51 protein-coding genes and 2 tRNA genes (2 of these 53 running past the window's edge) are annotated in these 57671 nt (G+C 62.3%); 26 read left to right on the top strand and 27 right to left on the bottom strand.

What is annotated here, in order from left to right:
- Window positions 1-54 carry the 5' end (the start) of a BA14K family protein gene (locus tag OHD58_RS16970; protein WP_263804591.1) on the bottom strand. It extends 480 nt beyond the left edge of the window, so the window shows 54 of its 534 coding nt (coding positions 1-54); its start codon is at window positions 52-54; its stop codon lies beyond the left edge, outside the window.
- A 209-nt stretch (window positions 55-263) separates the two neighbouring features.
- On the opposite strand from OHD58_RS16970, the gene OHD58_RS16965 reads away from it, so the two are divergent.
- Both OHD58_RS16965 and OHD58_RS16960 read left to right on the top strand, forming a co-directional pair.
- A tRNA-Lys gene (locus OHD58_RS16965) sits at window positions 264-339 on the top strand.
- Between the two features lie 99 nt (window positions 340-438).
- A complete protein-coding gene (locus OHD58_RS16960) occupies window positions 439-600 on the top strand; it encodes a hypothetical protein (protein WP_263804590.1) in 162 nt (53 codons plus the stop codon).
- Between the two features lie 197 nt (window positions 601-797).
- Here the strand turns inward: OHD58_RS16960 and OHD58_RS16955 are convergent, their stop codons facing one another.
- The 8 genes from OHD58_RS16955 to OHD58_RS16920 form a co-directional block, all read right to left on the bottom strand.
- Complete coding sequence (locus OHD58_RS16955) at window positions 798-1319, bottom strand: hypothetical protein (protein WP_263804589.1); 522 nt, start codon at window positions 1317-1319, stop codon at window positions 798-800.
- A gap of 52 nt (window positions 1320-1371) precedes the next feature.
- Window positions 1372-5967, bottom strand: coding sequence for a translocation/assembly module TamB domain-containing protein (locus tag OHD58_RS16950; RefSeq protein ID WP_263804588.1), 4596 nt, complete (start codon window positions 5965-5967; stop codon window positions 1372-1374).
- A complete protein-coding gene (locus OHD58_RS16945; RefSeq protein ID WP_412177235.1) occupies window positions 5964-7931 on the bottom strand; it encodes an autotransporter assembly complex protein TamA in 1968 nt (655 codons plus the stop codon). Before OHD58_RS16945 ends, OHD58_RS16950 begins: the two co-directional genes overlap by 4 nt.
- A gap of 348 nt (window positions 7932-8279) precedes the next feature.
- Window positions 8280-9068: a 2-oxo acid dehydrogenase subunit E2 gene (locus tag OHD58_RS16940; RefSeq protein WP_263804587.1), complete on the bottom strand. Its 789-nt coding sequence runs from the start codon at window positions 9066-9068 to the stop codon at window positions 8280-8282.
- Between the two features lie 10 nt (window positions 9069-9078).
- Entirely contained in the window at window positions 9079-9660 is a 582-nt protein-coding gene (locus OHD58_RS16935) for a protein-S-isoprenylcysteine O-methyltransferase (RefSeq protein WP_263804704.1), read from the bottom strand.
- A 117-nt stretch (window positions 9661-9777) separates the two neighbouring features.
- Window positions 9778-10395: a hypothetical protein gene (locus OHD58_RS16930; protein ID WP_263804586.1), complete on the bottom strand. Its 618-nt coding sequence runs from the start codon at window positions 10393-10395 to the stop codon at window positions 9778-9780.
- Window positions 10396-10517: 122 nt separating this feature from the next.
- A complete protein-coding gene (locus OHD58_RS16925) occupies window positions 10518-10655 on the bottom strand; it encodes an ABC transporter (protein WP_263804585.1) in 138 nt (45 codons plus the stop codon).
- Between the two features lie 202 nt (window positions 10656-10857).
- On the bottom strand, window positions 10858-11454 hold the full coding sequence (locus OHD58_RS16920; RefSeq protein WP_263804584.1) for a L,D-transpeptidase: 597 nt from the start codon (window positions 11452-11454) through the stop codon (window positions 10858-10860).
- A 253-nt stretch (window positions 11455-11707) separates the two neighbouring features.
- Here OHD58_RS16920 and OHD58_RS16915 point away from each other — a divergent pair, with 253 nt between their 5' ends.
- The 4 genes from OHD58_RS16915 (at window position 11708) to OHD58_RS16900 (ending at window position 16748) form a co-directional block, all read left to right on the top strand.
- On the top strand, window positions 11708-12451 hold the full coding sequence (locus OHD58_RS16915) for a cytochrome c biogenesis CcdA family protein (protein WP_263804583.1): 744 nt from the start codon (window positions 11708-11710) through the stop codon (window positions 12449-12451).
- A gap of 90 nt (window positions 12452-12541) precedes the next feature.
- Window positions 12542-13888, top strand: a complete 1347-nt coding sequence (gene glmU / locus OHD58_RS16910; protein WP_263804582.1) for a bifunctional UDP-N-acetylglucosamine diphosphorylase/glucosamine-1-phosphate N-acetyltransferase GlmU — start codon at window positions 12542-12544, stop codon at window positions 13886-13888.
- A 157-nt stretch (window positions 13889-14045) separates the two neighbouring features.
- Window positions 14046-15869: a glutamine--fructose-6-phosphate transaminase (isomerizing) gene (gene glmS, locus OHD58_RS16905; protein ID WP_263804581.1), complete on the top strand. Its 1824-nt coding sequence runs from the start codon at window positions 14046-14048 to the stop codon at window positions 15867-15869.
- A gap of 84 nt (window positions 15870-15953) precedes the next feature.
- Entirely contained in the window at window positions 15954-16748 is a 795-nt protein-coding gene (locus tag OHD58_RS16900) for a DUF502 domain-containing protein (protein ID WP_263804580.1), read from the top strand.
- Here the strand turns inward: OHD58_RS16900 and recG are convergent.
- On the bottom strand, window positions 16700-18808 hold the full coding sequence (gene recG / locus OHD58_RS16895) for an ATP-dependent DNA helicase RecG (RefSeq protein ID WP_263804579.1): 2109 nt from the start codon (window positions 18806-18808) through the stop codon (window positions 16700-16702). The genes OHD58_RS16900 and recG overlap by 49 nt on opposite strands.
- A gap of 89 nt (window positions 18809-18897) precedes the next feature.
- On the opposite strand from recG, the gene OHD58_RS16890 reads away from it, so the two are divergent.
- The 3 genes from OHD58_RS16890 to OHD58_RS16880 are packed head-to-tail and all read left to right on the top strand — an operon-like array spanning window position 18898 to window position 23391.
- Window positions 18898-19191, top strand: a complete 294-nt coding sequence (locus OHD58_RS16890) for a succinate dehydrogenase assembly factor 2 (RefSeq protein WP_263804578.1) — start codon at window positions 18898-18900, stop codon at window positions 19189-19191.
- A gap of 1 nt (window position 19192) precedes the next feature.
- Window positions 19193-22693: a transcription-repair coupling factor gene (mfd, locus tag OHD58_RS16885; RefSeq protein WP_263804577.1), complete on the top strand. Its 3501-nt coding sequence runs from the start codon at window positions 19193-19195 to the stop codon at window positions 22691-22693.
- A 59-nt stretch (window positions 22694-22752) separates the two neighbouring features.
- Complete coding sequence (locus tag OHD58_RS16880; protein WP_263804576.1) at window positions 22753-23391, top strand: hypothetical protein; 639 nt, start codon at window positions 22753-22755, stop codon at window positions 23389-23391.
- Between the two features lie 71 nt (window positions 23392-23462).
- On the opposite strand, the gene OHD58_RS16875 is transcribed toward OHD58_RS16880, so the two are convergent.
- Together OHD58_RS16875 and OHD58_RS16870 are read right to left on the bottom strand one after the other, a co-directional pair.
- Complete coding sequence (locus tag OHD58_RS16875) at window positions 23463-24137, bottom strand: DsbA family oxidoreductase (RefSeq protein WP_263804575.1); 675 nt, start codon at window positions 24135-24137, stop codon at window positions 23463-23465.
- Between the two features lie 15 nt (window positions 24138-24152).
- The gene (locus OHD58_RS16870; RefSeq protein ID WP_263804574.1) at window positions 24153-25970 is read right to left on the bottom strand and encodes an extracellular solute-binding protein; all 1818 of its coding nucleotides are present in this window, start codon (window positions 25968-25970) and stop codon (window positions 24153-24155) included.
- Window positions 25971-26208: 238 nt separating this feature from the next.
- On the opposite strand from OHD58_RS16870, the gene OHD58_RS16865 reads away from it, so the two are divergent.
- Entirely contained in the window at window positions 26209-26847 is a 639-nt protein-coding gene (locus OHD58_RS16865; protein ID WP_263804573.1) for an invasion associated locus B family protein, read from the top strand.
- Window positions 26848-26921: 74 nt separating this feature from the next.
- On the opposite strand, the gene hspQ is transcribed toward OHD58_RS16865, so the two are convergent.
- The gene (hspQ, locus tag OHD58_RS16860; protein ID WP_263804703.1) at window positions 26922-27245 is read right to left on the bottom strand and encodes a heat shock protein HspQ; all 324 of its coding nucleotides are present in this window, start codon (window positions 27243-27245) and stop codon (window positions 26922-26924) included.
- A 126-nt stretch (window positions 27246-27371) separates the two neighbouring features.
- On the opposite strand from hspQ, the gene OHD58_RS16855 reads away from it, so the two are divergent.
- Window positions 27372-28334: an AEC family transporter gene (locus OHD58_RS16855; protein WP_263804572.1), complete on the top strand. Its 963-nt coding sequence runs from the start codon at window positions 27372-27374 to the stop codon at window positions 28332-28334.
- On the opposite strand, the gene OHD58_RS16850 is transcribed toward OHD58_RS16855, so the two are convergent.
- Entirely contained in the window at window positions 28311-29522 is a 1212-nt protein-coding gene (locus OHD58_RS16850; protein ID WP_263804571.1) for a UbiH/UbiF family hydroxylase, read from the bottom strand. The two genes, OHD58_RS16855 and OHD58_RS16850, sit on opposite strands and share 24 nt — an antisense overlap.
- Window positions 29523-29633: 111 nt before the next feature.
- Here OHD58_RS16850 and OHD58_RS16845 point away from each other — a divergent pair, with 111 nt between their 5' ends.
- From OHD58_RS16845 to OHD58_RS16805, 9 genes are all read left to right on the top strand, one after another.
- A complete protein-coding gene (locus tag OHD58_RS16845) occupies window positions 29634-30524 on the top strand; it encodes a DUF2182 domain-containing protein (RefSeq protein WP_263804570.1) in 891 nt (296 codons plus the stop codon).
- Between the two features lie 17 nt (window positions 30525-30541).
- Complete coding sequence (locus OHD58_RS16840; protein ID WP_263804569.1) at window positions 30542-31156, top strand: DUF1326 domain-containing protein; 615 nt, start codon at window positions 30542-30544, stop codon at window positions 31154-31156.
- Between the two features lie 17 nt (window positions 31157-31173).
- Window positions 31174-31974 carry a phosphatidylcholine synthase gene (gene pcsA, locus OHD58_RS16835; protein WP_263804702.1) on the top strand — a complete coding sequence of 267 codons (801 nt, stop codon included), beginning with the start codon at window positions 31174-31176 and terminating at the stop codon, window positions 31972-31974.
- A 5-nt stretch (window positions 31975-31979) separates the two neighbouring features.
- Window positions 31980-32957, top strand: coding sequence for a quinone oxidoreductase family protein (locus OHD58_RS16830; RefSeq protein WP_263804568.1), 978 nt, complete (start codon window positions 31980-31982; stop codon window positions 32955-32957).
- A gap of 106 nt (window positions 32958-33063) precedes the next feature.
- Window positions 33064-34647 (top strand): ABC transporter ATP-binding protein, encoded by a 1584-nt coding sequence (locus OHD58_RS16825; protein ID WP_263804701.1) that lies wholly within the window; start codon window positions 33064-33066, stop codon window positions 34645-34647.
- Window positions 34647-35744, top strand: coding sequence for an ABC transporter permease (locus OHD58_RS16820; RefSeq protein ID WP_263804567.1), 1098 nt, complete (start codon window positions 34647-34649; stop codon window positions 35742-35744). The genes OHD58_RS16825 and OHD58_RS16820 overlap by 1 nt, the downstream gene beginning before the upstream one ends.
- Complete coding sequence (locus OHD58_RS16815; RefSeq protein WP_263804566.1) at window positions 35737-36651, top strand: ABC transporter permease; 915 nt, start codon at window positions 35737-35739, stop codon at window positions 36649-36651. Before OHD58_RS16820 ends, OHD58_RS16815 begins: the two co-directional genes overlap by 8 nt.
- 49 nt (window positions 36652-36700) lie before the next feature.
- On the top strand, window positions 36701-37771 hold the full coding sequence (locus OHD58_RS16810) for a BMP family ABC transporter substrate-binding protein (protein WP_263804565.1): 1071 nt from the start codon (window positions 36701-36703) through the stop codon (window positions 37769-37771).
- A 134-nt stretch (window positions 37772-37905) separates the two neighbouring features.
- A complete protein-coding gene (locus OHD58_RS16805) occupies window positions 37906-38553 on the top strand; it encodes a glutathione S-transferase family protein (protein ID WP_263804564.1) in 648 nt (215 codons plus the stop codon).
- Between the two features lie 12 nt (window positions 38554-38565).
- Here the strand turns inward: OHD58_RS16805 and rimO are convergent, their stop codons facing one another.
- The 12 genes from rimO to OHD58_RS16745 form a co-directional block, all read right to left on the bottom strand.
- Complete coding sequence (rimO, locus tag OHD58_RS16800; protein ID WP_263804563.1) at window positions 38566-39879, bottom strand: 30S ribosomal protein S12 methylthiotransferase RimO; 1314 nt, start codon at window positions 39877-39879, stop codon at window positions 38566-38568.
- 333 nt (window positions 39880-40212) lie between these two features.
- Window positions 40213-40908, bottom strand: coding sequence for a TerC family protein (locus OHD58_RS16795; protein ID WP_263804562.1), 696 nt, complete (start codon window positions 40906-40908; stop codon window positions 40213-40215).
- Window positions 40909-41005: 97 nt separating this feature from the next.
- Complete coding sequence (locus OHD58_RS16790; RefSeq protein WP_263804561.1) at window positions 41006-41773, bottom strand: endonuclease III domain-containing protein; 768 nt, start codon at window positions 41771-41773, stop codon at window positions 41006-41008.
- Between the two features lie 60 nt (window positions 41774-41833).
- On the bottom strand, window positions 41834-42526 hold the full coding sequence (locus tag OHD58_RS16785) for a response regulator transcription factor (protein WP_263804560.1): 693 nt from the start codon (window positions 42524-42526) through the stop codon (window positions 41834-41836).
- Entirely contained in the window at window positions 42523-45222 is a 2700-nt protein-coding gene (locus OHD58_RS16780) for a sensor histidine kinase (RefSeq protein ID WP_263804559.1), read from the bottom strand. The genes OHD58_RS16785 and OHD58_RS16780 overlap by 4 nt, the downstream gene beginning before the upstream one ends.
- Window positions 45223-45315: 93 nt before the next feature.
- Window positions 45316-45918 carry a K(+)-transporting ATPase subunit C gene (locus OHD58_RS16775; RefSeq protein ID WP_263804558.1) on the bottom strand — a complete coding sequence of 201 codons (603 nt, stop codon included), beginning with the start codon at window positions 45916-45918 and terminating at the stop codon, window positions 45316-45318.
- 11 nt (window positions 45919-45929) lie between these two features.
- On the bottom strand, window positions 45930-48029 hold the full coding sequence (gene kdpB, locus OHD58_RS16770; protein WP_263804557.1) for a potassium-transporting ATPase subunit KdpB: 2100 nt from the start codon (window positions 48027-48029) through the stop codon (window positions 45930-45932).
- The gene (locus tag OHD58_RS16765; RefSeq protein WP_263804556.1) at window positions 48026-48226 is read right to left on the bottom strand and encodes a hypothetical protein; all 201 of its coding nucleotides are present in this window, start codon (window positions 48224-48226) and stop codon (window positions 48026-48028) included. The genes kdpB and OHD58_RS16765 overlap by 4 nt, the downstream gene beginning before the upstream one ends.
- Before the next feature lie 8 nt (window positions 48227-48234).
- Entirely contained in the window at window positions 48235-49938 is a 1704-nt protein-coding gene (gene kdpA, locus OHD58_RS16760; protein ID WP_263804555.1) for a potassium-transporting ATPase subunit KdpA, read from the bottom strand.
- 33 nt (window positions 49939-49971) lie between these two features.
- Window positions 49972-50061 (bottom strand): K(+)-transporting ATPase subunit F, encoded by a 90-nt coding sequence (kdpF, locus tag OHD58_RS16755; protein WP_263804554.1) that lies wholly within the window; start codon window positions 50059-50061, stop codon window positions 49972-49974.
- A 317-nt stretch (window positions 50062-50378) separates the two neighbouring features.
- Window positions 50379-50582, bottom strand: a complete 204-nt coding sequence (locus OHD58_RS16750; protein ID WP_263804553.1) for a hypothetical protein — start codon at window positions 50580-50582, stop codon at window positions 50379-50381.
- Between the two features lie 963 nt (window positions 50583-51545).
- Window positions 51546-51635, bottom strand: a tRNA-Ser gene (locus OHD58_RS16745).
- A 9-nt stretch (window positions 51636-51644) separates the two neighbouring features.
- On the opposite strand from OHD58_RS16745, the gene OHD58_RS16740 reads away from it, so the two are divergent.
- The 5 genes from OHD58_RS16740 to OHD58_RS16720 all read left to right on the top strand — a co-directional run bounded on the left by OHD58_RS16740 (window position 51645) and on the right by OHD58_RS16720 (window position 56688).
- Window positions 51645-52148: a hypothetical protein gene (locus OHD58_RS16740; RefSeq protein WP_263804552.1), complete on the top strand. Its 504-nt coding sequence runs from the start codon at window positions 51645-51647 to the stop codon at window positions 52146-52148.
- Window positions 52149-52364: 216 nt separating this feature from the next.
- A complete protein-coding gene (locus OHD58_RS16735) occupies window positions 52365-53591 on the top strand; it encodes a septal ring lytic transglycosylase RlpA family protein (RefSeq protein WP_263804551.1) in 1227 nt (408 codons plus the stop codon).
- A gap of 155 nt (window positions 53592-53746) precedes the next feature.
- Entirely contained in the window at window positions 53747-54862 is a 1116-nt protein-coding gene (locus OHD58_RS16730) for a D-alanyl-D-alanine carboxypeptidase family protein (protein ID WP_263804700.1), read from the top strand.
- 105 nt (window positions 54863-54967) lie between these two features.
- Complete coding sequence (tmk, locus tag OHD58_RS16725; RefSeq protein WP_263804550.1) at window positions 54968-55636, top strand: dTMP kinase; 669 nt, start codon at window positions 54968-54970, stop codon at window positions 55634-55636.
- Complete coding sequence (locus OHD58_RS16720; protein ID WP_263804699.1) at window positions 55633-56688, top strand: DNA polymerase III subunit delta'; 1056 nt, start codon at window positions 55633-55635, stop codon at window positions 56686-56688. Before tmk ends, OHD58_RS16720 begins: the two co-directional genes overlap by 4 nt.
- Before the next feature lie 126 nt (window positions 56689-56814).
- Here OHD58_RS16720 and OHD58_RS16715 read toward each other — a convergent pair whose 3' ends face one another.
- Complete coding sequence (locus tag OHD58_RS16715; protein ID WP_263804698.1) at window positions 56815-57288, bottom strand: VOC family protein; 474 nt, start codon at window positions 57286-57288, stop codon at window positions 56815-56817.
- Window positions 57289-57609: 321 nt separating this feature from the next.
- Between OHD58_RS16715 and metG the strand changes: the two genes are divergently transcribed.
- A protein-coding gene (metG, locus tag OHD58_RS16710) for a methionine--tRNA ligase (RefSeq protein WP_263804549.1) crosses the window boundary here: on the top strand, window positions 57610-57671 show its beginning. The gene runs 1486 nt beyond the window's last position; the window shows 62 of its 1548 coding nt (coding positions 1-62); its start codon is at window positions 57610-57612; its stop codon lies beyond the right edge, outside the window.

Raw genomic sequence — 57671 nt, 5'->3', positions numbered from 1 at the left:
GGCGAAGGTGAAGGCCAGCGCCGTGGCGCAAAGACCTGACAAAATCTTCTTCATGGTTGTCTCCTCGACGGATTCATCGGTCCCTTGCCGGGAGCAACGGGCGGGGGAGGATTTTGTTCCCCGCGATCAGATAACCGTGATGTCGCGCTACTTGCAAGCGGTGAAGGAAACGGCTTGCTGCAACGGCGTTTTTCCGGTTGACCGGCCCCGCCTGTCTCCCTATGTTCCGCCGCAATTTCGGGGACGGTTCTTGCCGGCCACGGGAGCGCGTAGCTCAGCCGGTAGAGCAACTGACTTTTAATCAGTAGGTCCAGGGTTCGAATCCCTGCGCGCTCACCAATAAACAAGTTAGCCGATTTTCGTCGCATCTTTCCGGGCTCTTAGGTAGCACCTAAGGTAACACCGCCGCGCGATGGTACCTTGGAAAGCCGCGAGACAATGAAAGCCTGGTTCTCCGCCTTGATCCAATCGCACAGCCGGTCGTGGTATCGGGCCGGTCGAAAATTAAAAGTCATCCAGAAATCCACCCGCGACTGGATATTCGTCACCGCGGTGGCGGTGGTAGTCTGGCTGATCTGGTATCACGGTAATTGGCAATGAAACGGCCCTTTTTGGCCGGGAATGCCGCTCCATCCACGCCTACCAAGGACAGGCTCGGCCCAGCCCGTATCTGAAGCAGGCCAGAGTCGCGATGCCCTGCAGGACGATCAGGAACAGGATGAAGAAGACGATATTGCTTTTATTCATGTCTCGATCGGCAGGCTTGGGTGCTGCCCAAATGTCGATCCGCTTATCTGTTACTCGGGGGCGCTGATACCGTTCCCGTAGTCAAATCGGCTGATCGATTTCCGATACTTTGCCTGGCCGGGCGAAAAATCGATTTCGGTGCGCAGAACCCGGCCCGCCTCGTTGTCTATCCACATCTTCACGGTGCCGCTTCCGGTTTTTCCGTCGCGCGAATAGCTCCAAACGGTTGCCGAAACGCCGTCTATCGACTCCCCACCGGTGCGCTTGCAGTCCGAAATCTCTCCGTCCCTGAGGTCCATCCAATCGTGCTTGCGCGGATCGGAGCGCCACGCAGCATTGTCCACCTTGTGGTAGTGGCGGTTGCCAATCATCCGCCACTCGCGCTGCACCTCGCGGCCATCATTCGTCTGCAGCACCTGTCTCATCCGCGCTCGCTGTGCCTCGGAGGATTGGGCCACAGCATTCCGTATGACGCGGCACTCTTCCGAAGCCGCCAGCGCGGCAGGCGAGTGAAGGCTGGATATGCCCAGGATAATACCAATCGCTGTCGGAGCAATTGCCGGCCAAGCCATGATGAAGTCCTCGCTTGGTAACGCCTTCAGTGGCGCGAGAAGCCCCCCGGCCTCAATAGTCCTTCTCGTAGAAGATCCCGAGACCCGAATCGCCGTCCGACCCGACCGAGCCGCGCGCCTTCAGGTCTTCCGTGATGTCGAGATTGATGGTGCCCTTGGTGGAGCCTCCGGCTCCGGCCTCGACACCGAGATAGACGTTGTCGCTGATGTAGCGGCCGGCGCGCACCGCCGCGTTGCCTTCGCTGTCGGTGACGACATCGAGGTCGTCGAGCCCGGTGGCGCCGCGCAGATTGCCGAGCAGCGAGGTGTTGGAGCCACCCGCAAGCTCGGCCGCGGCGGCGGCAAGCTGGGCGATCTGGATCGGCGACAATTCATTGATGCCGCGGTTGAAAATCAGTCTGGCGAGAACCTCGTCCTGGGGCAGTTCCGGCTGCGAGGAGAACTCGACCTTGAGGTCGGAGACGCGGCCGCTGACGGTGATGAACACGGTGATGTCGGAGCCCGGCGAGCGGGCGACAAAGTTCAGGAACGGATCGAGGTCGCCGACAAGCGAGACTTCGCCCTCGTCGAAGGTGATGCGCTGGCCGAGAATGGATAGCCGTCCGCGGACCATCTGGAAGCCGCCGACGGGCTGGATGTCGGTAACCGGTCCGGTCAGCCGTACGGACCCGCCGAGCTCGGCGTCGAGACCGCGCCCGCGCACGAAGATGCGGCGCGGCGCGTTCACCGTGACATCGAGCCTGACGACGCTCGGACGCGCGGAGGGCGTCGGCGTGCCGTCATTGGCCTTGGCGCGCTTCAATGTCGCTACAACGCCCTTCGGCGGGTCGATATGCCTGACATCGATCGCGGCGGCGCCGCCACCCAGGCTGTCCGGAACCATGATCTCGGCGCGGTCGACGTCGATCGTACCCGAAATCAGCGGATCGCGGGCGAGGGGGCCTGTAACGGCAAGCGCGCCGTTCACGGTGGCAACGACCATGTTGCCGTCGGCATAGCGGGCCTCGTCGAGAGTGATCCTGATGTTGGCTGGAAAGCCGGCGGCGGTGGAAACCGTGCCCGAGGCGCCGATCCTGCCGCCTGACGCCAGCGCCGCCGACACGTTGCGCAGCGTCACCGTCTCGCCGTCGATGCTTGCCATCAAGGCAATGTCGCGCAGCCTCGTGTTGGTTTCGGGATCGACAAACTCGGCGCCGGTGGCTGAGAACATGCCGCGGATCGCCGGCTGCCGGAGGCTGCCGGAAACATTGGCGCTGAGTTTCAGCGTGCCCGAGACCTGGGCGCCGCGATCGGCAAGGAAGCGGTTGGCGAGCGCCAGCGGCGCATCGCCGCTGATGCTGATGCCGACGCCGCTGCCGGAAAACGGGATGCGGCCGTTGGCCGAAACCGTCAGGCCTTGCGGGCCGTTGACGGTCGCGGAAGACAGGGTGAGAACTTCTGCGTGGTAGCTGCCGGCTGCCGCCACGTCGAGTGGCGCCGCACCCGCGGCCTCGATCGGTGTTGCCCTGACGCCGGCGGCCCGCAACTGGAACGAAGCGGCGGGATCGGCCAGATTGCCGGTCACCTTGGCCGTTCCGGAAAGATTGCCGCCAAGGTTCTGCCCGGGCGCGGCCGCATTCAGCACCGCCAGCGGGAAAGCGTTGAGCGCGACATCGAGCGCCAGGTCGCCATTGTCGAGAGGCACACCGCCCGCGAGCGTGGCGCGCAGGCCTTCGGGGCTGGTGATCGTGGCGTCGAGATTGAGGCGGCTTGTCGACGATGTCCCCTTGGCATCGACGGAGATCGACCTCAGCCCCGCCTGGCTGAGCGCCGCGGCGGCAAGCTGGCGGCCCTGCAGGCCGAAGCTGATGTCGGGTTTGGCGCGCGTCCCGGCGATCCTGGCGGTGCCGTCCAGCGTACCGCCCAACCGGAGGTCGGGCTTGATCGTGTTGGCGATGGCCAACGGCAGCGCCTTTATGACGACATTCAGATCGAGCGTGTCCTCGACCTTTCCGGATGCGGTGATGCGGCCGCCGCCGACGTCCATCGCGAGATTGTCGATTGCCAGGTTCTGCCCGCGGATGGTGATGGCGGCAGGTTGCACGAGGCGGGCAGCGAGTTGGCCCTGCGTCAGGTCGAGGCTGTCGAGACCGACCCGGTAACCGCCTTCGACCGGGCTGAGCGCGCCCTTCACGGCTGCCTTGGTGCCATTCTCCAGCTCAGCGTCGGCGACAAAACCGGTGGTATCCGCGTTCTGCACCGCCGTCGCCTGCAGCGTGGCGACGTCGATGCCGCCGGCCGACAGGTCACTGGCCGACATCGAACCGTTGATCGCCGGTACGTTGAAGAGGTCGGCGATGGTGGCCTGCAGGTCGGCTTTGCCGATCCTCACGGTATTGGCCTCGAGGCCGTTGACGGTGGCTTTCACCTCGGCGTTCTGGGCGACGCCCGCGGCGGAAAGATCGATCGTCGCTTCGACCGCACCCTTGGCTTCGAGCAGCAGGAGCGCCGCAGCCGTTGAAACATCGGCCGATTTCAGCTCGAGCTTGCCGTTCAGCAGGCCGTCTTTTGTTGTTTGCACGACATCGCCGGTGATGCGGGTGCCACCGGCGGAAAAGTCGAGATCGCCAAGTCGGCGCTCGTTTTCCGTGAGGGCGACCGCCGAGGCGAGGCTCACTTTCACCCTGTCGAGAAACGCGCTGCCGGTAAGCTGGCCATTGAGGTCGTTGTTTTGCAACGTGCCTTCGAAGGCGAGCGCTGCATCGTTGAGGTTCTTGCCGACCAGCGTGCCCTGGGGGACGTCGGCGCCGAAAGTCAGTCCGATCAACCCGTCGGCGCCGGCTGCGCGGCCCTTGGCCGTCAGGCGGCCGGAGGCCTTGTCCGACAGAAGGGCAAGATCGGCGAGCGCCAGATCCAAGTTGAAGTCCGCGGTGCCGGTCGCATAGGTGCCGTCGGCCGTGAGGTCGACCTGATCGTTGAATATCCGCAGCTTGTCGGCGACGAGGCCGGTTTCGCCGCGCGCCACGCGGCCGGTGATCCGCGTATCGCCCTGGAGCACATTGTCGGCAGCCGGGCTGTCGATGCGCAGCCCGCTCGCGGTGCCATCGAGGGTCAGGTTGAAACCGCCGCCGACAGGCTTCACTTCGCCATTGGCGTCGAGATCGAGCCCACCGGCAAGCTGCCGCCCGGCGAGATCCGAAAACGGCGCGATGCTGGCTGCGTCGACCGCGATGTTGCCCCTGAAGGCGAGCTCTGCGATCTCGCCCGCGAGCGAGACGCTGAGACCATTCGCGGCCAGCAATGCCTTGGCAAGCCTGACCGGCTGGCCGGCATCCCAGCCGCCTTCGATATCGAGCGTGATGCGCTCGCCAAGCGCCTTTTGGACATCGGCGCGATCCGAGATGATGCCTGTAGCCGCACCATCCGCGTCGAACGTTATGCGGCGGCTGGCCGGCTGCGAAAGATTCTGGGCGAGGCCGCGCAGCGTGACGGCGATCTTGTCCGAGCCAAATGTAGCCGTGGTCAGCCCGTCGATATCGACGGCGCCGTTCCATTCCTCACTGGCGCTTTCGCCGAATGACAGCCTCAGCGCGGCGCGGTCGACCGTCGTCTCGCCGCCAGGCACCGGCAGCACCACTTTTTCGGTGGACGCATTGTCGACCACCGCATCGAGCTTCAGGCGCTGCAGAAATCCGTCGGCCGCGGTCTCGGCGGCGGCATCGACATTCAGTGCGGCACTCCTGAGGTTGAGGCTCTCGAGCAGGAAGCCGCCGGCGTCGCGGACCAGGCCATCCGCAGTCAACGTCGTCTCGGCACCAAAGAAGGCGCGGAACTGCGCTGGGATGATCTTGGCGATCGGACCTTCCAGATTGGTCGAAAAGCCATAGCCGTCGCTCTGGCGGCGGATACGCATGGCGCCGGTCAGCACCCGCTCGGCCGCCGCGTCGAGGGTCAGCGCGAGATCGAGATCAGAAAGCGGACCTGATCCCTTGAGGGCCAGCGCAACCGGCGGACGGCCGTCGATGGCAAGCAGGTTGGCGACGATGCCATCGGCCGGCTCGGACAGTGTGAAATCGAGGTCGAGATTCTGCGTCGCGTTGGCATAGGTCGCGGTCAGGCCGAGCTTGCCGCCCGGTCCGTCCAGCCTGGTAACGTTGAGCGCGGTATCCAGCGATCCATCTGCAAGCCGCAGACGCCCGGTGACGCTTATCTCGGAACCTAGGCCGAACACGCCTTCGCCGAAGGTGACGCGCGGCACGTTGAGTTCGCCAAGCGTGATCGACAGCGGCAGTTCGGGAATCTGGAAGCCGCTCGATTCAGGCGCCGGCAGACCTTCCTCGGGCAGCGGCTTGCGCAGGACATCGATGCTGTCCGCGGCAAGCGTGGCGATATCCAGGCGTCCGAGCAGAAGTGCGGAGCGGGTCCAGACGATGCGGGCATTAGTGATGCGCAGCCAGATGCCTTCGCGGTCGGCAATGGTGATCTGGCCGATCGTGGCGTTTGACGACAACACGCCCTGGATGCCAGAAATCCTGATCTGCCGGTTCGGTGTCGACAGCTGGTTCTCGACGAAGCCGACGAAATAGGAACGTTCTTCATCCGCGGTTTCCTGCGCGAAGGCAGGCAGCGCAAAGAACAGCAGGGCGAGGGCGAAGAGGAAGCGGGTCAAAACGCCTGTCCTATTCCAACATAGAAAGCGACACTCGGGTCATCGCGCTGCCGGTCGAGCGGCACGGCGACATCGAGCCTGATCGGACCGAGGCCGGTGTAATAGCGTAGGCCGCCGCCGGCGCCGATGCGCAGGTCCTCGGCGAAATCGGGGAAGGATTCCTCGCCGACATAACCCGCATCGACGAAGCCGACGATGCCGATGCTTTCGGTGACGCGATAGCGGATTTCCGTCGAGGCCTCGATCAGCGAACGCCCGCCGATGACGTCGCCCGCCGCCGTGACCACGCCGATGTTGCGGTAGGCATAGCCGCGAACCGAGCCGCCGCCGCCGGCGAAGAACAATTTGTCCGGGGCGGTTTCGGAGATCGGCGATCCGAACAGGGTTCCGATTTTCACCCGGCCGGCCAGCACCACGGGATTGTCTTTGCCAAAACCGTAGTAGGTCCGGCCTTCCGCGGTAAATTTCCCGACCGCATTGCCATAGTTGAACTCGTAGTACGGTTCGGCGATGGCCTCGAGGAAATAGCCCTCGGTCGCATCCGTCTTGTTGTCGCGGTTGTCGAAGGTGAGGCCGCCCAGGAAGCCGACATTAACGAAATCGCGCGTGCCGAAGGTATCGTCCTCGAATTCGGAATAGCCGCCGTTGAGGAAAAGCCTGGCCGCCAGCTGTTCGGTGAACATGTGATTGAAACCGAGCTGCCCCGTAACGGCAGTGCGCGTATAGGGGTCGAGCACCTCGCGGTCGCCGAAAATCGACGCCTCGAAATCCGTGTCCGGTGTATAGACGCCCGGCTTGATGAAGGTGGCGCCTATCCGGTAGGTGAGTTCGTCAGGCTCGAACGTCTCGCCCATGCCCGCGATCTTGGCGTCGAAACGCAGCCGTTCGGCCCTGCCGAACAGGTTGCGGTGCAGCCAGTAGGCTTCCAGCCCGAGACCGTCGAGCGTCGAATAGCTGCCGCCGACGCCGAAACGCCGCAGTTTCCGTTCCTGCACGACGACCGTCAGCGGCAGGCGGCCGTTTTCGTCGATCACATCGGCTTCCTGGATGCGCAGCGCACGAAAGACATCGAGCCGGGAAAGTCGCTTGTTGGCGCGATCGAGATCGTCGGGATCGTATTCCTGGCCGGGTTTCAGTCCGGTCATCCAGGCGACGAAAGCCGGATCCATCCGCTCGGTGCCTTCGACCGCGACCTGATCGTAATAGGCCTTGCGGCCCGGATCGACCTCGATGATGGCGTCGAGCGTGTTGCTGGCATGGGCCGCGGTGACGCGCCGGTCGGCGATGTTCGCCTTGGCGTGGCCTTGTTGGCGCCATGCCTCGACGGAAAGTTTTTCGGCCTGCAGGATGATACCGGAGCGCGCGGGCTGTCCGGATGCGAAACCTTCATCCTGCGGAAGCGGGACCCGGTCGTTGCGGCGTTGCGGCGGCGGCGCCTGGTTGATGACGCTCGCCTTGTCGAACAGGAACACGGGGCCGGGACTGACCGTGATTTTGATCGAAGCGGTCTCGGCCACGGCGGCATCGGGCGGCAGGTCGGCAGCTTCGCGCCCATCGACCAGAATGCTGATGGTGCCGCCGTAGCGGCCCTGGCCGTAGAGCGCGGCAAGCAGGCGCTTGTAGTCACTGCGCGCCTTGGCGAGCAGGCCCGCTGCACCGGAAGCCGGTTTTTCGCGGTCGTTCCACAGGCCGGATGCGCCTTTCATGGTCTTCTCGACATCGCGCTCTTCGCCGGTGACGACGAAATCCACCGTGTAGTTTTGCGGTTCGCCGATGGTTTCGTCGGCTTCGTCAGCCTTCTTCGGCCCGAAGATATGAATACCGAACAGTTCAAAGGCAGCGGCAGGCGACGGCGCGACAACGGTCGCGCCCGCGAAAATCACCCCGAGAAGCAGAGAACAATGCCGCGACGCCAAAACTTTCACCAACACTCCTCGACGCGATGGGCGGGCATTCAGACCCATCTTCATGGGGCAGGTCGCGCGCGCAAATCACGAACCGTTGCAGCGCGCAACGAAACCAGGCCCACTAAAGGGCCATCATGTGATCGCCAAGTCTAGCGGAAAGCGTTGACGAATCCTTGAACGGGTCATGACAAAATGGTGGATTTGATGCAACCCGGTAGGGATTTGTTCACCAACGACCTGTATCAGGTTGGCCATCGCGTCTGTAACGAGTAGCTCCGCGATCGATGTTCGGAAGGAGGCGGTTCTCCCGCCATTCAGGCAATTCCTCCCGAACGTCGTCTTCAGATCAATTCGCCGGGGGCGGCGGAAAATGGTTGTCCAGGCCGGGTATCGGCTTGGTTGACGTCAGCGACCAGCGCCTTTAGCCCGGTCGCTTTCACGCAGCGGCATCACCTTCAGCGAGCCCTTCACTTCGTCAGCGACATCGCTGTTCAATATCTTTTCAAACCTCTCCAGTGCTCGCGCGACGTTTGCCCCGTCCATGACCCGGTGGTCATAGTGGATGCGCACAGTGACTGATCCATCCTTGCCGATCGATCCGTAGTTGAAGAGGGTGGTCAAAGGTGAGAGCGGGTTGAGCGATTCGGCACCGAGGCCGGAATAGACCGACAACTGAAACGTGCCGAAATAGTTCGCCCTTTGCCGTGCAATATTCAGCCCGAGCCACATCACCAACCGTCTGAAGGGTGCTGGCGCGCGGGCAAATTTCAAGGCACGTCGGAAGTCCTTGACCTCCAGGACCGGCAGCGACCGGGCCTCATAAATCAATGCTTCGATCTCGGCGACGGAGTAACGCTCTGGACCTTTGATGTGACTCAACAGTACGGCCTGCTCGCCGTCATGCTCGCGCTCATGCGCAATCGAAGCCACGCTCACCGGATATTCATAGAGCTGCGGCCAAGGCAGCTTTACGTAAGCGCGCCGCAACTCCGGCGTCTCCCGGGCGAGAAGTGCGTATCCCTTCAGGAAGATAGCGGTCCAGGAAAGTCGCTTCTCCCGGGTCGCTCTGGCTTTCAGCAGCGGACCGATGTTCATCTGACGCTGCACCGTGATCCGCGGCACCCTGATTGAAAACCACATCAGGTCGCCAACCAGGCGCCGGGACGCCGAAAGCTTGATGGCTCGGCCTTTCATATGCGGAACCCTAATAGAGGTAAGGGACCAGTCTCTTGGTCCTTTCCATATAGGCCTGATATCGCGCGCCGAAATTCTCCATCATCATACGCTCTTCCTTGTCCACCCGCAGAAAAAAAAGCACCGCGAAGCCGACCAGACCAGCCAGGCCGGCAACCCAGTTGGACAGCAGGAAAGCCTGGCCGACGCCCATCAGCAAAAATGACGTGTACATGGGATGGCGGACAAGAGCGTACGGGCCGGTAGAGATCAGTTTGTGTTGCTCGCGAATCTCAAGCGTGATCGACCAGTTCCGCCCGAGTTCCTTGTGGGAAATGCGAAAAACCCACAGCGCGGCCAAAAATGCGATCGTTCCGAGGACAATCGCCCACACGGTAGCGGGATAGTCGGCACCTTTGGGAAAGCCAGTGGCAACATAGATCCCGGGCAGGATTCCGAGGCCAAAAAGAGCGGCTGCAAGGCCGATCATGTCGGAAGGTGAACGCCGGCCGCTTACAACCCGCACGCGCTTGGCCCGACGCTCAAAGGGATACCGGATCACATACCAGGCGACGACACCGAGCACCCACGCGATCTCACCGACTGTAGCCATTGTTGTGCTCACGTTATGGCCGCCGCGCCTTTCTTCGATCCGAAAGGTCGGGGTCAGTAAGGCCGACTCTCTCTTCGTTTCGTGAATAAGGCGGTGTGACCGCACTACCAATTGCCGTCAACCCGTATTCATTTCTCGAAGCGTGGTAATGAACTGTTGTGGCCGCAGCCATTTGGAGGGGGCCTTGTAGCCCATGGAACGCGCGATGCTCGCCACGAAGGCGTTGCAGTTATAGAATGTCGCGTTCCAGGTTGAGGAACTGGCCTGCAGCTTGCGAATGTCCGCGACGACTTCCCTGTATTCAGGCTCGGTCAGCATGACGCGCCAACTGGCGGACCTGTATCTTTCCTCCAGATCGCCATCGCTCCACCCGGTTTCGGCCGGGACCGGCACGATATGGCCGAGAACGTAAGGAACTTCGCTGTTGGAAGCCGGCGCCAGGCCCGCGACCTCGGGATTGATCATCGCGCCAGCCTTGTTCGTACGTCCAAAAACCACGTAAGAATGGCCGTAACTAAGTGCGTAGCGGGAGCGGAATTCGATAAAATACCGATTGCCTGCGCTTTGAGACGATTTCGCGACACTGGCTGCGCTTCGTCTTGCGGGCACTGCTGTTCCGCTATCGCGTGCATCCGACACAAAACGCGGCTGGGGAGCCTTGTCCTGAGTCTGGCACGCCGTGGCTGCAAGCGCGAGCGAAACCACGACCAAGAGACGGCCACCTACAAACGTCATCCTATTTCGAACTCCGACGAGCCCAAATCAAAGTAGGCTCCGCCTGCAACCGGACTGAACGGCCGCATCGAAGTCATATGGGAAGGGCCTGCCGGCCCTTCCCATGCGAACCAGAGGTCCGTTTATTTGTATATAGGCGCGGCTGCCGGCTCTTCGACTGGCGGTGGGGCTTTCCCCTTGCCTTTGCCGAGTGTCCCGCAGCCACTAAGGCCGCTGACGACGAAAGCTGCTGTAACCACTGCGATTAGAATCCTGCTCATCCAAGCAATCCTTTCCCCGGAAGTGGAATAGGTCTAAGGCACGTACCACAAATGAGTCGTGGTTTAGCCAAGATAGGGTGAACGGTGTCGACGTCTAGTGCACCAAAGTCACAGTGGTAAACCAGTTCCCTCAGACATCCGCTCAGAGGCTTGACATGGTTAACAGTCTCATCGCGGGCAGATGTCCCGGCTGCCGGCAATATCAGATAACCAACACCGACGTTCCCTCGGGGACGCGTTCGTAGAGATGGACGACGTCTTCATTCGTCAAGCGGATGCATCCACTCGACACCGCCGTGCCGATCGTCCAAGGCTCATTCGTGCCGTGCAGCCGGAACATGGTATCGCGATTGCCGCGATAGAGATAAAGCGCGCGCGCGCCGAGAGGATTGTTCGGTCCACCCGCAACCCCGCCGGCATATTGCACCAGGCGCGGCTTGCGTCTCATCATGTTCTCGGTGGGGGTCCATGAGGGCCATTCCGCCTTGCGGCCGATGGTGGCCTTGCCCTTGAGCGTGAGGCCCTGTTCGCCGACACCGACGCCGTAGCGAGTCGCCCAGCCGTTATCCTCGACCAGATAGAGGAAGCGCTCCGACGTATTGACGACGATCGTTCCGGGCGCTTCGCCGCCGGAATAGCGCACGTGCCGTCGCCGGAACGCGGGGTTTAGCCCTTTTGGCTTGTTGAAGGTGGATGAGAAGGGCTCGACCGCTTGCTGTACCATCGGCGTGCATCCGGCAACGGCGAGCGTCAGGCTGCCCAGCACAAACCCCCGGCGCGTAATGTTATGATTGTTCATAGCTGTTCACTCAGCACCGGTGGACGAGTATGGTCGTTCGTCCCTAACATCTCAGCGCGCCGTCGCCAAGTCTTGGAGCCAGCGCGGCAAGGTTGCCAATACGACAATGCTTGTGCTGCCGATTGCCGGGACAAGCATTGTCGCCGGCGTCAATTTTGCCAGCGACGACTTGCCACGCAATGGTGATTGGAGCGGTCCGCGCAACGCGGCTATATGCAGTCGCGAAAAATTGCGGGCGAAGCGAATTCCCTTCATGGCGATAGACGTCGGATATCTCAGCGCGATCGGGGCAGGGGCGGTGTCCTTCCTGTCGCCTTGCGTGCTGCCGCTCGTGCCGCCGTATCTCTGCTACATGGCCGGTGTTTCGGTCGAGGATTTTCGCGCAGACTCGGCAACCGCCAATGCGGGAGCGAAGAAGGCGCTGATCGCCGCCTCCGTCGCCTTCGTGCTGGGCTTCTCCACCGTCTTCGTCGCGCTCGGCGCGGGTGCCTCGACGATCGGCCGGCTGCTGCGGGTCTGGCAGGAACCACTCGGCATGGCCGCCGGCGTGCTTATCATATTGATGGGTCTGAACTTTCTTGGCGTGCTGCGCATCCCGCTTCTGTCGCGCGAGGCGCGTTTCCAGGCCGAAGGCAAGCCGGCCAGCGTCGCTGCGGCCTATGTCATGGGCTTGGCATTTGCGTTCGGATGGACGCCCTGCATCGGCCCGGTACTCGGCCCGATCCTGACGCTTGCCGGAGGCCGCGAGACGGTGGGCGAGGGCGCGCTGCTGCTTGGCGCTTATTCGATCGGGCTCGGCATTCCATTCCTCATCGCCGCGCTGTTTTCCGGCGCCTTCATGCGGTTCCTGTCGCGTTTCCGTATGCATCTCGGCCGGGTGGAAAAGGTGATCGGCGCAATGCTGGTACTGGCCGGCATTTTCTTCATCACCGGCGGCGTGCAGAGCAGTGCCTACTGGCTGCTGGAGACATTCCCCGCACTCGGGCAACTCGGATAGGGCGTCAAAGCTCTGCCGCATTGGAGTGCAACGCCTCCAATGATACACATCCTCCCCGAATCCTCCGTTTGCCTTTTCCGGACATTTCCCATGAGCTCGAGAACCTGCCTGTCGATCATCCTCGCCGCCGGCGAAGGCACACGCATGAAAAGCACCAAGCCCAAGGTCCTGCATGAGATCGCCGGATTGCCGATGGTGGCGCATGTGGTACGCGCCGCCCAGGCGGCAGGCGCCGGAGATGTGGCACTCGTGGTCGGGCACGGCGCCGAGGCGGTGCGCACCGCGGCCACGTCGTTTGCCGGCAACACCGAGAGTTTCGTCCAGCCGGAGCGGCTTGGAACCGCGCATGCGGCACTTGCGGCGCGCACGGCCATCGCGCGCGGCTATGACGATATCCTGGTCATGTTCGGCGACACGCCGCTGGTGGAAGCCCATGCGCTCACGGCGGCGCGCGAGAAACTTGCCGCAGGCAATGCCGTTGTCGTCATCGGCTTCCGGCCGCCCAATCCCGCCGGCTATGGCCGTCTTATCGAGGAAAACGGCGCCCTGGTCGCCATCCGCGAGGACAAGGACTGTTCGCCGGAAGAAAAAAAGATCGGTTTCTGCAACGGCGGCCTGATGGCGATCGCCGGAACTCATGCGCTGGCGCTTCTCGATGCCGTCGGCAACAAGAACGCCAAGGGCGAATTTTATCTGACCGATATCGTCGAGATCGCACACGCCAAGGGTCTGGGTGTCGTCGCCACCGAGGCGAGCTATGAAAACGTGCTCGGCATCAACAACCGGGCCGAACTGGCGGAGGCGGAGACGATCTGGCAAAACCGCAAGCGGCGGGAAATGATGCTCGGCGGCGTGACGCTCATCGCCCCGGAGACGGTTTTCTTCTCGCACGACACCGAAATCGGCGCCGAGACGGTGGTCGAGCCGAACGTCTATTTCGCCACTGGAGTCAAAATCGCCGGCGGCGCCACGATTCATGCATTTTCGCAACTCGAGGGGGCGACCGTTGCGACGGGAGCGTCCGTAGGCCCGTTCGCACGGCTGCGGCCGGGCGCCGATCTTGGTGAAAACGCGAAAGTCGGCAATTTCTGCGAAGTGAAGAAGGCGACCATCGAGGCCGGAGCCAAGGTCAACCATCTCTCCTATATCGGCGATGCCAGAATTGGCGCCAAGGCGAATATCGGTGCCGGAACAATCACTTGCAACTATGACGGCTACAGCAAGTTCTTCACGGACATCGGCGCCGGCGCTTTTGTCGGCTCCAATTCTGCATTGGTGGCACCGATAAGGATCGGCGCCGGCGCCTATGTCGCCTCCGGCAGCGTGATTACGGAAGAAGTTCCGGACGATGCGCTGGCGTTTGGCCGGGCGCGGCAGAAAACCTTGCCGGAACGCGCCAAACAATTGCGCGAGCGCCGTGCCGCGGCAAAGAAATGAGCGCGGCCACAACGCTTTGCAATCGCTCCCGCTACATAATAGAGGACATCCGGGTCGGTTGGTTCTGACAAGAAACGAAACGACAAGTGATTTTTGCGTGGCCCGCTTCCATTCTAGAGGGAGCCAGGGCGACGCTCTTCGAATCGGGGTTTAACGCATGTGCGGAATTGTGGGGATTGTCGGCCGGACGCCGGTGGCGCCGCTTATCGTCGACGCGCTGAAGCGGCTTGAATACCGCGGTTATGATTCAGCCGGCGTAGCGACGATAGAAGCGGGTACGCTCGATCGCCGCCGGGCCGAAGGCAAGCTTGTCAATCTTGAGAAGCGGTTGAACGCCGAACCTCTGAGCGGCAATATCGGCATCGGACATACACGCTGGGCCACGCATGGCGTGCCCAACGAAACCAACGCCCATCCGCATTTCTCCAGCGGCGTCGCCATCGTCCACAACGGCATCATCGAGAATTTCGCCGTGCTGCGCGACGAACTGATCGCGGACGGCTACGAATTCGCCTCGCAGACCGACACCGAAGTGGTGGCGCATCTGGTGGCGCGTGAACTGAAGCGCGGTTCCGACCCGGTTGCCGCCGCTCACGCCACGTTGAAGCGGCTGGAAGGCGCCTTCGCGCTGGCCATCATGTTCCAGGGTGATGAAGACCTCATCATCGGCGCCCGTAACGGTCCTCCGCTGGCCGTCGGACACGGCGAAGCCGAGATGTTCCTCGGGTCCGATGCCATTGCACTCGCCCCTTTCACCAATTCGATCACCTATCTCGAGGATGGCGACTGGGCCGTCGTGCGCCGCGACAGAGCGGAGATATTCGATATGGATGGCGTCCGCGTCGAGCGCAAGCGCCAGCAATCGCTGTCGACCAGCTACATGGTCGACAAGGGCAACCGCCGGCATTTCATGGAAAAGGAAATCCATGAGCAGCCGGAAGTGATCTCGCACACGCTGGCCCATTATCTCGACTTCACCAGCGACACGGCGAAGCCGATCGATCTGCCGTTCGACTTCGCCAAGCTCGACCGCATTGCCATTTCCGCTTGCGGCACGGCTTATCTCAGCGGGCTCGTCGGCAAATACTGGTTCGAGCGCATCGCCCGCCTGCCGGTCGACATCGATATCGCCTCGGAGTTCCGCTACCGCGAGATGCCGATCTCGAAGAACAGCGCGGCGTTCTTCATCTCGCAATCCGGCGAAACGGCCGACACGCTGGCGTCGCTGCGTTATTGCCGCAGCGCCGGCATCCCGATCGGCGCCATCGTCAACGTTCGCGAATCGACCATCGCGCGCGAAGCCGACGTCATCCTGCCGACGCTTGCCGGGCCGGAAATCGGCGTTGCCTCGACAAAAGCCTTCACCTGCCAGCTTTCCGTGCTGGCATCGCTCGCCGTCAGGGCCGGCGTCGCGCGCGGAACGGTGTCACGCGAGCAGGAGAAGCTGCTGGTGCGCCAGCTTTCGGAAGCGCCGCGATTCGCCACCCAGGTGCTGAAGCTCGAAGAGCAGATCGAAAAGCTCGCCCGTGAGCTGTCGCGCTATCACCATGTGCTCTATCTCGGCCGCGACACCAACTTTCCGCTCGCCATGGAAGGCGCGCTAAAGCTCAAGGAAATCTCCTACATTCACGCCGAAGGTTATGCCGCCGGCGAACTGAAGCACGGGCCGATCGCGCTGATCGACGAGAACATGCCGGTTATCGTGATCGCGCCGCACGACCGAATCTTCGAGAAAACCGTGTCGAACATGCAGGAAGTGGCGGCGCGTGGCGGCAAGATCATCCTGATCACCGACAAGAAGGGGGCAGCCCAGGCGACCGTGAAGACGATGGAAACCATCGTTCTCCCCGACGTGCCGGAAATCATCACCCCGCTGATCTACGCGTTGCCGATCCAGATGCTCGCCTATTTCACCGCGGTTTTCATGGGCACGGACGTCGACCAGCCGCGAAACCTGGCAAAATCGGTGACGGTCGAGTAGCTGTCGCGCTATCGTCACATTCGGCTATTCAAACATTGTTTCAACGCGCTACCTTGTTGCGGCGCACAATGTTATTGAAGGCTAATGTCGACGCCAGCCACCTCCATTTCCGGTATGACCAAACTCAGGAATTACTTCCTGACCGGCATCATCGTGTGCGCACCGCTGGCGATCACCGCATACCTTTCGTGGAGCGTGATCCACTGGGTCGACTCATGGGTGAAGCCCTACATTCCAGGGCGCTATAATCCGGACAACTATCTGCCATTCGCGGTGCCCGGCTTCGGCCTGATCGTGGCGCTGGTGATGATCACGCTGATCGGCTTCCTGACCGCCAACATCATCGGGCGTTCGATCGTTTCCTATGGCGAAAAGCTGCTCAATCGCATGCCGCTGGTGCGCAACGTCTACAGCGGGCTGAAGCAGATCTTCGAGACGGTGCTGGCGCATCGCACCGAGCTTTTCAGCAAGGTCGGGCTGTTCGAATATCCGCGCAAGGGCTCGTGGTCGATCGTTTTCATTGCCGCGCAGGAAGACAGCGAGATCAGCGATGCACTGGAAGAGCGGGAAGGCAAGACGATCGCCGTGTTCCGCCCGATCACGCCCAATGTGACGACCGGCTATCTGCTCTACGTGCCTGAAAAGGACGTTATCCCGCTCGAAATGAGCGTCGAGGACGCCGCCAAACTGCTGATATCGGCAGGGTTGGTTGGGCCGGAATACAAGAATAAAACCAAGGCATTGGCCAAGGAGGCTCTGGCAAAACAGAAGCTTTCTGTGGTGCCCGAAACCCCGCCGCCGGCCAACAAGCCGACAGTCGAGGCGCCGGCTCAGCCGGCGCGGAGCAGGCGCACCGCCTCGTCGCGGCCGAAAAGATAAAGCAGCAGCCGGATCGCAACGCCCCGCTCGGTTTGCAGTTCGGGATCGCGCGAGAGCAGAAGCCGCGCATCGTCGCGGGCAGTTTCCAGAAGATCGGCATGAAACTCGATGCGGGCGATCTGGAAGCCGGGCGTACCCGATTGGCGGGTGCCGAGCACTTCGCCCTCGCCGCGCAGCTTAAGATCCTCCTCGGAGATCAAAAACCCGTCCTCGGTTTCGCGCATCACCGAGAGCCGGCGCTTGGCCGTCTCGCCGAGCGGATCCTTGTAGAGCAGCACGCATGACGACGGCTTGTCGCCGCGGCCGACACGGCCACGCAGCTGATGCAACTGGGCGAGCCCGAACCGCTCGGCATGTTCAATCACGATAATGGTGGCGTCGGGCACGTCGACGCCGACCTCGATCACCGTCGTGGCAACCAGGATGCGGGTTTCGCCGGCCTTGAAGGCGCGCATCGCCTCGTCCTTTTCGGCGCCTTTCATGCGGCCATGCACGAGACCGACAGGATCGTCGAAGATCGACTGCAGCATCGCGTGGCGATCCTCGGCCGACATCAGCTTTATTTCTTCGGATTCCTCGACGAGCGGGCAGATCCAGTAGATCTTCTGGCCGTCGGCGATCGCATCGCTCATGCGGCCGATCAACTCGTCGAGACGGTCGAGCGGCAAGGTCACCGTGCGGATCGGCTGGCGGCCAGCCGGTTTTTCAGTTAGCCGCGAGACGTCCATGTCGCCGAAAGCGGTCAGCACGAGCGTGCGCGGGATCGGCGTCGCCGTCATCACCAGCATGTCGGGCGCGTCGCCCTTGGCGGTGATCGCCAGCCGCTGGTGGACACCGAAACGGTGCTGTTCGTCGACGATCGCCAGGACCAGGTCGCGGTAGACCACCGGTTCCTGGAAGAGTGCATGGGTGCCGACGACGATGTTGATCGCGCCGCTTTCCAGTCCGGCCAGGATTTCCGCACGCTCGCGGCCTTTTTCGCGGCCGGTGAGAATGGCGGTGGTCAACCCGGCGCGCGCTGTAAGCGGCGTTATGGTGGCGAAATGCTGGCGGGCGAGGATTTCCGTCGGCGCCATTAGTGCCGCCTGGCCGCTGGCTTCGACGGCACGGGCCATTGCGAGCAGCGCGACCACCGTCTTGCCGGAGCCGACATCGCCCTGCAGCAGGCGCAGCATGCGGTCGGAACTCGCCAGATCCGCGTTGATCTCGGCCAGTGCCTGTTCCTGTGAGCGCGTCAGCGAATAGGGAAGTGCTGCCCGCAGATGTTCGACGATGCGGCCGTCGCCTTTCAGCGGCCGGCCGGAGAGGCGCCGCGTGCGCGCCCTGACCAGCGCCAGCGAGATCTGCCCGGCCAGCAGTTCGTCATAGGCGAGCCGCCGCCAGGCAGGATTTTCCGGTGAAACGTCGATCGGGTCGGCGGGATTGTGCAGACGCTGCAGTGCTTCATCGAACAGCGGAAACGTCTGGCGCCGCTTTATGTCGGCATCCAGCCATTCCGGAAGCTGCGGAAGCCGTGCCAGCGCCTGGCCGATGGCGCGGCGCAGCACCTTGGAGGACAGTCCCGCTGTCAGCGGATAGACCGGCTCCAGCAGGGGCAGGCCGTCGGCCTGGCCTGCCAATGCGATGTGATCCGGATGCACCATGGTGGGGCGGCCGTTGAACCATTCCATGCGGCCGCTGACGACGATGTTTTCGCCGACCGGCATGGCTTTCTCCAGATAGGCAGCATGCGCGTGGAAAAAGGTCAGGCCGATCTCGCCGGTGTCGTCGTGCGCATAGACCCGGTACGGCACCGAGCGATTGCCGCGCGGTGCCGGCTGATGACGGTCGACGCGCAGGTCGAGGGTGACGATGGCGCCTGCCGGCGAAAACGCGATACCGGGGCGGTTGCGGCGGTCGATGATGGAATGCGGCAAGGTGAACAGGAGATCGCCGGCCCGACCGCGCCGGTCGGTAAGGTCGGCGGGCACGACCTTCTCGATCATGTCCGCGACTTTCGGGCCGACGCCTTCGAGCGAGGTCAGGGGAACGAACAGCGGATCGAGCAGGGAAGGGCGCATGCCGCCAACTTATGCAGGCCGGCGGTTCATGCAAGGCTGACAGGGGCCGACATCCACGCTATATGCGCCGCTTTCATGGGAAAACGACGATGACCGGCATGACGCGATCGAGCGAAGGACTGGATGCCCGGCGGCGCAAGCTTCTGTTCCGATCCTGGCATCGCGGCATGCGCGAGATGGATCTGATTCTTGGAAGCTTCGCCGACGCCGAGATCAGCGCCTTGACCGAAGCCGAAATCGAACAATATGAGATGCTTCTCGACATTTCCGACACCGAGCTGTTGCCCTGGATCACCGGCGAACGCGCGATCCCCGAAACAAGCCGGACCGATATTCTCCTGAAAGTCCTGGCGTTCCGCCAGGCCATGAATTTCCGCAACTGACATGAGCCTTATCGACCCCATCGGCATTTCCAGGAGCCGCAACGGCCGCGCCATCGTAGACGGCGTCGCCGATGGCTACGAAGCTTTTGCGCTGGCGGCACTTGCGGCCGAAATCGGCGGCGACGGGCCTATGATCTTCGTCGCTCGCGACGGACAGCGGCTGCCGGCGATCGTCGAGGCACTCGCTTTCGCCGCGCCGGAACTGCCGGTGCTCGAATTCCCGGCCTGGGACTGCTTGCCCTATGACCGCGTGTCGCCCGGTTCGGATGCCGCCGCCCGCCGCCTAGACGCATTGGCGGCGATGATCGCGTTGCAGGAGAAGCCGCACCGCGCTGTGATCCTGACCACCGCCAATGCCGTTTTGCAGCGGATTCCGCCTGCAAGCGTCATCGAGGCGATGACCTTCCATGCGCGCTCCGGCGGGCAGGTCGAGATGAACCAGCTGATCGGCCGCCTTGAGAACTCCGGTTTCGAGCGGGTGGCGACGGTTCGCGATGTCGGCGAGTTCGCCGTGCGAGGCGGCATTCTCGACCTTTATGCGCCGGGCACGCCGGAGCCGCTGCGGCTCGATTTCTTCGGCGACACACTGGAATCGATCCGTTCCTTCGATGTCGCGACCCAGCGCACCACCGGCCAGCGCAAGTCATTGACGCTGCAGGCAATGAGCGAGGTGGCACTGACGCCGGAAACGATCAGCCGGTTTCGCCGTTCCTACATCGAGGCGTTCGGCGCCCCGTCGCGCGAGGACGGCCTGTATGCGGCCGTGAGCGAAGGCCGGCGTTTTGCCGGTATGGAACATTGGCTGCCGTTCTTCTACGACCGGCTCGACACGGTTTTCGACTATCTGCCGGGCGCGCCGGTCGTCTTCGATCATCTGGCGCGCGAGGCGCTCACCGAGAGGCACACGCTGATCCTCGACTATTACGAGGCGCGCAAGCGCGGAGCAGAGGGCGCGCTGAAGGATGCCGTGCCCTACAAGCCGGTGCCGCCGGATTTGCTTTATCTGTCCCCGGACGACGTGGTCGGATCGCTTGCTGATCGCTCCGCAATTGAGTTGACCCCGTTCGATACGCCGGAAACCAGCGAAACGCGCGTCTTCCATGCCGGATCGAAGCACGGCCGCACATTCGCGGAAGAGCGCGCAGATCCGAACGCCAATGTTTTCGATGCGGTGGTGAAACATATTTCCACCATGCGTGCCGCCAGGCAGCGCGTCATTGTCGCTGGCTGGACCGAGGGCTCGCTAGACCGACTGACCCAGATCCTGGAAGAGCACCATCTCGGCAATCTGCAGCGCGTCAACACGCTGGCGGAGGTCGAAAAACTCGAACCGGGGCAGGCGGCCCTCGCAGTGTTGCCGCTGGAAACCGGATTCGACGCGCAAAAATTCATCGTCGTCGCCGAGCAGGACATTTTGGGCGACCGGCTTGTGCGGCGTTCGAAGAAGCGCAAGCGCGCCGCCGATTTTATTTCCGAGGTGGCATCGCTTGCTGCCGGCGATATCGTTGTGCATGCCGATCACGGCATCGGCCGCTTCATCGGCCTGCGCACCATCGAGGCGATGGGCGCGCCGCACGATTGCGTCGAAATCCATTATGCCGGCGACGACCGGCTGTTCCTGCCGGTCGAAAACATCGAACTCCTGTCGCGTTACGGTTCGGATTCGGCGGAAGCCCACCTCGACAAGCTCGGCGGCGGCGCCTGGCAGTCGCGCAAGGCGCGGCTCAAGCGGCGGCTGCTCGAAATGGCGGGACAGTTGATCCGCATCGCCGCCGAGCGGCAGATGCGCGCGGCCCCCGCGATGAACCCGGCGGACGGGCTCTACGGCGAGTTTTCCGCGCGTTTCCCCTACGAAGAGACCGACGACCAGCAGAACGCCATCGACGCGGTGGTCGACGATCTCGGCGCCGGCAAGCCGATGGACCGGCTGATCTGCGGCGATGTCGGCTTCGGCAAGACCGAGGTGGCGCTGCGCGCGGCCTTCATCGCAGCGATGGAAGGCTTCCAGGTCGCCATCGTGGTCCCGACCACGCTGCTCGCCCGCCAGCACTTCAAGACGTTTTCGCAGCGTTTTGCCGGCTTGCCGGTCCAGGTGCGGCAGGCATCGCGGCTGGTCGGTTCCAAGGAGCTGGCCGAGACCAAGAAAGGCATCGCCGAAGGCACGGTCGACATCGTCGTCGGCACCCACGCGCTGCTCGGCGCATCGATCTCCTTCAAGAACCTCGGCCTGCTGATCATCGACGAGGAGCAGCATTTCGGCGTCAAACACAAGGAACGGCTGAAGGACCTGAAGAGCGACGTGCATGTGCTGACGCTGTCGGCGACGCCGATCCCGCGTACCCTGCAACTGGCGCTGACCGGAGTGCGCGAACTGTCGCTGATCGCCACACCGCCGGTCGACCGCATGGCGGTCAGGACGTTCATCTCGCCGTTCGATCCGCTGGTCATCCGCGAAACGCTGCTGCGCGAGCGCTATCGCGGCGGCCATTCCTTCTACGTCGTGCCGCGCATCTCGGACCTCGCGGAAATCCATCAGTTCCTGCAGGAATCGGTGCCGGAGCTGAAGGTCGGCGTCGCCCACGGACAGATGGCGGCGGGCGAACTCGACGACATCATGAATGCCTTCTACGACGGGCAGTACGACGTGCTTTTGTCGACCACGATCGTCGAATCCGGACTCGACATCCCGACTGCCAACACGCTGATCGTGCACCGCGCCGACATGTTCGGCCTGGCGCAGCTCTATCAGCTGCGGGGCAGGGTGGGTCGATCGAAGGTACGCGCCTATGCGCTGTTCACGCTGCCGGCCAACCGCAAGCTGACCGATACCGCGGACCGGCGGCTGAAAGTGCTGCAATCGCTCGACACGCTCGGCGCCGGCTTCCAACTCGCCAGTCATGACCTCGACATCCGCGGCGCCGGCAATCTGCTTGGCGAGGAACAATCCGGCCATATCAAGGAGGTCGGCTTCGAACTCTACCAGCAGATGCTCGAAGAGGCGGTGGCCGAGATACGCGGCAGCCCCGAGACGACCGAGGGCGGCTGGTCGCCGCAGATCACCGTCGGTACCGCGGTGATGATCCCCGAAGCGTATGTACCCGACCTGCAGCTTCGGCTAGCTCTCTATCGCCGTCTGGGCGACCTGGAGACCCCCGAGGAAATCGACGCCTTCGGCGCCGAGCTGATCGACCGTTTCGGATCGCTTCCGGACGAGGTCGAGCACCTCCTGAAGATCGTCTACATCAAGGCGCTCTGCCGCAAGGCCAATGTCGAGAAGCTGGATGCTGGCCCGAAGGGGGTCGTCATCCACTTCCGCAAGCGGGAATTCGCCGACCCAACCGCACTGGTGCGCTTCATCGGCGAGCAGGGTTCGCTGGCGAAGATCAGGCCCGACCAGAGCGTCGTTTTCATCCGCGACTGGCCGAACCCGGAGAAGCGGCTGGCGGGTGCAGCGGTGGTGATGACGCAACTGGCGCGGCTGGCGGAGAAGGCGGCAGCTTAAGGTTGTCTGCGACATCATTTGATGTAGCTTCTCATTGCGACCCGCCAAGGAGGCTTCCCATGGGAATGCAATCGGCTTTTGCCGCCGCAATTCGACTGTTAGCAATCACCGCGGCAATTCTGGCGATGTCTACTGCGGCGCGGTCTGAAGACGTTGTCGATTATCTGGACATACCAGGCCCCATCGTCTTTGACGGCACGACGTACACACTTGGATGGAGTACCGTTCTCGGGCCGGATAGATACAGACAAGAATATTTCCCAGAAACACAGGGAAACAGCTTCGATGCATATACCGAGATGCTCTTGATCGATGTGTACGAGAACGGCACGGACATCAAGAGTGCCGTAGGCACCATGGTTACCCTGCTCGATCAACGGAAAGCGACCGATCCTGTGGTAAACAGGGACGTCTTTCAGAACCAGCAAACCGGGGAAATCATACTCGACTTCGTTATGAGCGGAACAGATACATCCGGAGGGGTTCTAGTCGAGTGGAATGCCTATCGGTATGTTCCCCACAAAGGGGCAAATGGCAGAACTGGTGCAATGCTTGTTGGGATCAGCAAACGTGCCTACGGCAATGACAACATCAAGCCGTTCTTTCGCAACCTGAAAGAAATCCGCCCGAAGCTGATCAAAAAGCTTGGGGATCAAGCGCTTCCGGTCGCAAAGCCAAAACCGGAGACTAAGCTATAGCTCCGCTTCCTTCGTCGAGAACGTCAATGCGCAGGGAATCTGACCCGAACCAGCGATAGGCGGCGGATGGGTCAACCCACCACCTCGTCTCTCACTTTCTCCGCCGCGACCTGGCGGATGGCGTCGGCGAGCGTTTCCGCATCCTGCGCACCCATGACGGCATATTTGCCTTCCAGCAGGAAGCAGGGCACCCCTGTGATGCCCATCCGCCCCGCCGTCGCAATCTCGCTCGAGACCGCGTCGCGGTCGGCATCGGTCGGCAGCAGCGCCTCGACCACGGCGACGTCCATGCCGCTTTCGCGCGCGGCCTCGAGAAGCACAGCCTGATCGCCGATGTTGGCGCCTTCTTCGAAATTGAGCTGGAAGAGGCGGCGCACCAGCCGGTTCTGGACACCGTCGCCCGCCGTGCCGGCCCAGCGGATGACGCGGTGAGCATCCAGCGTGTTGGGGGCTACCTTGATGGCGCCGAAATCGAAAACGATGCCTTCCGCGGCGCCGAGCGGCTCGATCCGCTGGTGAATCTCGCGGATACGTTCCTCATTGCCGAACTTGGCCAGCATGTATTGCTTGCGGTCCTTGCCCTCAGGCGGGATCGTCGGATCGAGCTGATAGGGCCGCCAGCGGATGTCGACGGCAACCTCAGGCACGGCCGCGACCGCCTTGTCCAGCCGCTTCTGGCCGATGAAGCACCACGGGCAGACGACGTCGGACACGACATCGACGGTGATGGACTGGCGCTCGCTCATGACGGTTCCTTCGGGTCAGTTGGTCTTGCGCCACCAGGTGGGCAGCTGATAGCCGAATATGGGTGTCTTTTCGGGATGTTCCAGATAGTTCCAGTAAGCGAGAAACTGCCGCGTATCGTGCTGCATAGGCACCATGTATGCCCCGGAGATCAGCAGGCGGTCGAGCGCGCGCACCGCGGCGACATACTTTTCCTTGCTATCGGCGTTGAGTATCGCCTCGATGACGGCGTCGATCGCCGGGTCGGCGGCGCCCGCAAGGTTGAACGATCCCTCGGCGTCCCGGGATTCGGAACCCCAGCGGTATAAAAGTTCGATCCCCGGGGAGAGGGTCCCCTGGAAACCGGTGGTGCCGATCAGCGCCTCGAAATCGAACCGCTGCTTGCGCATCTGGATCTGATCGGCTTCGAGCGACCGGATGTCCATCCGTATCCCGATTTTCTCCAGCGTGCGCTGATAGATCGTCGCCAGCCGCTCCTCGCTCTGCGACGCAGTGAGTATCTCGAAACTGAAAGGCTGGCCGGAAGGGTCGAGCAACTGTCGGCCGCTGAGGGAATAGCCGGCAGCCTTCAGCAAATTCAAAGCTGCTTTCAGCGAAAGCCGATCGCGGCCCGAACCGTCGGTCTCGGGCGGGCGATAGGTTCCGTCCATCACTTCGGGCAAGACCCTGTCCGGGAAGGGAGCGAGCAGCGCGCGCTCGATATCGTCCGCCGGGCGTCCCAGAGCCGACAGTTCGGTATTCTGCCAGTAACTTATGGTACGCTGATATTGCCCGCCGAAAAAGTTCCGGTTCGCCCACTCGAAATCGTAGAGCATGCCGAGCGCTCGGCGCACCCTGACATCGGAAAATTTGGGCAAACGGGTATTGAACAGGAAGCCGGTGACCACCGGCGGAAGGCCGCTTTCGAAGGCCTTCATTACGACCTCGCCATTCTTCACTGCCGGGAAATCGAAATCGCGCTCCCGCTTGACCGGATCGGCTTCGGTCTGGATGGCGCAAAGACCCTTCTTGAAGGCCTCGAATTGCGCGTTGGCATTGAGGAAATATTCGATCGTGATGCGGTCGTAATTGTCGAAGCCGCGCTTGGCGGGCAGATCCTTTGCCCAGTAGTCCGGGTTGCGTTCGAAAACGATCCGCTGCCCGGGGACGACCTTCGCGATCCGATAAGGCCCGCTGCCGGTCACCGGCTCCAGCGTCGTCTCGTCGAAGGTCTCCTTGCTGAAAATGTGCTTCGGCACGATCGGCGTCATCGCCACGATCAGGGGAAATTCTCGATCCGAATTTTCGTTGAAGGTAAAGCGCACACTGTGGTCGCCGGTCTTTTCGATCTTTTCGATCTTCTTCATGCGGTCGCTGTAGGGCGGGCGGCCTTTCTCCGTGTAGACCTCATAGGTGAAGATCACGTCGTCCGGCGTCACCGGTTCGCCATCGGACCATTTTGCCTTCGGGTTCAGATTGAACTCGGCAACCTTGCGATCCGGCGAGATGTCGATGGACTCGGCAATCAGTCCGTAAAGCGAAAACGCCTCGTCGAAATTGCGCTGCATGAGCGATTCGAAAACCAGGTTTCCGAAGATGGTGTCGATGACGCCGCGGGCGGTGGTGCGCAGGCTCCTGATGATGAACGGGTTCAGGTTGTCGAAGCTGCCGACCACGCAATAGCTGATGCTTCCGCCCTTCGGCGCGTCGGGGTTCGCGTAGGTAAAGTGCGAAAAATCGGCGGGCAACGCGGGCTCGCCATTCATCGCGATCGCATGCTTCGGTTCGGCCGATGCACCGGTTGCGGCGCCCAGGGCAAGGGCGACCGAAAACAGCGCAGACAAAAGATGGCGCATGGTCAAACCTCCGTCCCGGCCGAAAATCGTGATTCGGCGACGAACCTAGCATGATGCGGCGGGTTTGCCCGCGAGAACCGCATGGAGCCGCGAATCCGTGCTTTTTGCGGCTGGATTCGCGGCTCCATGCGGTGTAACACGCCCGCAAGAGTCATTCTCTTGCCTCATTTGGGCAACACTTAGCGGGGAACTCCGGCTTCGGGCCGGATCCGAATTTCTTTGAGAGGATTTCTAGACAATGGCGAGCCTGAAACCCAACGCTCCTTTTTCGGTCATGGCTGCAGGCGTGGTGGGATTGCTAGCTGCAAATCTCTCGCCGGCGATGGCTCAGCAACAGCCCCAGCAGCAGCAGCAGGTGCCGCAGGGTTGGTTCAAGGCCTGTTCGAAGCAGGAAGACGTGGACATCTGCAACGTTCAGAACATCACTGTCGCCAGCACGGGCCAGATGGTCACCGGCGTCAGCATGATTGAGCTCAAGGGCAAGGTGAACCGCAAGGTCTTCCAGGTTTCGGTGCCGAGCGGCCGTCTGGTGCCTCCGGGCATTGGCCTGCAGATCGACGGCGGCAAGGCCCAGAAGCTCGACTACGTGATCTGCTTCCCGGACCGCTGCGTCGCGGAAGCGGCACTTTCCGACCAGCTGGTCGCCTCCTTCAAGAAGGGCCAGGAGATCACCTTGACCTCGGTCAACTTCCAGAACCAGCCGAACCCTATCAAGGTGTCGCTCAAGGGCTTTACCGGCGCCTATGATGGCGAAGCGATGCAGCAGTCGGACATCGAGGACCGCCAGAAGAAGCTGCAGGATTTCGTGTCCAAGAACAACGAGGATTTCGCCAAGAAGCTCAAGGAAGAGCAGGACAAGGCGAAGGCCGGCAACTGATCGACCGGCCGGATATCCTGAAATGAAAAAGCGGGGCCAAAGCCCCGCTTTTCTTTTAAGAGTTCCTGGCTCGGCTAGTGGCGCGCCCGATCCTTCGGCGCATAGCTGCCGTCCGGCGCCTTGTTGAACATCTCCCGCAACTGCGGATGGCGGACCGGTTCGCCGGTCTCGTCCTCAAGCAAGTTCTGCTCAGACACATACGCAATGTATTCGGTCTCGGAATTTTCGGCGAGCAGGTGGTAGAACGGCTGGTCCTTGCGCGGCCGGACTTCGGCCGGGATCGCTTCATACCATTCGTCGGTGTTGTTGAATTGCGGGTCGACGTCGAAAATGACGCCACGGAACGGAAACAGCCGGTGCTTGACCACCTGGCCGATCCTGAATTTTGCGGTCTTCATGTCATTCATAGCACAAACCTCTCGCGCTATTTGGCGCAGCCGGCCCATCAATTCAATCCCGCTTGCCCTTGACGCGCTGTTCAGCAACGCGATAGCGCGACGGAAAGTTTTCCCGCGCAGGTGGTCATGACAGACGTCATCGGGCTGGTGTTGCCGTTCTTCGGGCTCATTTTTCTGGGCTTTGCCGTGGCGCGCATAACACGGCAGCCGCTCGAAGCGCTGGGCTGGATGAATACCTTCATCATCTATGTGGCCCTGCCGGCGCTGTTTTTCCAGCTTCTCGCCAAGACGCCGATCGAGCGGCTGACCGAGTGGAGCTATATCTTCGGTTCGGTGTTCTCGACCTTCGTCATCTTTTCGCTGATGTTCTCGATCTCGGTGGTCGCATCGCGCGGCGCAATCGCCGAATCGACGATCAAGGGGCTCGCCGCCGCCTACGGAAACATCGGCTACATGGGTCCGGGGCTCGCATTGCTCGCCTTTGGCGAGGAGGCAGCGGTGCCGGTGGCGCTGATCTTCTGCTTCGAGAACATCATGCATTTCGCCATCGCGCCGATGATGATGGCGCTGTCCGGCGGCGAAAAGGCGTCTCCCGGCGCGCTGGTGCTCAGTGTCCTGAAGAAGATCGTGCTGCATCCCTTCATCATCGCGACGGCAGTCGGTGTCCTTGCCGCCTATCTGGAGTTCCAGCCGCCAATGCCCATCGAGCGGCTACTCGATTATCTGGCGCGCGCAGCCGCGCCCTGCGCGCTGTTTGCGATGGGCGTGACGCTGGCCTTGCGTCCGCTCAACCGCGTGCCGCGCGAACTTGGACTAATCGCGGCGCTGAAGCTCATATGCCACCCGCTGCTCTGCTACGTGGTCCTGAGCTGGGCCGGCAATTTTTCCGAAATCTGGCTGTTTTCGGCGGTTTTGCTCGCCGCATTGCCGACGGCCACCAATGTCTTCGTGATCGCCCAGCAGTACGGCGTCTGGGTGCAGCGCGCTTCGGCGAGCATCCTGCTCACCACCGTGCTTTCGGTCGGCACCGTGACGGCGTTGCTCTATATGATCAAAAGCGGTGTCTTACCGCCGGATCTGTTCCCTTAGATCGGAAAACACCGAACGCAACCCGCTGCCGGGACGTAAGCCTTCGCGCATGAACAGGGCCCGCAGCGGCGCAAAGCCGCCCAGCACCGTGAGGCCGGCGCTGCGCGCCAATTGCGCCGGGATGACATTCGACAGCAGTGACAGGTTGAGCAGGTTCACCGCCCCCGTGCGTGCAAAGATGTCTGGGCGGCGGCGGCGATCGTAAGCCGCCAGTGCGGCTTTTGAGCCTGGATCATCGGTGTTCTTCGATACGATATCAATGAGTTCCTGGACGTCCCTTATACCGAGGTTTAGCCCCTGGGCGCCAATCGGCGGGAAGATATGGGCTGCTTCGCCGATCAGGGCGACGCGGTTCTGGGCGAAACGCGCCGGCAAACCGGCCGACAGAGGATAGATTTGACGCCCGGGTTCCACCGCCACGCGGCCGAGCATGGATTGCATGCGATCTTCGACACGACGCGACAATTCGGCCTCGTCCAGAGCGGCCAACTCGTCGACTTCCGCCGGCGTCGCCACCCAGACGAGGCTCGAGCGGTCTCCGGGCAGAGGTACCTGGGTGAACGGCCCGGTCTCGGTATGGAACTCGGTCGACGTATCCGCATGGCCGCGGCTGTGCGAGAAGGTGAGCACCAGCGCGGCCTGCTCGTAACGATGCGTCGTCGTGGTGATGCCGGCGGCCTCCCGCGCCGTCGACGCCCTGCCATCGGCGGCAACTGCGAGGGATCCGGTCGCAGAGGAGCCGTCTTCCAGAACGGCGGTGATCGTGTCGTCGGCAAATTCCCAGCGCGTCACCAAAGTCTTGCGCCATTCGACACCTGGTTCCGCGTTAATAGAGACCTCCAGCGCATCGTTCAGCACACCGTTGGGGATGTTCAGCCCGAACGCTTGCCCGCCGATTTCACTGGCGCGGAACGTGACGACCGGGCTGCGGATCAGCCTTTTCGTGGCATCAACGATGCGCATGACACGCAGCGGCGCCGTTTTCGTGCGAATCGGTTCGATGATGCCGAGGCCGTCGAGAAACTGGATCGCCGGCATCATCAATGCAGTCGTGCGCCGGTCGTCCTTGCGGACTTCCGGACCGATGAGCGTTATGCCGAAGCCGGCCCTGGCCAGCGCCAGCGCAGCGATAAGTCCGGCTGGGCCGGTGCCGGCTACAAGAATCCTGGGTTGGGTTTTGTTGCTCAAGACGGTGACCGGCGGTTGCGCTTCAGGTGCAGCGGGTGGAACAGGAACCACCCTTCGTATATGGCAGCATGGCCTGTCGCATCAACGCGGCGTTTCATCCCAACAGGTGTCATGGCGGACGAAAACGGCAGATTCGACCATCTCGACCACGCCGGCCAGGCAACCGCCGCGATCGCACGGCGGCCGCGCTTTGCCGCCAACCTCGTGCTGGGGTTGGCGATCGGGCTGGCATGGTTCGTGCTGATCGCGATGTCGGCGCGCAACGCGACGATCGCTCCAGGAACCACGGGGCCTGGCGGCCAACTCCTGCAAGCCTTGCCGGTTCCGCCGTTGCCCGGTTTTCTCGATCGTTTCCTGCAGCTTTGCCTGACGCCCGCGACGGTGGATGGTTCGCTTTTCGCCAGTTTCGCGGCACTTTCCGCGATGTGGTTCCTGATGTCGCTGGCAATGATGCTGCCTTCCGCGGCGCCGCTGGTGCGGACCTATTGCGAAATCGCCGATACGGCGCGGGCAAAGGGCGAGCCGGTCGTGCATCCACTGGTTCTCGTCGCTGGCTATCTCGCCGTCTGGCTTGGCGCATCGCTGGGGTTCGCAGGGCTGTCGCTGGCGGTGCAGGCAGGATCCGCCGCTGTCGCGTTTGCACCCGTGCAGGGCATCGCCGGGGCTGCCGCCTTGCTTGTTGCCGGGCTTTACCAGTTCAGCGGCCTCAAGGAGAGCTGCCTGAAAAAATGCGCCAATCCCTTCGCCACGTTGTTTTCGCGCTGGAGCGTGAAGCCGTCGCGTATTTTCCGGCTCGGGGTCGACCAGGGTATGTGGTGCCTCGGCTGTTGCTGGGCGCTGATGCTGGTGATGTTCGCAGTCGGGTTGATGAATGTCTTCTGGATGGCACTCATCGCGCTGTTCACCCTGGTTGAAAAACACGTTCCCGGCAGGCTTCCGGGCAGGCTCGCCGGTGCGATACTGCTTGTATGGGCGGCGGCGCTGCTATTAATCTCCGCCTGACGACGAGGGACGCGATCATGAAAGAGCAGAGCTGGGCGATGAAGGGGGAACTCGTCCTCTCCTGCAATTGCACGGTGTTTTGCCCCTGCGTGCTGTCGCTCGGCGGCCATCCGCCGACCGAAGGTTATTGCCAGACCTGGGCGGGGTTCCGCATCGACGCCGGTCATTTCGGCGACGTCGACCTTTCCGGCCTCAATCTCGGCCTGATCATGGAAATCCCGGGCTATATGAGCCGCGGCAACTGGACCGCCGGCCTGTTCATCGACCAGCGCGCCTCCATCTACGCGGTCAAGGCGATCAGCAAGATATTCACCGGCAAGGCAGGGGGCACGACCTCGCTGCTTTCGATCCTGGTCGGCAAGTTCCTCGGCGTCGAGCAGGTGCCGATCGCCTACGAGACGAAGGACAAGACACGCATCTTCCAGATTCCGAAGATCATCGACGGCGCCGTGACGCCCATCCCCGGCAAGAGCCGCGATGGCGACACGGTGATCACCAATTCGGAATACTGGATCGCCCCGGAAATCATCGTGGCGAAATCCGACAAGAGCCGGCTGCGCGCCTTCGGTCGCAACTGGAATTTCGCCGGCCGTTCGGCAGAAATCTGCAAGCTGGACTGGCGCGGTCCGTGAGCAAACGCACAGACGCCATGAAGGCAAGCGGCAAGAAGCTCGCGGAGCGCATCCCACTGCCCAAAAAGAAGGTCACTTGGCCGCAGGCGAGGGCGTTTTCGGTTCACCTGTTGACCGCGTCCGGTTCGTTCCTGGCTTTCCTCTCGCTGGTGGCGGCAAGCGAAGAGAACTGGACGTTGATGTTCCTATGGCTGGGCCTGGCGCTGTTGGTGGACGGCATCGACGGGCCGATCGCGCGCAAGCTCGAGGTTAAGGAAGTCCTGCCAACATGGTCGGGCGAACTCCTCGACAACATCATAGACTACGTGACTTATGTCATCATCCCGGCCTTCGCGCTCTACCAGCGCGGTTTCATGGGCGAGGGGCTGTCGTTCCTGTCGGCAGCGATCATCGTCGTATCGAGCGCCATCTACTACGCCGATACCGGCATGAAGACGAAGGAGAACTTCTTCAAGGGCTTTCCTGTCGTCTGGAACATGGTCGTGTTCACGCTCTTCGTCATCGAACCCGGGCAGTGGGTGTCCTTCGCGGTTGTCGTCATCGCCGGTATCCTGACATTCGTGCCGGTGAATTTCCTGCATCCCGTCCGCGTGGTGCGGCTGCGGCCGCTCAATCTCGGCATGACGCTTTTGTGGTGCGCATTCGGAGCGCTCGCTTTGGCCCAATCCGCGATGGCGCAGTTCTATAACCAGATCGGTGTGCTCGGCGAACATGCCGGCCTCATCACCAAGATCGGCATCACCGTCACCGGCGTCTACCTGTTCGTCATCGGCGGCGTTATGCAGCTTTTCCCAACCCTCGGCCTGAAGAAGACCTGAAAATCATGTCCAAAGCGATTCACATCACCGCCCACGGCGGTCCCGAAGCCCTGCACTATGTCGATGCCGATCCCGGTAAGCCCGGCAAGGGCGAAGTGCTGATCCGGCACACGGCCATCGGCTTGAATTTCATTGACGTTTATTATCGGACCGGCCTGTACGCCGCACCGAAAGGACTGCCGCTCATTCCGGGCGGCGAAGCTGCCGGCGTGGTGCTCGAATTGGGCGAGGGCGTTTCCGATCTGAAAGTCGGTGACCGCGTCGCCTACGCGGTCGGGCTCGGCGCCTATTGTGAGCAGCGCACTATCGCCGCCGAAAAGCTGGTGAAGATCCCGGACGGCGTTTCCGACGAGCAGGCCGCAGCCATGATGCTCAAGGGTATGACCGCCGAATATCTTCTGCGCCGCACCTTCAAGGTGAAGGCGGGTGACACCATCCTCTTCCACGCCGCCGCAGGCGGGGTCGGTCTCATCCTTGGCCAGTGGGCAAAACATCTTGGCGCAACCGTCATCGGTACCGCGGGCTCGGCCGATAAGATCGAACTGGCCAAGGCGCACGGCTTTGACCACGTCATCAATTATCGCGACCGGGATTTTGTCGCCGACGTGAAGGAGATCACCGGCGGCAAGCTCTGCGACGTCGTCTACGATTCGGTCGGCAAGGACACGTTCCCGGGCTCTCTGGACTGCCTGAAGCCATTCGGGCTTTTTGCCAGCTTCGGCCAGTCTTCAGGGCCAATTCCGCCATTCAACATGGCGTTGCTCGCACAGAAAGGTTCGCTCTACGCCACGCGGCCGACCCTGTTCGTCTACAATGCGAAGCGGGAAGCCTTGGTGGCTTCCGCGGAAGCGCTGTTCGACGTGGTATCGAAAGGCATCGTCGAGATCAAGATCAACCAGCGTTTCGCCCTCAAAGAGGTCGGCCGGGCACATGCCGATCTCGAAGCCCGCAAGACCACTGGAACGACAGTGCTGATTCCATGAGCTTCCGCTGAAATTCTTGAAGCTCTTTCAAGATGGCCTGCACTTTGCGTTGCGCACAAAGCGCGCCTACGATGCGGCGGGAACATAAAACATATCTGGAAACCAGATTGGAGGTACTGTGGGTGCTCTGCACGGCAGCGAAACCGTGAACCTGCTTGAGGTTCGCGGCCTCACCAAGATTTTTGGAGCCCTGAAAGCCTGCGACGCGATCGACCTGACGATCGCGAAGGGCGAGATTCACGCATTGCTCGGCGAGAACGGTGCGGGCAAGTCGACGCTGGTCAAGATGCTGTTCGGCACGCTCGAACCATACTCGGGCGAGATCTTGTGGAATGGACAGCCTGTCCGCATCGCCAACCCGCACGCCGCAAAAAAACTCGGCATCGGTATGGTTTTCCAGCACTTTTCGTTGTTCGAAGCGCTGACGGCGGCTGAAAACATCGCCCTGTCGCTGAACGAGGACACGCCGATCAGCACGATCGCGGCCAAGGCTAAGGCGCTTTCCTACAGCTACGGCCTGCCGCTCGATCCCTATTCGCTGGTCGGCGATCTGTCGGTCGGCGAGCGGCAACGCATCGAGATTATCCGCTGCCTGCTGCAGACGCCGGAACTGATCATCCTCGACGAGCCGACTTCGGTGCTGACGCCGCAGGAGGCTGACAAGCTGTTCGAGACGCTCGAGCGGCTGCGTTCGGAAGGCAAGTCGATCCTCTACATCTCGCATCGCCTCGAGGAGGTGAAGCGCATGTGCGACCGCGCCACCGTGCTCAGGCATGGCAAGGTGGTCGGCCATTGCGACCCGCGCAAGGAAACAGCCGCTTCGCTGGCCCGCATGATGGTCGGCAACGAAGTGAAAGCCGTGGTGCGGCCACCCTCGGAAGGCATCGAAAAGGCCAGCGTGTTGCTCGAAATCCGCAATCTCAGCCGCAAGCCGGCAACACCGTTTTCGATCCCGCTGCGCGACATCAAGCTCGACGTCCGCGCCGGCGAAGTGATCGGCATCGCCGGTGTCGCCGGCAACGGGCAGGGGGAGTTTTTCGAGGCGGTTTCCGGCGAGGCCCTGCAGGACGATGCCGGGGCGATCCGCATTCGCGGCAAGGATGCCGGGCGCCTGTCTATATCCGGGCGCCGGCTGCTGGGCGCGGCCTTCGTGCCGGAAGAACGGCTCGGCCATGGTGCGGCGCCGCGCATGCGGCTTTCCGAAAACCTGCTTTTGTCGCGCCACACCACCGACAGGAAAGCATTCCTCGGTCTCGCCGGCTTGGTGCATAGTGGCGCCGTGAAGTTTGCCGCGCAGCGCATCATCGCGGCAATGGACGTCCGCAAGAGCGCCGTTGACCCCGAAGCCGCGGCCCTTTCAGGCGGCAATCTGCAGAAATTCATCATCGGACGCGAACTCGACCGCCAGCCGGCTGTGATGGTGGTCAACCAGCCGACCTGGGGCGTCGATGCGGGCGCCGCCGCGCGTATCCGCCAGGCACTGATCGAACTGGCGCGCAGCGGCTCAGCGGTGCTGGTCATCAGCCAGGATCTCGATGAACTCTTCGAGATTTCAGACCTGATCGCCGTCATGCACAATGGCGAACTGTCGAAGCCGCTGCCGCGAGCCGAGGCGACGCTGGAAAAGGTCGGCCTCTTGATGGGGGGCGCCGAACCCGGCCATGCCGAGCGCGTGCTTGAGGTGGCGTGATGCGGATCGAACTCGTCAAGCGTCCGGAACAATCGAGGCTCTTCAGCGCGCTTTCTCCGTTCATCGCTCTCGGCCTGACGCTGATTGCCGGCGCCATCATGTTTTCACTGCTTGGCAAGAATCCCGTCGATGCGCTTTATTTTTACTTCGTCGACCCGCTGCGCGAGGTCTGGTCGCTACATGAACTGGCGATCAAGGCAGCACCCCTGATCCTGATCGCGGTTGGACTTTCGGTCTGCTACCTCTCCAACAACTGGAATATCGGCGCCGAAGGACAGTTCACCATCGGTGCCATCGCCGGCTCGATCCTGCCGGTGCTGTTTCCGCAGTTCCAGAACTGGGCCGTGCTGCCGTTGATGCTGATCATGGGCATGGTGGGTGGCGCCGCCTATGCGTCTATCCCTGCTTTCCTCAAGGCGCGCTTCAACACCAACGAGATCCTGACCAGCCTGATGCTGGTCTACGTGGCGCAGCTTTTCCTCGACTGGCTGGTGCGCGGCCCCTGGCGCAATCCGGAGGGCATGAATTTTCCGGAGACGCGCAACTTCCACGAATATGCAGTGCTGCCGGAAATCTGGGCGGCTTCCGGTCGCGCCAACTGGGGTTTCGTGTTCGCGCTGGTCGCCGCCGTGGTGCTGTGGTTCATGCTGTCGCGTACCCTGAAAGGCTTCGAGGTCAAGGTGCTCGGCCAGAGCCCGCGGGCGGGCAAGTTCGCCGGCTTCTCGGCGTCAAAGATGGTGTTCTTCGTCTTTATCGTATCGGGCGCCCTTGCCGGCCTCGCCGGCATCTCCGAAGTCTCCGGCGCCATCGGCCAGTTGCGGCCGACGATCTCGCCCGGCTACGGCTTCGCGGCGATCATCGTGGCCTTCCTCGGCCGCCTCAATCCGCTCGGCATCGTCGCCGCGGGGCTGGTGCTGGCGCTTTCCTATCTGGGCGGCGAGGCGGCGCAGATCTCGATCGGCGTTTCCGACAAGGTTGTCCGCGCCTTCCAGGGCATGCTTCTGTTCTTCGTGCTCGCCTGCGACACGCTGATCCACTACCGCATACGTTTCATCGGCGCGCCGGCCAAGACGTGGGAGGCCGCTCAAAATGTTTGAATCCATCCTGATCACCATAGCGACAGCAGCAACGCCGCTGCTGATCGCCTCCGTTGGGGAACTGGTGGTCGAGCGCTCCGGCGTACTCAATCTCGGCGTCGAGGGCATGATGGTGATGGGCGCGGTGACCGGCTTCGGCGTCGCGCTGGCCACTGGATCGCCGTGGCTAGGCGTGCTGGCCGCCATCATGGTCGGCGCGCTGTTTTCGCTGCTGTTCGGGTTCCTCACCCTGACGCTGGTAACCAACCAGGTGGCCACCGGCCTTGCGCTGACGCTGCTCGGGCTCGGACTTTCCGGCATGCTCGGTGAGGGTTTCGTCGGCCAGCCCGGCGTCAAGATGAGCTATCTCTATATCCCGTACCTCACCGACATTCCGTTCGTCGGCAAATTGCTGTTCGGCCAGGACCCGCTTTTCTACCTCTCGATCATCCTCACTGCCGGCGTCGCCTGGTTCCTGTTCCGCTCGCGCGCCGGCCTGACGCTGCGCTCCGTCGGCGACAACCACACCTCGGCCCACGCACTCGGCATCAATGTCATCGGCATCCGCTATCTGGCGGTGATGTTCGGCGGCGCCTGCGCGGGGCTGGCGGGTGCCTATCTGTCGCTGGTCTACACGCCGCAGTGGATCGAGAACATGACCGCCGGCCGCGGCTGGATCGCGCTGGCACTGGTTGTCTTTGCGTCATGGCGTCCATGGCGCGTGCTTGCCGGCGCTTATCTGTTCGGCGCGGTCTCGATCGGCCAGTTGCATGCGCAAGCCCTGGGGATAGGCGTGCCCTCGCAGCTACTTTCTTCGCTTCCCTATCTGGCGACGATCGTGGTGCTTGTTCTAATCTCCCGCAATCGGCGACTGACAATGGTGAACACACCGGCTTCTTTGGGGCGGCCGTTTGTGCCAGATCGCTAAAACGAAAAAGGGATGTGCCCCCGGCAACACCTTCAAGAGGAAGAACAAAATGAAGAAGACCATTCTCTTAACCGCCGCCGCAGCCGCCGTGCTGTCGTTCGGCACCATCGCCGCCGAAGCCAAGGTCAAGGGCTGCTGGGTCTATGTCGGCCCGATCGGTGATTTCGGCTATTCCTACCAGCACCACCAGGGCCTGCTGCAGGCCAAGGAGAAGTTCGGCGACGAACTGGAAACCGCCTATCTGGAAAGCGTGCCGGAGGGCGCTGACGCCGAACGCGCCATCGAGCGGCTGGCGCGTTCCGGCTGCAACATCATCTTCACCACTTCGTTCGGCTTCATGGATCCGACCAACAAGGTCGCCGGCAAGTTTCCGGACGTGAAGTTCGAGCACGCCACCGGCTACAAGCGCGAGCATCCGAACGTCGCGACCTACAATTCGAAATTCCATGAGGGCCGCTACGTGCAGGGCGTGATCGCCGCCAAGCTGTCGAAGGCCGGCGTTGCCGGCTACATCGCCTCCTTCCCGATCCCGGAAGTGGTGATGGGCATCAACGCCTTCGTGCTAGGCGCGCAGTCGGTCAATCCGGACTTCAAGGTCAAGGTCGTATGGGCCAACACCTGGTTCGACGCCGGCAAGGAAGCCGACGCAGCCAAGGCGCTGATCGACCAGGGCGTCGACATCATCACCCAGCACACGGATTCGACCGCGCCGATGCAGGTCGCCACCGAACGCGGCATCAAGGCGTTCGGCCAGGCTTCCGACATGATCAAGTTCGGCCCGGAGACGCAGCTCACCTCCATCGTCGACGATTGGGGTCCGTATTACATCGAGCGCATCCAGGCGCTGATCGACGGAACTTGGAAGCAGCAGGACGTCTGGGGCGGCATGAAGGAGGGCCATGTGGTGATGGCGCCGTACACCAACATGCCCGACGACGTGAAGAAACTCGCCGAAGAGACCGAAGCCAAGATCAAGTCGGGTGAATTCAATCCCTTCACCGGCCCGATCACCAAGCAGGACGGCACCGAGTGGCTCAAGGCCGGCGAAGTCTCCGACGACGGCACGCTGCTCGGCATGAATTTCTACGTCAAGGGCGTCGACGACAAGCTGCCGCAGTAAGCACCGCCTGCCTCCACAAACAGGAAAGGGCGCCTCAGACGGCGCCCTTTTTCGTCGGAGCGTATTCCGCTCCTGACATGGACTGTCAGCATGGCTCCGCTATGTCTTTGCCAGACAACAAGGAGACCCCGCCGATGCTGAAATTTTACTACGCACCGTGGTCGCGCGCTTCGGGCGTGCTCTACCTGCTCCAGGAACTGGGCGTCGACTATGAGACTGTCGAGATCGATATCAGGCAGGATGGCGGCTTGCCGGAGGCCTATCGCAAGGTGCAGCCCAACAAGAAGGTGCCGGCCATCGAGCACGACGGCGTCGTCATCACGGAGCGCGGAGCGATCACCACCTATCTGGCGGATGCCTTCCCGGATGCCGGGCTCGCTCCAGCGATCGGCGACCCGATGCGAGGTCCGTATCTGACGATGAACGTCTATTGCGATTCCGTGATGGACCCGTGCATTGCCGCGCGAGCGCATGGCCTGACCTACCAAAGCAACGACTATTCGTTCGGCCTGTTCGACGACATGGTGAACTATCTTGAGCGCTGCCTGACTGAACGCGACTACGCGGCGGGCAACCGCTTCACAGCGGCCGACACGCAGCTTGCCTCAGCTATTGGCTACACGATGGACATGATGAAGATACTGCCGGAACGGCCAGTCTTCCGCGCCTATATGGATCGCATCGCGGCACGTCCGGCCCATCAACGGTCGCAGCAGATGGACAGTGCGGCCGCGATGAAGGTGCCATTCTTCCAGAAGCAGTTCGGGGCGAAAGGCGAGTAAACGTTCTTTCGCTCAGACCGCAGCGCCGTAGAGGTCGTAAGCATCGGCGCGGTCGATCTTGACCGTGACGATGTCGCCGGCGCGCAGCGGCCGGCGCGACTGGATGTGCACCGCGCCGTCGATTTCGGGCGCGTCGTATTTGGTGCGGCCCTTGGCGGAATTTCCATGCGCTTCGTCGATGATCACCGGCAGCCGCTTGCCAACCTTCTTCGACTGCTGGGCCGCGGAAACCTTCTGCTGGCGTTGCATGAAGCGGTGCCAGCGCGCTTCCTTGATCTCCTGCGGCACCTCCGGCAGCCCGAGGTCGTTTGAGCGTGCGCCCTTCACCGGCTCGTATTTGAAACAGCCTGCGCGGTCGATCTTGGCTTCGTCCAGCCAGTCGAGCAGCATCTCGAAATCCTCATCGGTCTCGCCGGGGAAACCGACGATGAAGGTCGAGCGCACCGCCAGGTCGGGGCAGGTTTCGCGCCAGCCGCGAATACGCTCCAGCGTCTTTTCATTGTGGGCCGGACGCCGCATGTTCTTCAGCACCTGCGGCGAGGCGTGCTGGAAGGGGATATCGAGGTAGGGCAGTATTTTGCCTTCCGCCATCAGGGGGATGACATCGCTGACATGCGGGTAGGGGTAGACGTAGTGCATGCGCACCCACATCCCCATCTCGCCGAGTTCGCGTGACAGGTCGAGGAACTTGGCGCGGACCTCGCGCTCCTTCCAGATGCTCGGCTGGTACTTTATGTCGATGCCGTAAGCGCTTGTATCCTGGGAGATAACCAGGATCTCCTTGACGCCGGCATTGGCCAGCTTCTCGGCTTCACGCAGGACGTCCGCCGCCGGCCGCGAGACGAGATCGCCGCGCAGGTCGGGAATGATGCAGAAGGTGCAGCGGTTGTTGCAGCCCTCGGAGATCTTCAGGTAGGCGTAATGACGCGGCGTCAGCTTGACGCCTTGCGGGGGCAGGAGATCGATGAAGGGTTCGTGCGTGGGAGGCGCGGCCTCGTGCACCGCCGCCATGACGCTCTCGTAAGCCTGCGGCCCGGTGATCGCCAGCACGTTCGGGTGCTTTTCGCGGATCAATTCCGGGGTGGCGCCCATGCAGCCGGTGACGATGACCTTGCCGTTTTCCTTCAAAGCGGTCCCGATCGCACCCAGCGATTCATCGCGCGCGGAATCGAGAAAGCCGCAGGTGTTTACCACGACCAAGTCTGCGCCATCATGCTTGCGGGCGATTTCGTAGCCCTCGGCGCGAAGCCGGGTGATGATGCGTTCGGAATCGACAAGCGCCTTCGGGCAACCAAGGCTGACGAAACTGACGCGTGGGGCGGACATCGGGCAGGCTTTCTGATCTATTCGGAGAAGGCGGCGCAGTAACACAGTTTTCCGGGTTTGTAATCACTGCCGCGGAACGCTTCATGGAAGGACAATCGGTGACGGAGTGCAATGACCTCGACGCGACCGCGGAGGTCTTGCGCAAGGTCGGCATAAATTCACCGTCGAGCCGAAAAGTGGGTGCTGGATCGAGGATCCCGACGGCAACCGCATAGAATTCATGCAGATGTCGCCGCAAAGCATGCAGGCCGAGGCAATCAGGCGGCTGAATAACGGCTAGGATAGGAAGGGAATTCAGAGGCCGGCATTTCGCCAGCCCCGGAATCTCCAGTTTCAGTGCCCCATCTGTCCGGGCGCACCGAACCATGCGCTTAGGAACGAAAGTTGCTCCGGCCACTGGCCATAAGCCCCCTTCAGCGTCATCTCGATGGCGACGTAGAGGATGACGGCGAGGCCGACATAAGCGATCCAGCGGTGCTTGTGCAGCAGCCTGGCAATGAAGGAGGCGGCAAAGCCCATCAGCGCAATCGAAAGCGCCAGGCCGATGATCAGGACCGTCGGATGATCCATCGCGGCTCCCGCGACGGCCAGCACGTTGTCGAGCGACATCGAAACGTCGGCGATGACGATCTGCCATACCGCCTGTCCGAGTGATTTTTTATTCGCAGCCTTGGCGACCGTCCCGTCAGCGTTGTAGTCGGTGTCGCCAAGGGCCTCGGTCGCCTCATGTTCGTCCTGGTGCGATGTCCGCAATTCGCGCCACATCTTCCAGCATACGTAGAGCAGCAGCAGGCCGCCGCCGACCAGCAGGATCGGTCCAATCTGCAACAATTGCTGGGTGACGAGAGCGAAGAAAATGCGCAGTACGGTGGCGGCGATGATACCGATGAGGATCGCCTTCTTGCGCTGTTCGGACGGCAGGCCGGCCGCCGCGAGGCCGATCACGATGGCGTTGTCGCCGGCAAGAACGAGGTCGATGGCGATGACCTGGAGGAGCGCTGAAAAGCCGGCGGCGGTGAAAATTTCCATCGATCGGTCGACCCTTCTGGTGCTTCGGCGCTCTGTATACAGACGCCGTACAGTGTAGGGTCCGGTTACGTCAAGTCGGGTGCCGCATGCTTGACGGCTAATATTGTAAGCGCAGCTGATCATAGGCGCCGGCACCCAAAGGTGCCGGCGATTTTGCAACGCGAGGCATTTTTTGCTCCGTGCAAGTGCGTCGTTGGCAGCGTGATTGCAACGGGCATGGGCCACACTCCGCGATGCTGTGCCTGCACCAGGTTTGGCCGAGACGTTTCAACAGGAAATGCAGTTCCTGAAGTTCGTCCGCCGACCATCCTCGCGTGGCTGACGTGACGACCTGAAACGCCCGGTCGATATCCGCATTGGGACCAATCATGCCGAACCGCTGCAAGACCCTGAGTATGTGCGTGTCGACGACGAAGGCACTGCCTTGCCTGATGCTGAAGTTGAGGGTCGCCGCCGCAATCTTCGGTCCGACGCCTTTGAGGCGCCGCAACCAGGCCAAACTGGCCTCAACCGGCAATTCAGCAAGGAATTCCAGTCTATATTCGCCACGCAGCACCATGATTCGTTGCAGCGTTTCGATAATTCTTTTCGCCTTGTCGTCCGCGAAGGTGACGTCTGCGATAATCGCCTCGACTTCTGCAACCGGCGCGCAGGCAAGGTCGGCCCAGTCCGGAAACCGGTCGACCAGATCCCAAAAGGCTTGCCACGACACCGCATCCCTGGTCCGGCTGCCGAGTAGGGACCGGATCAGTTGCGCCAAAAGGTCGAGTTGAGGCCGATCGCTTGGACGTGGAAAGATCGGTCGCAACAGGTCGCGCATCATAGCGATATCGACGCAAGCACCAAAATCGAGCACTTGCTGCATCTGGGCAACTTAGAACAAAAAGGGAACACAACGCAAGCAATGCCTGCTGCGGCGTGCCGATCAGTTGCCTTCGCTGAGCCGGTAGCCGACGCCCGTCTCGGTCTTGATATAACGCGGCTGTTCGGGGTTCGGCTCGATCTTCTGGCGCAACTGCCGCACATAGACGCGCAGATACTGCACGTCATAGGCGTCGCCCCACACCTGCTTGAGCAGGTAGTTGTGGGTCAGCACCTTGCCGGCGTGCTGCACCATCACTCGCAATATGTCGTATTCCTTCGGCGACAGCTTTTTCTCCTCGTCGCCGACCTTGACGATGCGCCTGACCAGGTCGACCGACAATTCTCCGGTGTGGAACACCGGCTTTTCGCCCTGCTGCTGCAGCCGGTGCCGAATTGCGACGCGGATGCGGGCAAGCAGTTCATTCACGCCGAACGGTTTTGTCACATAATCGTCGGCGCCGAGTTGGAGCGCGTCCACGATGCCTGCCTCGTCGGTGCGGCTGGACAGGATGATCACCGGCACGAGATTGTTTTCGTCCCGCCAGCGCCTCAGCAAGTCGTGGCCCTGGATGTCCGGCAGGCCGAGGTCGAGGATCACCAGATCAGGCGCGCTGTCGGCCATGCGCTCCAGTGCCGTCTTGCCGTTGGTCGCCTCGATTGCCGTATAGCCTTGCGTCGTCAAACCGACGCGCAACAGCTTGCGGATCGGCGGTTCGTCGTCGACGATCAATATCCTGACGGGAGGAGCGCTCACAGCGGGACGGCCTTTCTGTCTGCTTCGCCAGGAAAAAACGGCATCCTGATCGTGAACACCGCGCCGGTGCGGTCGGTGCGGTTGCCGGCGGTGATCGTGCCGCCCATCGCCTCCACGAAACCGCGGCATATGGCAAGCCCAAGCCCGGTGCCGGCGCGCACGCTGTCGCCCTTCTGGGCGCGGGTGAACTTGCCGAAGATACGCTCCAGGTCCTCGCTGGCGATACCTTGTCCTTCGTCGAGTATCTGCAAGGTCACGGCTCCATCGTCGGCGAACGCCTGGACGCGGATGCGCGATTGCGGCTCGGAATATTTGCCCGCATTGTCGAACAGGTTGAACAGCACCTGCTCGAAGAGCACGGGGTCGACCCGGATCAGCGGCAGGTTTTTCGGCAGGTCCACGTCGACCTGGTGCGACGCCAGGATTTTCCTGGCGCGCGACAGGGCGGTGCCGACAATTTCATTGACCTCGAGCATGCCAAAATTCGGCTCGATCGCACCGGATTCGAGCCTTGTCATGTCGAGCAGGTTGGCGATGAAGCGGTTCAGCCGCTCGGATTCATCCTGGATGGTCGCCAGCAGGTCTTCCTTGGCGGCGTCGTCCAGTTCTTTTGGAAATTCCTTCAGAGTTCCCGCCGCACCCATGATCGAGGCGAGGGGGGTTTTCAGATCGTGTGATATGGAGGTCAACAGCGCCGAACGGAGCCGGTCGGCTTCGACCGCAAGCTTGGCGTTGTCGAGATCTTCGACCAAGTTCACGCGTTCGATGGCAAGGGCTGCCTGATCAGTGAGCGCATCCATCAGGCGCCGCCGTTCCGGAGTCAGCAACGGCCCCTGCCGGTCATCGTCGATGCCGACCACGCCGATCGCGCCGCGCGCCGTCCGCACCGGCAGGAACAGCCGTTTGGCGCCCGGCAAGGTATCGGCGCCGCGCCCCGCCGGCCGGTCGTTTTCCCAGGCCCATTTCGCCGCCGCGATATCGGCCTGGTCGAGCGTATCTTCAGGCGGATAGCCCGCCTTGACGGTGATCGTACCGTCTTGCGGCAGGAGCAGAACGACACGCACTTTCAGCATCGACGCGATCTGGAAGGCGGTGGCCCACAGGACGTCATCAAGCGTCGCCGTGCCGGCAAGCTTCTTCGAAAAGAGATAGAGATCTTCGGTCATACGGGCGCGCTGCCTTGCCGCAACCGCCTGTCCGCGCACGCGCGCCGTCAGGTTGCTGGCAATGCCCGCGACGATGAGGAAGAAAACGAAAGTGACGACGCTTTCGGCGCTTCCCAGCGTCAGCGTGTAAAGCGGCGGCAGGAAGAAGAAGTTGAAGGCCAGCGCGCTGACGATGGAGGTGAAGATCGCCGGCGCCAGTCCGTACCAAAGCGCGCTGGTCAGCACGCCCATCAGGAAGACGATGCCGATGTTGTCGACATCGAGGAATTGCCGCAGCAGCAGCGCGCAACCAAGGGCCACCGCGGTTATAGCCACGCAGGCGATGTAGGGCTTCGGCGAAAATTCGGCTGTACTGCCGAGTTGTATCGAGCCTTTGGGATCGCCCGCTATCTTCTCGCGCCCTGAGACGACATGGACACTGACATCGCCGGCAATGCGGATGAGGTCATGTGTCGCCGAACCTTCCAGCCATTCCCGCCAGCGCGACTTGTCGGACCGGCCGATGACGATGTGGGTGACATTGCGTTCGCGCGCATATCGCATGGCCTCGTCGGCAACGCTGCGGCCTGGCAACGTTGCCGTTTCGGCACCCAGGGTTTCAGCAAGGCGCATGGACATGGCGATCCTGTCGCGCTCCGCTTCGGAAAGCCGCGATGACCTGGTGGTCTCGACGGTCACTACCGACCATGGCGCACGCATGCGTTCGGCAAGCCGCCTGCCGTAACGAACCAGCGCCAGCGACCGCGGCGCTTCGTCGACGCAGACAAGAACACGATCGCCGGCCGCCCATGGGCCGGAGATCGCATGTTCCTGCATGTGGCTGACCAACTGGTCGTCGACGCGCTGTGCGGTGCGCCGCAGCGCAAGCTCGCGAAGCGCGGTCAGGTTGCCGGGGGAAAAGTAATTCTCGATGGCGCTTTTAGCGGTGCGCGGCAGATAGACCTTGCCCTGCTTCAGCCGCTCGATCAGGTCGCCGGGCGTCAGGTCGATGACCTCGATGTCATCGGCACGGTCGATGATGGAATCCGGCACCGTCTCGCGCACCCGTATCCGGGTTATCTGGGCGACGATGTCGTTCAGGCTTTCGACGTGCTGGATGTTGACGGTCGTGTACACGTCGATGCCGGCCGCCAGCAATTCCTCGATATCGAGATAGCGCTTCGGGTGCCGACTGCCGGCTGCGTTGGTGTGCGCGAGCTCGTCGACCAGCACCAGCTCCGGCCGGCGCTTCAGAATGCCGTCGAGGTCCATCTCGTCGAGCGCGCGGCCCTTGTAGGCGATCGAGACCCGCGGAATGGTCTCCAGACCCTGGACAAGCGCTTCCGTTTCCCTGCGTCCATGCGTTTCGACGATGCCGATGACCACATCGACGCCTTCGGCCTTGCGGGCGCGGCCGGCAAGCAGCATTTCGTAGGTTTTTCCGACGCCGGGTGCCGCACCCAGAAAGATGCGCAGCCTGCCGCGCACTTCGCGTTCCGCGGTTTCCAGAAGGGCGTCCGGAGAGGGACGCCTGTCGGCTTCATCGGCCATCAAAGCGACTCAGGGCCTCCGGGCAATGTCCACCTCATTGGTTGTGCAAAGCCGCCCCGGCGTCAACCGGAGCGGCTTTGGACGGGTGCCGCACTATCGTGCGGCCGCGTCGAGCGCGCGGTTCAGGGCAAGCACATTGACCATCGGTTCGCCGAGAACGCCCAGGAGCCGCCCGTCCGTATGCTCTTGGACCAGCGTGCGTATCTGGTCCTCGGCAACACCGCGGGCTTTCGCTACGCGTGGTACCTGGAAAAGTGCCGCGTCCGGCGAAATGTGCGGGTCGAGGCCGCTGCCGGTCGAGGTGACGAGGTCGATCGGCACCGGCTGCGATGGATTTTCCGCCTTCAGCTTCTCAACATCGGCCTTGACGCGTTCGATGAGCGCGGCGTTGCCGGGACCGGCGTTCGAGCCCATCGAATTCACGGCGTTGTAGGGAACCGTGGTGGTCTTCGACGGATCGGCCGGGTCGGGACCGAGCGTCACCGAAGGCCGGCCGTGGAAATAACGCTCGGTTGTGAAGTTCTGGCCGATCAGTTCGGAGCCGACGACGGTGCCGTTCTCGACGATCAGGCTGCCGTTGGCCTGGTGCGGGAACAAGGCGCCGGCGATGCCGGTCATCGCCAGCGGGTAGGCAAGGCCGGTGATCGCCGTCAGCGCGACGATCATGACGAGGGCGGGGCGAAGTTGTTTCAACATTGTCTTCTTCCTTAAGCGAGGCCGAGGCCGGAGACGATCATATCGATCGCCTTGATGCCGGCGAACGGCACCAGAATGCCGCCAAGGCCATAGATGAGAAGGTTGCGCCGGAGCAGGGCCGCCGCACCGACGGCGCGGTATTTGACGCCGCGCAGCGCCAGCGGGATCAGCGCGATGATGATCAGCGCGTTGAAGATGATGGCCGACAGGATCGCCGACTGCGGCGTCGACAGGCCCATGATGTTCAGCACCTGCAATTGCGGGTAGAACGCCACGAACATCGCCGGAATGATGGCGAAATATTTTGCGATGTCGTTGGCGATAGAGAAGGTGGTCAGCGCACCGCGCGTCATCAAGAGCTGCTTGCCGATCTCGACGATCTCGATCAGCTTGGTCGGGTCGCTGTCGAGATCGACCATGTTGCCGGCCTCGCGGGCGGCCACCGTGCCGGTGTTCATGGCAACGCCGACGTCCGCCTGCGCCAGGGCAGGGGCGTCGTTGGTGCCGTCGCCGCACATGGCGACCAGCTTGCCCTTGGTCTGTTCTTCCCGGATCAGCGACAGCTTGTTCTCGGGCGTTGCCTCGGCCAGGAAATCGTCGACGCCGGCTTCCGCCGCGATCGCCGCAGCCGTCATCGGGTTGTCGCCGGTGATCATCACCGTGCGGATGCCCATGCGGCGCAGTTCGGCGAAACGTTCGCGGATGCCGCCCTTGACGATGTCCTTCAGGTAAACGATGCCGAGCAGGCGGCCATCGCGCGAAACGGCGAGCGGCGTGCCGCCGACCTTGGCGATCTCGTCGGCTATGGCGCGGATTTCACGAACGCTGTCGGTCGAGGCCTGCGTCTTGACGGCCGTCGCCGCGCCGCTTGCCACCGCTACCGTCGGGTTGGCCCCGACATGGGCAAGAATCGCATCAACCGCCCCCTTGCGGATCGAGCTGCCATCGACATCGACGCCGCTCATGCGTGTCTGCGCAGTGAACGGCACGAAAGTCGCGTGCAGCGAACGCATGTCGCGTTCGCGGATGCGATACTTTTCCTTGGCCAGCACGACGATCGAGCGGCCTTCCGGCGTCTCGTCGGCCAGCGACGCAAGCTGGGCGGCATCGGCCAGCTCCTGCTCGGTGACGCCCTTGATCGGCCGGAATTCGCTCGCCTGGCGGTTGCCGAGCGTGATGGTGCCGGTCTTGTCAAGCAGCAGCGTATCGACGTCGCCCGCGGCCTCGACGGCACGGCCGGACATCGCCAGCACATTGAAGCGCACCAGCCGATCCATGCCGGCGATGCCGATCGCCGACAGCAGTGCGCCGATGGTGGTCGGGATGAGCGTCACGAACAGTGCGACCAGGACTACGATCGGGATCGAGCCGCCCGCATAGCTGGCAAAGCTCGGGATCGTCGCGACGGCGAGCACGAAGATCAGTGTCATGCCGGCAAGCAGGATGTTGAGCGCGATCTCGTTGGGCGTCTTCTTGCGCTGCGCACCTTCGACCAGGCCGATCATGCGGTCGAGGAAGGTCGAGCCGGCGGCAGCGGTAATGCGCACGCGGATCCAGTCGGAGAGCACCTGCGTTCCGCCGGTGACGGCCGAGCGGTCGCCGCCGCTTTCGCGGATGACCGGCGCGGATTCGCCGGTGATCGCCGCTTCGTTGACGGAGGCGACGCCCTCCACCACTTCGCCGTCGGAGGGGATGATGTCGCCGGCTTCGACGACTACGACGTCTCCGACCTTCAGGCTGGTGCCGGGCACGATCTCGTAGCTCGACTTTCCATCGGGCGCGAGCAACTTCGCGGTGGTTTCGGTGCGGGTGCGCCGCAGTGCATCGGCCTGCGCTTTGCCGCGCCCTTCGGCGACCGCCTCGGCGAAATTGGCGAACAGCACGGTGAACCACAGCCAAATGATGATCTGCAGGGTGAAGCCGTATTCGGCGCCACTGCCCAGCACCGCGTCCTTGATGAACAGGACAGTGGTCAGCGCGGAAACCACCGCGACGACGAACATCACGGGGTTCCTGGCGAGCGAGCGCGGATCCAGCTTGGTGAACGAAGCGCCGATCGCGGGAAAAATGATGCCGGCATCCATGATGCTGGCGGATTCGACTTTGCTCATTGGAGTAGTCCCGGGTTTTCGATCTGCATGGCAGAAGCGAGATAAGAGGCGCCCTCGACGAAGAGGACGAGTATGGCGACGACGATCATCATGACGAGGATGACGTCGGAGACGGCAAACTGTGGCTGCCGCTCCCGCGCCTTGTCGGCGCGGGGATGAAGCAGATGGCGCAGGCTGCTCAACGGATGCGGTGACATCTCACACCTCAGAACGTCTGGCCGGACAGGATGGCGAGATGTTCGGCGATCGGGCCGAGCGCCAGCGCCGGCAGGAAAGTGAGGCCGCCGACGATCAGGATGACGCCGACCAGCAAGCCAACGAACAGGCCGCCATTGGTGGGGAAGGTGCCTGCCGAAGCCGGAACCGTCTTCTTGGCCGCCAGGGAGCCTGCGATGGCCAGCGCCGGGACTATCACCAGGAAGCGGCCCATCAGCATCGCGATGCCGAGGGTCAAATTGTACCAGGGTGTGTTGCCCGTCAGACCGCCGAAGGCGGAGCCGTTGTTGGCCGTCGCCGAGGTGTAGGCGTAGAGGATCTCCGAGAACCCGTGCGGTCCCTGGTTGGCGATGGAGGCGACCGACGACGGCATCACCACGGCGATTGCCGTGAAGCCGAGCATGGCAAGCGGCAGGCAGAGGATGGCGAGCATCGCCATCTTGACCTCCTTGGCCTCGATCTTCTTGCCGAGGTATTCCGGCGTGCGGCCAACCATCAGGCCGGAAACGAAGATGGCGATGATGACAAAGAGAAGGATGCCATAGAGGCCGGCGCCGACGCCGCCGATAATCACTTCGCCGAGTTCCATGTTGATCAACGGGATCATGCCGCCGAGCGCGGTGAACGAATCATGCATGGCGTTGACCGCGCCGCATGATGCGGCGGTGGTGACGACGGCGAACAGCGCCGAAAGCGCGATACCGAAGCGTACTTCCTTGCCTTCCATGTTGCCGCCCTCGAGTCCGAGCGCATGCATCAGCGGATTGCCGGAAGCCTCGGCCCAGTAGGTGAAGAACACGCCGGCGAGGAACAGTACGCCCATCGCGGCGAAGATCGCCCAGCCTTGCTTCTGGTCGCCGATCATGCGGCCAAAGACATTGGTGAATGCCGCGCCTATGGCGAAGATCGAGACCATCTGGATCAAATTGGCCAAGGCATCCGGATTTTCGAACGGATGCGCCGAGTTGGCGTTGAAGAAGCCGCCGCCATTGGTGCCGAGCATTTTGATCGCGAGTTGTGAGGCGGCTGGGCCGACGGCGATGGTCTGCTTGCCGCCTTCGAGCGTGGTCGCATCGACATAGGCGCCAAGTGTCTGCGGCACGCCGAGGAAGACATAGACCAGCGCCAGCACGATGCAGATCGGCAGAAGCACGTAGAGCGTGGAGCGGGTCAGGTCGACCCAGAAATTGCCGACCGTCTTTGCCGACGCGCGGGCAAATCCGCGGATCAGCGCAACGGCCAGCGCCATGCCGGTGGCGGCGGAGACGAAATTCTGCACCGTCAGGCCGGCCATCTGCACGAGATAGGACATCGTGCTTTCGCCGCCGTAGTTCTGCCAGTTGGTGTTGGTGACGAAGCTGACCGCTGTGTTGAACGAAAGTTCTTGCGGAACCGCCGCCATGCCGGCGGGATTGAAGGGCAACCCAGCCTGGAGACGCTGCAGCAGATAAAGGATCAGGAAACCCAGCACGTTGAAGGCCAGCATGGCGCCGACATAGGTCGTCCAGTGCTGCTCCTCACGCTCGCCGGTGCCCGCCGCGCGATAAAGCAGGCGTTCGAAGGGAGCGAGCAGCAGGGATAAAAAAGTGCGCTCGCCATTGTAGACGCGCGTCATGTAACCGCCGAGCGGTTTCACGAGAAGTACGATGATCCCGCAGAAAATGAGGATCTGGATCCAGCCGTTGAGGGTCATGGCTTGTCAGCTTTCGAAATCGAAGGGGGCGCGTCAGAAACGTTCGGGACGGATCAGCGCGTAGACGAGATAGGCAAGGAGCAGGACGGTGACGCCCCCTGCCAGAATGTAGTCGATCAGCATTTTCCGGTTCCTAGAGATGATCGCAGGCGGACGTGTAGGCAAAGAAGAGTGCGAACGAGACGACGCCGACCGCGATGAGGATGATGTCCAGCATGGTTTGACCTTCAGGGCGCGCGCTCGGATACGGCGCGCACGATGTTCACATTGCGAAGGCTGGCCAGCACACGGGCGCTGGCCGAGCTTCGTCGATACGGAGGGGAATCTCGTTGGAACCGCATTAAGTTTCGAGACGCGCGGCGCGGCGACTTTATAAAAATCCTATAAAGACCCGGCGGGCGAGGGAGCTTTACAGGCGGCTCACGAAGGGAGGGGCCGGATCAGAACGCCAGCGCGGCGAGGATACCTGCGGCGGCCACCGCGACGCCAACGACAAGAAATACCCCGGACAGGAAATCGAGCGCAGCCGCTCTGCCGGGTTTAGGGGCGGCCTTGGCCTGCGCCCGTGCACGCGCACGCCTGGCAGCAGCGGCCTGCGCGCGCTCCTGCTGTTTCAGCATCTGTTCGAAATGGCTGGTGGCCATGACTTCCCTCTTATGGCCTGCCCATCATCGCCACATTCGCGAAAATCGGGCAGGGGAGGAAGCTAGCCACCGCGGCATAAAGGTTCGAGACGGCGCCGCCCCGAAAGATATCAAGATTGCATGGGTGCACGGTCATGCTCGAGAGCATGGCCGACTGGCCCGCATTCAACGCGGTGGTACGTGACCTTCTTCAAGCAATGCCGCTACCCCGCCCGCAGCGCGTTCGGCTCGTCAGATCTGGCTCTCGGCGCGAGAGCCGAAGTCGAGTGCATCGCCTGGCCGTTTGCAAGAATCCTGGGGCCTGATTGCTGCGCGTGATCTCAACAGCAGGACGCCCGCTGCTCGGTGACGGGCGGCTGTTTGCGCGTCAGGTGGTCAGCCAGACAACGCTTATGAAAAGACCCGCTGCGACAAAAAGAGCTGCAAACGCCAGTCTGGCTGCCGTCTCGTCACCGGGAAGTCTCTCGAAATGGTTCATGACACATCTCCATCAACGAGCGATATCTACCCTCGCTGGTCTAAGAGGAATGTGATCTTTCCCACATGGTTCCGAAGAATTTTGGCTTCTTGCGCTGGTTGCATTCGACGATGTTGTTCGGCGTCGTGGTGCACTCTGACGTTGTCTGGCGACCAGGTAAGGACTGACTCAGCATGCGATCGAGTCGCCTCGCCGCTACCCTGTTAGACCCAGGCCATCGTAGCGAGAGAAAACAGACTAAACCCGGCAGCGAAGGATATGACCAGAGCAGTCATGAGCGAGAAGCGTTGCATCGGGAGCCCCCTGTCGGCAGCATACAACCATCACGGGTGCGACACGAGCGTGACTCGATGGCGCGCTCGGCAGTGTTCGAACATCCCTTGGGCATCAAGGAACCGTAAAAGTGGCCGGGCTTTCATCCCTGTGCGCAATTTTGTACGGGTCAATCAGAAATCTGAAAATAATCCAAGCATTTCAATGATATATGGCGGAGGGAGTGGGATTCGAACCCACGGTGGACTCGCGCCCACGCCGGTTTTCAAGACCGGTGCCTTAAACCGCTCGGCCATCCCTCCGGCTCGCGGTTGGCGCTCTATGCGCGAACAGGTCATATTTTTCAAGCTCATCCTCAATTTGAAACCAACACGGTGGCACCTTCGTTACCCCCTTATCCGCATCGCGATGAGGGACGACGAATGCCTGGAGTTCTATTGAGATCGATCGCTGTCGCTGCTCTTCTGATTGCCGGCCTCGCGCCTGTGATGGCGCAACAGCTGTCGGGCGAAGAGATCAAGGCGCTTATATCCGGCAAACGAGTTTATCTTTCAACCCCTTACGGGCTGGAGTTCCCGTTGCGCTATCGCGCCAACGGCGAGGTCAACGGCGATGCTTCCGGCTTCAAGTTGGCCGGCATGTTCGCGCCCAAGGAGACTGGGAAATGGTGGGTGGAAGGGGAAAAGCTCTGCCAGAAATGGCCGAGTTGGTACAACGGCAAGACGTTGTGCTTCTCGGTACGGCAGACTGGAAGGGCCTCGATTTCGTGGATGCGCGACGACGGCTTGTCCGGCACAGCGCGCATCGAAGGATAACTGCGCCGGTCCTTGGCCGCTTGCACACAGGCGCTTCCCCATCGCGCCACAATCTTGCCGGTTTCCGGACATAATCGATTAACAGGCTCGTAAACAATTCCTGCGCACAAGGCTGGTTGGGTTTTGGGTGCAGGAAGGTGTGTGTGTGCATCGCGTTGTGAGTGCGCGCATATTCGTTGACGATGCCCGAATGCGAAGTCCGGGGACAATCCACGCATGATATTCTTGACGCAGCCGCGTCTCCGTCGCGCATCGACAGTCGCCATCATGGCCATCTCGGCCGCGTTCCTTGCTGCCTGCACTTCTTCGTCGCCAAAGGTGGCCGTGCAGGAAAAGAAGCGCTCCAAGGAATATTTTTCGGAAGCGGCCTATGGCGTGAAGGCAAGCCCACGCGTCACCAACAAACGTTCGCGGCTTCAGCGCGGCGGTGGCCGCGACCAGGTCGGCAAACCTTACAAGGTCGCCGGCAAGTGGTACTATCCGAAAGAAGACAAGAATTATCGCAAGCTCGGCTCGGCGTCCTGGTATGGCGATGCGTTTCACGGCAGGCTGACCGCCAACGGCGAAATCTACGACATGACGCATCTGACCGCGGCGCACCCGACCATGCCGCTGCCGAGTTATGCGCGCGTCACCAACACCAAGAACGGCAGTTCGATCATTGTTCGCGTCAACGATCGTGGTCCTTATGCCAACGGCCGCATCATCGATCTCTCCAAACGTGCCGCGGAGCTGCTCGACTACACCCATCACGGCACCGCGAAGGTCAAGGTCGAATATGTCGGTCGCGCACCGCTCGACGGCCATGACGACCAGTATCTCATGGCGTCCTATCGGTCCGGCAACCAGGCGCCGGATCCCTCCGATGGCCTGCCCACCGGCGTCATGATCGCCATGAACGGCCCGACGCCGAGCGTAGCCGTCGGACAGACGGCGGTGGCGTTCCCGGGCACCCTGACCGACGCGCCGACCGCAGTGGCGGCGGTAAGCACGATGGGCGCGGGCGGCGATCTGCAGTTGCCCGCATTCGGCCCGATTGCGCCGGAACGGCCATTCGTCGGCGCTCCGGAAACCCAGGTGGCTTTCGCCACCATGTCCTATGCGGATGAGCGGGTATCCAACGCCGCGCGCGCCTTCGCCGCGCTCGAAGGCATGACCGCAACCGACATTGCCGCTTCTTGGAAGCGGCAGAACCCTGCCGCGGCTTTGCAACCTGCTGGCGCCGCCTATGTCTCCGCGGGCTCCTTTGCCTCCGAGCCTGAAGCCCGCGCGATCATCGACGCGCTGTCGGGTTACGGACGCACCGTATTGGAGAAATCGGAAGAAAACGGCGCCGTCTGGTACACGGTCAGCGTCTATCCGGACGGACGCCAAGATATCGACGGCTTGCTCGAGACCGCGTGGAGAAGTGGCGCCCCCGACGCGATGACGATCCGCGATTGATCGTCGCTCGTGGTCCGGCATCCATTCCGCTGCGCGGCTTGTTGCTCCCCCCGGTTTCATGCTGCCAGCCTGGCCTCTCCGGTGCGTGAATCGAGCGGGCAGTGATCTCCACCCTGAGCCTTTTCCGTTTGTGTCGATTGTTCGCTTTCGCGGCGATGCTGCTGGCGGTTGCGCCCGCCCAGGCCCAGTTGTTCGAGACCAAGGCCGGGCAGGCGTTCATGATCGATGCCGACACCGGCACGATCCTGTTTTCGAAGGATCCCGACAAACCCATTCCGCCGGCGTCGCTCGCCAAGCTGATGACGATGGAAGTCGTCTTCAATGCGATCAAGGCCGGCCGGCTGACGCTGGAAGACAAATTCCAGGTCAGCGAAAATGCCTGGCGAACCGGCGGCGCCAGTTCGGGCGGGTCGACCATGTTCGCCGCGCTGAAGTCGACGATCCGCCTCGAAGACCTGATCAAGGGCGTGGTCGTCCAGTCGGCCAACGACGGCTGCATTATCATCGCGGAAGGCATGGCCGGCTCGGAGGAAAATTTCGCGGCGCTGATGACCGAACGCGCCCGCGAGATCGGGCTGACGCAGTCGGTGTTCAAGAATTCCACCGGATTGCCGGCCGAAGGACAGGTGGTGACGGCGCGCGAACTGGTGCAGCTCGCACAACATATCTGGCGCGAATATCCGGAATTCTACAAATTCTACGGGCTGCGCGATTTCACCTGGAACAAGATCACCCAGAGGAACCGCAACCCGCTGCTGACCATGGACATCGGCGCCGACGGCATGAAGACCGGTTTTACCGAAGAATCAGGCTATGCGATCGTCGGTTCCGTCACCCGCGGCGGCAATCGCGTCTTTGTCGCAATGAGCGGCATGAGCAGCGAACGCGAGCGTGCCGAGGAAGCGCGCAAGTTGCTGGAATGGGGCGCCCGTGCCTTCCAGAAGTCGGAGCTCTTCGCCGAGAACGAGGTGGTCGGCGAGGCGCAGGTGTTTGGCGGCGCCAGAGGGGGCGTGCCGCTGAAAGCCAAGGGGCCGGTGGCGATATTCATTCCGATCACCAACAAGGACCGCCTTATCGCCCGCATCGTCTATGAAGGCCCTTTGGCGGCGCCGGTGGAGGAGGGGACCAGGGTCGGAACCCTGCGGGTCTGGATCGGCGACACGCTCAGCCAGGAAACGCCGCTGTTTGCGGCCGAAAGCGTCGGCGTCGGGTCGCTGCACCAGCGCGCATGGGACGCCGTCGGAGAATTGCTGGTCGGCTGGCTGCGCTAGCCTGATACCCCTATATATCCGGCATGGACCTTTGCCGCTCCGCGGCATAAGACATTGGCGTCTTCCAGGTCTGCGAAGACGGGAAACAGCCACGGGAAGGCCGGTTTGGCGCGCGGATTTTTCATAACGTTCGAAGGCGGGGAAGGGGCCGGAAAATCGACCCAGATCGCCCGCCTGGCGAACAAGCTGCGCGGCCGTGATTTCGACGTCGTGGTGACGCGCGAACCCGGCGGTTCGCCGGGTGCCGAGGCGGTGCGCCACGTGCTTCTGTCGGGTGCGGCAGAGCCGTTCGGCCCAAAAATGGAAGCCATCCTGTTTGCCGCCGCGCGCTCCGATCATGTCGAACAGGTCATCCGGCCGGCGGTAGAGCGCGGCGCCGTGGTGCTGTGCGACCGCTTCCTCGATTCGTCCCGCGTCTATCAGGGCGTCACCGGCAACCTCGACGCTGCCTTCATGACGGAGCTGGAGCGCGTCGCGATCAACGGCATGATGCCCGACCTGACGCTCATCCTCGACCTCGATCCCGCCGAGGGACTTCGCCGGGCGACCGCCAGGCGCGGTCTCGACACGCCCGACCGCTATGAGAAGGAAACGCTTGCCGTCCACCGGCGGCGGCGCGAGGCCTATCTGGCAATTGCCCGCAGCGAACCAGAGCGCTGCGTCGTCGTCGACGCGGCGGCAAGCCCGGCTGGCGTCGAGCAGGCGATCGCCGCAGCCGCGTTCGCGGCCATCGAAAAGGCTGGCGTGATGCCGAAGGCGCTGGCAGGCCAATAATGTTCGAACGCCTCGCACCCGAACAGTTCGATACGATCGAAGGAATTCCCGAGCCTGCGGAAAATCCGCGGCTCATAGGTCATACCCAAGCGGCAAGAATGCTGGTGGGCGCCTACAAGGCCGGCAAGCTGCCGCATGCGCTGCTGTTCGCCGGTCCGCAAGGCATCGGCAAGGCGACACTTGCCTTTCATCTCGCGCATCACCTCCTGAAACACCCGTCAGCCGCAAGTGCCTCCGACGAGTTCGCGGAGCCGGACCCTGCCTCGTCGATGTCGCGCCAGATCGCCACCGGCGCCCATCCGTCGGTGCTGCACCTGACCCGCCCGGTCAACGACAAGACCAAGTCTTTCAAGTCGGTGGTGACCGTCGACGAGATCCGCAAGGTCAGCAAGTTTCTGTCAATGACGTCGCACGACGGCAGTTACCGTGTCGTCATTGTCGACCCGGCCGACGACATGAACATCAATGCTGCCAACGCGTTATTGAAAAACCTTGAAGAGCCGCCTTCACGCACTCTGTTCATTCTGATCACCCATTCGATCGGAGGTCTGCTGCCGACGATCCGCTCCCGCTGCCAGACGATCCTGCTGCAGCCGCTGAGCGCCGAGGATCTGCTTGGCGTCCTGCAGGGCTTCGACAGCGGATTGCCGGATGCCGAATCGGAGAGGGCGGCGATCGCCGCCCGCGCCGGCGGCAGCCCGCGCAATGCCATCCTGCTCACCCAATATGGCGGGCTCGAAATCTCCGAGGCGATCGACCGGCTGGCGACCGCGGGATCCCTGGACATCGCCAAGGCGCATCGGCTCGCCGACGCGGTCGCAGCGCGCGACCAGACAATTCAGTTCAGCCTCTTCAACCGGCATGTGCTGGACATCGTCACCGACGCCGCGAGCCAGGCGGCCCGGGCAGGCGACATGGCAAAAGCCAGCCGGCTTTCGGAATTCTGGCAGAACGCCCTGAAGACCATCGACGACGCCGAGACCTACAATCTCGACAAGAAACAGCATGTGCTGGGCGTCATCCACGCGCTCAATGCGGCGATGCGCGGGTAGGGGTTAAGATCGGGCGCTGGGTTCTCGGCCAGCGCCCGCCGCAACCGGCAAACACGCCGGTAGCGCCGCTTGCCAGGCAAGGCGCTGATGCAACGTCCAGCTAGTCCGCCGCTGGACGCGCTCGCGTCAGCCGCGCCGTGCCGCCTCGATCTTGGCGACGTCGATCTTCTGCATCTTCATCATTGCGTCGAAGGCGCGCTTGGCCTCGGCGCCGCCGGCCGCCATCGCCTCCATAAGGACCCGCGGCGTAATCTGCCAGGACACGCCCCATTTGTCCTTGCACCAGCCGCACTCGCTCTCCTTGCCGCCATTGTTGACGATGGCGTTCCAGTAGCGGTCGGTCTCCTCCTGGTCTTCCGTGGAGATCATGAAGGAGAAGGCTTCGCTCTGTTTGAAGTGGGGTCCGCCGTTGAGACCAACACAGGGGATGCCGCAGACCGTGAAATCCACCGTCAGCACGTCGCCCTGCTTACCGTCGGGGTAGTCGCCTGGCGCGCGGAACACCGAGCCGACTGAACTGTTCGGAAAAACTTCGGCGTAGAAGCGCGCGGCTTCCTCGGCGTCCTTGTCGTACCACAGGCAGATCGTGTTCTTGGCAATCTTCGCCATTGCTCGTCCTTTCGTTTGAAGCCGGATTTTCCGGCCTGTTCCCGTCATCTGTAACGGTCTTCGGGCTGCTGGGTTGCCCCGCCTTAATCCATAGACGAACGGCCGGATGCGATTCCGACAAAAAAGTTCAGGATATTTTCTGGCTATTTGACCGACATGTGTTGGATAGGGCACGCAGTCCGTCGTATCGCCCCTCAGGCGGCGAATAACCCCTCCGCCTTCGCCAGCCCGCCACCATTTGTTCGGGATGGCAATCGCCGGCCCGATGCGCTATCTCCGGCGGCTTGCGACGATCTTCAACCGGCTTCATTCATGTCACGCGAAAAATTCTTCATCACCACGCCGATCTTCTACCCGAACGGCAAGCCCCATAT

The sequence above is a fragment of the Mesorhizobium sp. ZC-5 genome (genome assembly GCF_025753855.1).
GTDB lineage: Bacteria > Pseudomonadota > Alphaproteobacteria > Rhizobiales > Rhizobiaceae > Neomesorhizobium.
The sequence above is the reverse complement of the archived record's forward strand: the minus strand, read 5'-3'. Positions and strand labels throughout refer to the sequence as shown.

Bases quoted from the DNA above. Each gene is read 5' to 3' on its own strand.
- OHD58_RS16960 (WP_263804590.1), top strand. From the start codon at position 439: ATGAAAGCCTGGTTCTCCGCCTTGATCCAATCGCACAGCCGGTCGTGG.
- OHD58_RS16955 (WP_263804589.1), bottom strand. From the start codon at position 1,319: ATGGCTTGGCCGGCAATTGCTCCGACAGCGATTGGTATTATCCTGGGC.
- OHD58_RS16945 (WP_412177235.1), bottom strand. From the start codon at position 7,931: ATGGGTCTGAATGCCCGCCCATCGCGTCGAGGAGTGTTGGTGAAAGTT.
- OHD58_RS16940 (WP_263804587.1), bottom strand. From the start codon at position 9,068: ATGAAAGGCCGAGCCATCAAGCTTTCGGCGTCCCGGCGCCTGGTTGGC.
- OHD58_RS16935 (WP_263804704.1), bottom strand. From the start codon at position 9,660: ATGGCTACAGTCGGTGAGATCGCGTGGGTGCTCGGTGTCGTCGCCTGG.
- OHD58_RS16930 (WP_263804586.1), bottom strand. From the start codon at position 10,395: ATGACGTTTGTAGGTGGCCGTCTCTTGGTCGTGGTTTCGCTCGCGCTT.
- OHD58_RS16925 (WP_263804585.1), bottom strand. From the start codon at position 10,655: ATGAGCAGGATTCTAATCGCAGTGGTTACAGCAGCTTTCGTCGTCAGC.
- OHD58_RS16920 (WP_263804584.1), bottom strand. From the start codon at position 11,454: ATGAACAATCATAACATTACGCGCCGGGGGTTTGTGCTGGGCAGCCTG.
- OHD58_RS16915 (WP_263804583.1), top strand. From the start codon at position 11,708: ATGGCGATAGACGTCGGATATCTCAGCGCGATCGGGGCAGGGGCGGTG.
- glmU (WP_263804582.1), top strand. From the start codon at position 12,542: ATGAGCTCGAGAACCTGCCTGTCGATCATCCTCGCCGCCGGCGAAGGC.
- glmS (WP_263804581.1), top strand. From the start codon at position 14,046: ATGTGCGGAATTGTGGGGATTGTCGGCCGGACGCCGGTGGCGCCGCTT.
- OHD58_RS16900 (WP_263804580.1), top strand. From the start codon at position 15,954: ATGTCGACGCCAGCCACCTCCATTTCCGGTATGACCAAACTCAGGAAT.
- recG (WP_263804579.1), bottom strand. From the start codon at position 18,808: ATGCGCCCTTCCCTGCTCGATCCGCTGTTCGTTCCCCTGACCTCGCTC.
- OHD58_RS16890 (WP_263804578.1), top strand. From the start codon at position 18,898: ATGACCGGCATGACGCGATCGAGCGAAGGACTGGATGCCCGGCGGCGC.
- mfd (WP_263804577.1), top strand. From the start codon at position 19,193: ATGAGCCTTATCGACCCCATCGGCATTTCCAGGAGCCGCAACGGCCGC.
- OHD58_RS16880 (WP_263804576.1), top strand. From the start codon at position 22,753: ATGGGAATGCAATCGGCTTTTGCCGCCGCAATTCGACTGTTAGCAATC.
- OHD58_RS16875 (WP_263804575.1), bottom strand. From the start codon at position 24,137: ATGAGCGAGCGCCAGTCCATCACCGTCGATGTCGTGTCCGACGTCGTC.
- OHD58_RS16870 (WP_263804574.1), bottom strand. From the start codon at position 25,970: ATGCGCCATCTTTTGTCTGCGCTGTTTTCGGTCGCCCTTGCCCTGGGC.
- OHD58_RS16865 (WP_263804573.1), top strand. From the start codon at position 26,209: ATGGCGAGCCTGAAACCCAACGCTCCTTTTTCGGTCATGGCTGCAGGC.
- hspQ (WP_263804703.1), bottom strand. From the start codon at position 27,245: ATGAAGACCGCAAAATTCAGGATCGGCCAGGTGGTCAAGCACCGGCTG.
- OHD58_RS16855 (WP_263804572.1), top strand. From the start codon at position 27,372: ATGACAGACGTCATCGGGCTGGTGTTGCCGTTCTTCGGGCTCATTTTT.
- OHD58_RS16845 (WP_263804570.1), top strand. From the start codon at position 29,634: ATGGCGGACGAAAACGGCAGATTCGACCATCTCGACCACGCCGGCCAG.
- OHD58_RS16840 (WP_263804569.1), top strand. From the start codon at position 30,542: ATGAAAGAGCAGAGCTGGGCGATGAAGGGGGAACTCGTCCTCTCCTGC.
- pcsA (WP_263804702.1), top strand. From the start codon at position 31,174: ATGAAGGCAAGCGGCAAGAAGCTCGCGGAGCGCATCCCACTGCCCAAA.
- OHD58_RS16830 (WP_263804568.1), top strand. From the start codon at position 31,980: ATGTCCAAAGCGATTCACATCACCGCCCACGGCGGTCCCGAAGCCCTG.
- OHD58_RS16820 (WP_263804567.1), top strand. From the start codon at position 34,647: ATGCGGATCGAACTCGTCAAGCGTCCGGAACAATCGAGGCTCTTCAGC.
- OHD58_RS16815 (WP_263804566.1), top strand. From the start codon at position 35,737: ATGTTTGAATCCATCCTGATCACCATAGCGACAGCAGCAACGCCGCTG.
- OHD58_RS16810 (WP_263804565.1), top strand. From the start codon at position 36,701: ATGAAGAAGACCATTCTCTTAACCGCCGCCGCAGCCGCCGTGCTGTCG.
- OHD58_RS16805 (WP_263804564.1), top strand. From the start codon at position 37,906: ATGCTGAAATTTTACTACGCACCGTGGTCGCGCGCTTCGGGCGTGCTC.
- rimO (WP_263804563.1), bottom strand. From the start codon at position 39,879: ATGTCCGCCCCACGCGTCAGTTTCGTCAGCCTTGGTTGCCCGAAGGCG.
- OHD58_RS16795 (WP_263804562.1), bottom strand. From the start codon at position 40,908: ATGGAAATTTTCACCGCCGCCGGCTTTTCAGCGCTCCTCCAGGTCATC.
- OHD58_RS16790 (WP_263804561.1), bottom strand. From the start codon at position 41,773: ATGCAGCAAGTGCTCGATTTTGGTGCTTGCGTCGATATCGCTATGATG.
- OHD58_RS16780 (WP_263804559.1), bottom strand. From the start codon at position 45,222: ATGGCCGATGAAGCCGACAGGCGTCCCTCTCCGGACGCCCTTCTGGAA.
- OHD58_RS16775 (WP_263804558.1), bottom strand. From the start codon at position 45,918: ATGTTGAAACAACTTCGCCCCGCCCTCGTCATGATCGTCGCGCTGACG.
- kdpB (WP_263804557.1), bottom strand. From the start codon at position 48,029: ATGAGCAAAGTCGAATCCGCCAGCATCATGGATGCCGGCATCATTTTT.
- OHD58_RS16765 (WP_263804556.1), bottom strand. From the start codon at position 48,226: ATGTCACCGCATCCGTTGAGCAGCCTGCGCCATCTGCTTCATCCCCGC.
- kdpA (WP_263804555.1), bottom strand. From the start codon at position 49,938: ATGACCCTCAACGGCTGGATCCAGATCCTCATTTTCTGCGGGATCATC.
- kdpF (WP_263804554.1), bottom strand. From the start codon at position 50,061: ATGCTGATCGACTACATTCTGGCAGGGGGCGTCACCGTCCTGCTCCTT.
- OHD58_RS16750 (WP_263804553.1), bottom strand. From the start codon at position 50,582: ATGGCCACCAGCCATTTCGAACAGATGCTGAAACAGCAGGAGCGCGCG.
- OHD58_RS16735 (WP_263804551.1), top strand. From the start codon at position 52,365: ATGATATTCTTGACGCAGCCGCGTCTCCGTCGCGCATCGACAGTCGCC.
- OHD58_RS16730 (WP_263804700.1), top strand. From the start codon at position 53,747: ATGCTGCTGGCGGTTGCGCCCGCCCAGGCCCAGTTGTTCGAGACCAAG.